The 57,671-nt window shown below is 42.2% G+C and carries 44 protein-coding genes and 1 other RNA gene (2 of these 45 cut by a window edge); 40 read left to right on the top strand and 5 right to left on the bottom strand.

The genetic code is table 11. The annotated features are described in order from the left end of the window. Both DXB73_RS07340 and DXB73_RS14515 read left to right on the top strand, forming a co-directional pair. Window positions 1-672, top strand: the 3' portion of a protein-coding gene (locus DXB73_RS07340) for a leucine-rich repeat domain-containing protein (RefSeq protein ID WP_182448228.1). 462 nt of this gene lie to the left of the window's left edge; only the last 672 of its 1,134 coding nucleotides appear in the window; the start codon falls outside the window, past its left edge; its stop codon occupies window positions 670-672. Window positions 673-1,104: 432 nt separating this feature from the next. Then, window positions 1,105-4,083 (top strand): cellulase family glycosylhydrolase, encoded by a 2,979-nt coding sequence (locus tag DXB73_RS14515; protein ID WP_182448506.1) that lies wholly within the window; start codon window positions 1,105-1,107, stop codon window positions 4,081-4,083. 285 nt (window positions 4,084-4,368) lie between these two features. Here DXB73_RS14515 and DXB73_RS07365 read toward each other — a convergent pair whose 3' ends face one another. Next, complete coding sequence (locus tag DXB73_RS07365) at window positions 4,369-5,271, bottom strand: AraC family transcriptional regulator (protein WP_118690640.1); 903 nt, start codon at window positions 5,269-5,271, stop codon at window positions 4,369-4,371. A gap of 123 nt (window positions 5,272-5,394) precedes the next feature. Between DXB73_RS07365 and DXB73_RS07370 the strand changes: the two genes are divergently transcribed. The 24 genes from DXB73_RS07370 to DXB73_RS07490 all read left to right on the top strand — a co-directional run bounded on the left by DXB73_RS07370 (window position 5,395) and on the right by DXB73_RS07490 (window position 39,345). Then, window positions 5,395-6,696: an alpha/beta hydrolase-fold protein gene (locus DXB73_RS07370; protein ID WP_182448230.1), complete on the top strand. Its 1,302-nt coding sequence runs from the start codon at window positions 5,395-5,397 to the stop codon at window positions 6,694-6,696. Window positions 6,697-6,962: 266 nt separating this feature from the next. Beyond that, entirely contained in the window at window positions 6,963-7,727 is a 765-nt protein-coding gene (locus tag DXB73_RS07375; RefSeq protein WP_118690642.1) for a response regulator transcription factor, read from the top strand. Between the two features lie 4 nt (window positions 7,728-7,731). Next, on the top strand, window positions 7,732-8,823 hold the full coding sequence (locus DXB73_RS07380; protein ID WP_118690643.1) for a HAMP domain-containing sensor histidine kinase: 1,092 nt from the start codon (window positions 7,732-7,734) through the stop codon (window positions 8,821-8,823). 237 nt (window positions 8,824-9,060) lie between these two features. Next, complete coding sequence (locus DXB73_RS07385; RefSeq protein ID WP_118690644.1) at window positions 9,061-9,786, top strand: ABC transporter ATP-binding protein; 726 nt, start codon at window positions 9,061-9,063, stop codon at window positions 9,784-9,786. Continuing rightward, window positions 9,779-12,463 carry an ABC transporter permease gene (locus tag DXB73_RS07390; protein WP_118690645.1) on the top strand — a complete coding sequence of 895 codons (2,685 nt, stop codon included), beginning with the start codon at window positions 9,779-9,781 and terminating at the stop codon, window positions 12,461-12,463. Before DXB73_RS07385 ends, DXB73_RS07390 begins: the two co-directional genes overlap by 8 nt. A 144-nt stretch (window positions 12,464-12,607) precedes the next feature. Continuing rightward, the gene (gene clpB, locus DXB73_RS07395; protein ID WP_118690692.1) at window positions 12,608-15,184 is read left to right on the top strand and encodes an ATP-dependent chaperone ClpB; all 2,577 of its coding nucleotides are present in this window, start codon (window positions 12,608-12,610) and stop codon (window positions 15,182-15,184) included. A gap of 898 nt (window positions 15,185-16,082) precedes the next feature. Continuing rightward, window positions 16,083-17,804, top strand: a complete 1,722-nt coding sequence (locus tag DXB73_RS07405) for a leucine-rich repeat domain-containing protein (RefSeq protein ID WP_118690647.1) — start codon at window positions 16,083-16,085, stop codon at window positions 17,802-17,804. 266 nt (window positions 17,805-18,070) lie between these two features. After that, window positions 18,071-19,651: a DEAD/DEAH box helicase gene (locus tag DXB73_RS07410; RefSeq protein ID WP_182448231.1), complete on the top strand. Its 1,581-nt coding sequence runs from the start codon at window positions 18,071-18,073 to the stop codon at window positions 19,649-19,651. A 148-nt stretch (window positions 19,652-19,799) separates the two neighbouring features. Continuing rightward, on the top strand, window positions 19,800-20,252 hold the full coding sequence (locus tag DXB73_RS07415) for a hypothetical protein (RefSeq protein WP_118690648.1): 453 nt from the start codon (window positions 19,800-19,802) through the stop codon (window positions 20,250-20,252). Further along, window positions 20,249-20,968, top strand: a complete 720-nt coding sequence (locus tag DXB73_RS14850) for a lytic transglycosylase domain-containing protein (RefSeq protein WP_118507142.1) — start codon at window positions 20,249-20,251, stop codon at window positions 20,966-20,968. The genes DXB73_RS07415 and DXB73_RS14850 overlap by 4 nt, the downstream gene beginning before the upstream one ends. 228 nt (window positions 20,969-21,196) lie before the next feature. Next, the gene (locus tag DXB73_RS07425) at window positions 21,197-24,448 is read left to right on the top strand and encodes a DUF6240 domain-containing protein (RefSeq protein WP_118690649.1); all 3,252 of its coding nucleotides are present in this window, start codon (window positions 21,197-21,199) and stop codon (window positions 24,446-24,448) included. Beyond that, window positions 24,445-25,794 carry a flagellin gene (locus tag DXB73_RS07430; protein WP_118507146.1) on the top strand — a complete coding sequence of 450 codons (1,350 nt, stop codon included), beginning with the start codon at window positions 24,445-24,447 and terminating at the stop codon, window positions 25,792-25,794. The genes DXB73_RS07425 and DXB73_RS07430 overlap by 4 nt, the downstream gene beginning before the upstream one ends. 139 nt (window positions 25,795-25,933) lie before the next feature. Beyond that, complete coding sequence (locus tag DXB73_RS07435) at window positions 25,934-26,410, top strand: flagellar protein FliS (RefSeq protein WP_022025666.1); 477 nt, start codon at window positions 25,934-25,936, stop codon at window positions 26,408-26,410. Further along, on the top strand, window positions 26,407-27,891 hold the full coding sequence (gene malQ / locus DXB73_RS07440) for a 4-alpha-glucanotransferase (RefSeq protein ID WP_118690650.1): 1,485 nt from the start codon (window positions 26,407-26,409) through the stop codon (window positions 27,889-27,891). Before DXB73_RS07435 ends, malQ begins: the two co-directional genes overlap by 4 nt. A gap of 231 nt (window positions 27,892-28,122) precedes the next feature. Beyond that, complete coding sequence (locus tag DXB73_RS07445; RefSeq protein ID WP_118690651.1) at window positions 28,123-29,340, top strand: ABC transporter permease; 1,218 nt, start codon at window positions 28,123-28,125, stop codon at window positions 29,338-29,340. After that, window positions 29,337-30,650, top strand: coding sequence for a hypothetical protein (locus DXB73_RS07450; protein ID WP_118690652.1), 1,314 nt, complete (start codon window positions 29,337-29,339; stop codon window positions 30,648-30,650). The genes DXB73_RS07445 and DXB73_RS07450 overlap by 4 nt, the downstream gene beginning before the upstream one ends. A 1-nt stretch (window position 30,651) precedes the next feature. After that, window positions 30,652-31,329, top strand: coding sequence for an ABC transporter ATP-binding protein (locus tag DXB73_RS07455; protein ID WP_022026156.1), 678 nt, complete (start codon window positions 30,652-30,654; stop codon window positions 31,327-31,329). A 345-nt stretch (window positions 31,330-31,674) separates the two neighbouring features. Then, window positions 31,675-32,856, top strand: a complete 1,182-nt coding sequence (locus tag DXB73_RS07460; protein ID WP_118690653.1) for a phenylacetate--CoA ligase family protein — start codon at window positions 31,675-31,677, stop codon at window positions 32,854-32,856. Window positions 32,857-32,977: 121 nt separating this feature from the next. Beyond that, window positions 32,978-34,234, top strand: a complete 1,257-nt coding sequence (locus tag DXB73_RS07465; protein WP_118690654.1) for a hypothetical protein — start codon at window positions 32,978-32,980, stop codon at window positions 34,232-34,234. A 137-nt stretch (window positions 34,235-34,371) separates the two neighbouring features. Then, window positions 34,372-35,562: a hypothetical protein gene (locus DXB73_RS07470; protein ID WP_118690655.1), complete on the top strand. Its 1,191-nt coding sequence runs from the start codon at window positions 34,372-34,374 to the stop codon at window positions 35,560-35,562. 21 nt (window positions 35,563-35,583) lie between these two features. Further along, on the top strand, window positions 35,584-36,450 hold the full coding sequence (locus tag DXB73_RS07475; protein ID WP_118690656.1) for a hypothetical protein: 867 nt from the start codon (window positions 35,584-35,586) through the stop codon (window positions 36,448-36,450). A gap of 95 nt (window positions 36,451-36,545) precedes the next feature. Continuing rightward, window positions 36,546-37,967 (top strand): AMP-binding protein, encoded by a 1,422-nt coding sequence (locus tag DXB73_RS07480; RefSeq protein WP_182448232.1) that lies wholly within the window; start codon window positions 36,546-36,548, stop codon window positions 37,965-37,967. A 21-nt stretch (window positions 37,968-37,988) separates the two neighbouring features. Continuing rightward, window positions 37,989-38,231, top strand: a complete 243-nt coding sequence (locus DXB73_RS07485; RefSeq protein ID WP_243103992.1) for an acyl carrier protein — start codon at window positions 37,989-37,991, stop codon at window positions 38,229-38,231. A gap of 247 nt (window positions 38,232-38,478) precedes the next feature. Next, a complete protein-coding gene (locus tag DXB73_RS07490) occupies window positions 38,479-39,345 on the top strand; it encodes a hypothetical protein (RefSeq protein ID WP_118690659.1) in 867 nt (288 codons plus the stop codon). Between the two features lie 188 nt (window positions 39,346-39,533). Here the strand turns inward: DXB73_RS07490 and DXB73_RS07495 are convergent, their stop codons facing one another. The 3 genes from DXB73_RS07495 to DXB73_RS07505 all read right to left on the bottom strand — a co-directional run bounded on the left by DXB73_RS07495 (window position 39,534) and on the right by DXB73_RS07505 (window position 42,425). After that, complete coding sequence (locus DXB73_RS07495) at window positions 39,534-39,959, bottom strand: HIT domain-containing protein (protein WP_118690660.1); 426 nt, start codon at window positions 39,957-39,959, stop codon at window positions 39,534-39,536. Between the two features lie 374 nt (window positions 39,960-40,333). Beyond that, entirely contained in the window at window positions 40,334-41,341 is a 1,008-nt protein-coding gene (locus DXB73_RS07500) for an SCP2 sterol-binding domain-containing protein (RefSeq protein WP_118690661.1), read from the bottom strand. A gap of 4 nt (window positions 41,342-41,345) precedes the next feature. Continuing rightward, the gene (locus DXB73_RS07505) at window positions 41,346-42,425 is read right to left on the bottom strand and encodes a rhomboid family intramembrane serine protease (protein ID WP_118690662.1); all 1,080 of its coding nucleotides are present in this window, start codon (window positions 42,423-42,425) and stop codon (window positions 41,346-41,348) included. Between the two features lie 253 nt (window positions 42,426-42,678). Between DXB73_RS07505 and DXB73_RS14520 the strand changes: the two genes are divergently transcribed. Together DXB73_RS14520 and DXB73_RS07510 are read left to right on the top strand one after the other, a co-directional pair. Further along, entirely contained in the window at window positions 42,679-43,629 is a 951-nt protein-coding gene (locus tag DXB73_RS14520) for a hypothetical protein (protein ID WP_182448233.1), read from the top strand. 17 nt (window positions 43,630-43,646) lie between these two features. Continuing rightward, the gene (locus DXB73_RS07510) at window positions 43,647-44,354 is read left to right on the top strand and encodes a MerR family transcriptional regulator (RefSeq protein WP_182434166.1); all 708 of its coding nucleotides are present in this window, start codon (window positions 43,647-43,649) and stop codon (window positions 44,352-44,354) included. Between the two features lie 22 nt (window positions 44,355-44,376). Here the strand turns inward: DXB73_RS07510 and DXB73_RS07515 are convergent, their stop codons facing one another. Next, window positions 44,377-45,066, bottom strand: coding sequence for an Ig-like domain-containing protein (locus DXB73_RS07515; protein ID WP_182448234.1), 690 nt, complete (start codon window positions 45,064-45,066; stop codon window positions 44,377-44,379). Between the two features lie 217 nt (window positions 45,067-45,283). Between DXB73_RS07515 and DXB73_RS07520 the strand changes: the two genes are divergently transcribed. The 12 genes from DXB73_RS07520 to DXB73_RS07575 all read left to right on the top strand — a co-directional run. Continuing rightward, complete coding sequence (locus DXB73_RS07520; protein ID WP_118690665.1) at window positions 45,284-45,982, top strand: response regulator transcription factor; 699 nt, start codon at window positions 45,284-45,286, stop codon at window positions 45,980-45,982. Between the two features lie 3 nt (window positions 45,983-45,985). Next, window positions 45,986-47,506, top strand: a complete 1,521-nt coding sequence (locus tag DXB73_RS07525) for an ATP-binding protein (RefSeq protein ID WP_118690666.1) — start codon at window positions 45,986-45,988, stop codon at window positions 47,504-47,506. A 44-nt stretch (window positions 47,507-47,550) separates the two neighbouring features. After that, window positions 47,551-47,730: non-coding RNA, 6S RNA (ssrS, locus tag DXB73_RS07530), on the top strand. A gap of 39 nt (window positions 47,731-47,769) precedes the next feature. Continuing rightward, on the top strand, window positions 47,770-48,819 hold the full coding sequence (locus DXB73_RS07535; RefSeq protein WP_118690693.1) for an aldolase catalytic domain-containing protein: 1,050 nt from the start codon (window positions 47,770-47,772) through the stop codon (window positions 48,817-48,819). Between the two features lie 57 nt (window positions 48,820-48,876). Next, window positions 48,877-49,716, top strand: a complete 840-nt coding sequence (gene murI, locus DXB73_RS07540; protein ID WP_118507157.1) for a glutamate racemase — start codon at window positions 48,877-48,879, stop codon at window positions 49,714-49,716. Between the two features lie 15 nt (window positions 49,717-49,731). Then, window positions 49,732-51,018 carry an O-acetylhomoserine aminocarboxypropyltransferase/cysteine synthase family protein gene (locus DXB73_RS07545; protein WP_118507169.1) on the top strand — a complete coding sequence of 429 codons (1,287 nt, stop codon included), beginning with the start codon at window positions 49,732-49,734 and terminating at the stop codon, window positions 51,016-51,018. Between the two features lie 163 nt (window positions 51,019-51,181). Further along, the gene (locus DXB73_RS07550) at window positions 51,182-52,234 is read left to right on the top strand and encodes a leucine-rich repeat protein (protein WP_118690667.1); all 1,053 of its coding nucleotides are present in this window, start codon (window positions 51,182-51,184) and stop codon (window positions 52,232-52,234) included. Window positions 52,235-52,250: 16 nt separating this feature from the next. Further along, window positions 52,251-53,588 carry a VWA-like domain-containing protein gene (locus DXB73_RS07555; protein WP_118690668.1) on the top strand — a complete coding sequence of 446 codons (1,338 nt, stop codon included), beginning with the start codon at window positions 52,251-52,253 and terminating at the stop codon, window positions 53,586-53,588. Between the two features lie 6 nt (window positions 53,589-53,594). Then, window positions 53,595-54,968 (top strand): AAA family ATPase, encoded by a 1,374-nt coding sequence (locus DXB73_RS07560; protein WP_118690669.1) that lies wholly within the window; start codon window positions 53,595-53,597, stop codon window positions 54,966-54,968. Between the two features lie 130 nt (window positions 54,969-55,098). Beyond that, window positions 55,099-56,550: a hypothetical protein gene (locus DXB73_RS07565; RefSeq protein WP_118690670.1), complete on the top strand. Its 1,452-nt coding sequence runs from the start codon at window positions 55,099-55,101 to the stop codon at window positions 56,548-56,550. 354 nt (window positions 56,551-56,904) lie between these two features. Then, entirely contained in the window at window positions 56,905-57,288 is a 384-nt protein-coding gene (locus DXB73_RS07570; RefSeq protein ID WP_022026075.1) for a hypothetical protein, read from the top strand. Window positions 57,289-57,300: 12 nt separating this feature from the next. Continuing rightward, window positions 57,301-57,671 carry the 5' portion of an HD-GYP domain-containing protein gene (locus tag DXB73_RS07575; RefSeq protein WP_118690671.1) on the top strand. 814 nt of this gene lie beyond the right edge of the window, so 371 of the gene's 1,185 nt are visible here — the first part of the coding sequence; its start codon is at window positions 57,301-57,303; its stop codon lies beyond the right edge, outside the window.

Consider the following 57,671-nt stretch of genomic DNA (forward strand, 5'->3'; position numbering starts at 1 on the left):
AAAGGTGTATTGTATTCGAAAGACAAAAAGACAATTTACATATATCCTTCGGGTAAAAGTGTCACCAATTATAAGTTATCCGATAAGGTGACGACGATTGCACCGTATGCATTTTATGCAGCGGATATGAAATCAATTCAGCTTTCTTCAAAGCTAACAACTATTGGAGAGTGCGCATTTCAGTATTCAACAGTCAAGACAGTTACTGGCGGCAAAAAACTTCGAGTGATAGGACAGATGGCTTTTTATGAAGCCGATGGATTGACCAACTTTGCCTTTGACAGTGCACTTAGAAAAATAGGCAGCAATGCGTTTTATGCCTGCAGGCTGCAAAGTGTAACTCTTCCGGAAAAACTGGTATCTGTAGGAAGTTGTGCGTTTATGGCAAACGAAGAATTGCGTTCTTTGACGATATTATGCAGATTAAATCTGGGAGAAATCTTTCTGCTTTGTACGAAAAAAATGAATTATAGCAAGTCGGAATATGATTACCGACCAATTACGGTAAAGCTTGGGAAGAATGCTACCGGACCGCTTACGACACTCATAGACGATTTGGGGCAGCAGATCACTTTTGAGGTGGATAATGCCAATCCGATATATTACGTGAAAGCCGGGGTGCTTTATAAGAGAAAGGGAAACGAAGTATGCTATCCCCAAAAAGCATCTTAATATCTTGCAATATGCATAATAAAATAGATAAATAAAATATATTTTTGTAAAAATTGTACATGAAATTTTCAAAATTATGTTGCAATACTACTACGAAAATGTTAAGATAGTTTTCGTAGCAAAAGAAATAACTCATGGGGGAGTTATTTCGATAATGTATTGGGCGTGATTGGGATGTAGAAAGACATTTTTTGTGGGGACAAAGGATGTCTTTTTATTGTACGTGATGGTGACGGATATCGTTAATGTGTTTGCTTCTTTTTTCATGAATTAATATCAAAAATATGTGGATTTTTTGGGATTTATCGGTATAAATATTGGGAAAGTATCGGTATTTCTTATGGATTTCTATTCATATTTTTTGGTGATGATTTGTGTTATTTTGTCATAAAAACGTACAAGTTTCTCAATCTGCCGGGAAGGAGAAGGATTATGGCTTTTCGTAAAAAAGCACTTGCTATTGTCATGAGTATGGCAATGGTAGCAACTTCGCTGTCAATTCCAACAACGACAGCCAAAACGGCGGAAGCCGCCGGCACAACATTTAACAACCTTAATCAATCGCAGATTACAGAGGCGATGGGTGTAGGTTACAACCTTGGTAACTCATTGGAGGCTGCAAGTTCCGGAACACCGAATGAAACAGCATATGGCAATCCAAAATTAACAGAAGACTTAGTTTTGGCAGCCAAAGACGCAGGATTTAAATCTATCCGTATTCCGGTATCCTATCTTAGCATGATTGACGACAACAATGGATACAAGATCGACTCTTCTTGGTTAGATCGTGTACAGCAGGTTGTTGATTATTGCGTTGACAATGATATGTATGCAATTGTCAACATGCATGGAGACGGTTATACGACAGTAACAGGTGGCTGGTTATTATGCGGCAGTTCTGATCAGACCAAGATCAAAGCAAAATATAAAGCGTGCTGGGAGCAGATTGCAGATCGTTTCAAAAACTATGATGAGCATCTGATCTTTGAGTCCATGAATGAAGAATTTGATGGAACTTATGGAACACCTAGCAGAACGGCTTATGCAAATATAAATGCCTACAATCAGATTTTTGTGGACACCGTAAGAAAAACCGGTGGAAACAATGATCAGAGATGGTTATTGATTCCGGGATGGAATACCAATATTGATTACACGGCGGAGGATTACGGATTTGCACTTCCTACCGATAATTATCTGTCTTCTAAGATTGCATCAGGCGAAAAAAGAATTATGATCTCTGTACATTATTATGATCCATGGGATTTCTGTGGAACAGAGTCCGGTGCAACCACACAGTGGGGAGACAGTATTACGGATTATTCGAAGAGAGCAAGCTGGGGTGATGAGTCCTATATGGCATCTCAGTTCAAAAAGATGTCTAGCAAATTCGTTTCACAGGGCTATCCTGTGGTGATCGGTGAATTTGGTGCCATCAATAAAGCAAGTTATGATAGCCAGAATAAAGTTTGCCGTGCAGAGTATTATCAGAAAGTCTGCTATTATGCAAAGCAGTATGGATTGATCCCGGTAGCTTGGGACAATGGATACAACGGAGACTATGGTTTTGCGATCATTGACCGTTATTCCAACAAGGTTGTTCATCAGGAATTGATGGACGCTATGATGGAAGTGTATGGTGGTAATGAGTCCGCAACGGCAACAGGCATTCAGTTAAACAAGAGCGAGTTGACAATTCACATTGGTGATGAAAAACAGCAGCTTACAGCAGCATTAACACCATCGGACAGCAAGGATAAAGTTCTTTGGAGCTCCAGTGATGAGTCAGTAGCTACCGTTAATTCCAAAGGTCAGGTAAGTGCAGTAGGAGCAGGAACTTGTACGATCACTGCATCTGTTCCATTAGGATACAAAGCAACCTGTAAGGTGACGGTACCACAGGCCAACTATGTACGTGCGAAATTATATTTATTAGAGACAGCAAGCTGGCAGTCAGTCATCAGTGATGAATATGTTGATATTTATTCAGAAGGAGGAAAATTCTCCTTGTCCTTAGATGCGACTAAGAGTCAGTTGCAGAATATTGGTTCTTTGTATATCAAAGATATCAATGTTGCTGATGATGAGGCATCTGTATTTGACAAAGCAACTTTGAAAGTAACATCATTTGAAATTAACGGACAGAAATATACCATGAAAAATGGAAAATTTACGTATGATGTTTCACAGAAAGCATCAGATGATGGATTGATCTGTCCGGTCTTTAATTTCTCATTTATTAATGTGTGGGCGAATACACATGTAAACAACGTAACTGTGGAAAATGCAAATTACAAGGCATATTTCAATAATGTAAATTACCAGACGACGAATAAGGTAACCATGAACTTTGAGGTGTCCGGTATTAATGGTGGCAGTGATGTTCAGCCAACAGTAGCACCAACAGTGGCACCAACAAAGGCACCAACGGTAGCGCCAACAAAGGCACCAACGGCAGCGCCAACAAAGGCACCAACGGTAGCACCAACAAAGGCACCAACGGTAGCGCCAACAAAGGCACCAACGGTAGCACCGACGAAGGCTCCGACAGTAGCACCAACCGCAGCTCCGACACAGTCACCGGTTATTTCAGATACGACGGAGATTGTATCTAACTTAGAGTCTACGTATGCAACGAACGATCCACAGTGGTTGTTAAATGCATCTGACGATGATATTGTTACTGTAGTTTATACTTGTACAGATCCTTCCCATGGTAACTGGGGTATTTTAGGATGGGGTGCATCTGTAGACAATGTATGGCAGAGTGGTGATAATTATTCTGCGGCAAGTAATGCAACGGATAAAGTAACGAAGACATATACAGTCAAAGAATTAAAGGCAACCATGAACATTAAGAGCACATCAAAGGTTACCTATTTGTGCTTGTCTGCTTGGAACGGTGGCAAGATCGTAAGTCTTACACTTTCTAAAGTAGGTGGAGAGACTCCACAGCCAACCGTAACGCCAACGGTAGCACCGACAGCAACACCAACGGTAGCACCAACAGTAGTACCGACGGTAGCACCAACAGCAACACCGACAGTAGCACCGACAGTGGCACCAACAGTGGCACCGACAGCAGCACCAACCACAGAGCCTTCCGGGGACAGCAAAGTAACAGGCTCGGTAAAACTTACCAGTAATTGGGGCAGTGGCGGAATTGCAGAGATCACGCTTACCAACAATACAGGTGTCAGCTATACCGATGGATGGACGGTAGAGTTTACCTTAGACCGCGAGATTACTTCTATGTGGAGCGGTACTTGTGAGAGCCTTGGCAATAATCGTTACCGCGTAAGCAATCCAGGCTGGGATGGCAATTGGGCAAATGGTAAAACAATCACATTAAATTGTGGTGTTGGTGGAGGCAGCAACGTACCAGCGATCACAGATATCGTGATAAAATAATGAGCACAGTGTGCAATTATTAAGATATAATTGTTACAGATAAAGGAAGCCCTTACATTAGAGGCTCCGAGAACTCTTGCAACTGTTTTCAATATTAAGGAAAGCAGAAAAAGATGTATCGGAGCCTCTTTTTAATTGATAGGAAAATGCTCGTAACGTAGGGGGAAGCCAAAGCAAAGCGCTGGCTTTGCTTTTTTATTTGATAGGAAATTGCTGTTATGTAGCGTGACATCGCCAAGAATTGCTTTAGCAATTCTTGCAAAGCAAAGCGCTGGCTTTGCTTTTTTATTGAGGATTATTTAGGTTGGCTTGATATTCGCGTGGTGATATACCCTCGTTTTTTTTGAAAACTTTACTAAAATAAAAACCATTACAAAAACCCAATTGATCAGCAATCTGCGTTACAGTAAACTGTTTGCTGGATAGTAAGATTTTGGCCTGCTCAATGCGGTATTTTTCAAGGAAAGCAAAAATAGTCTCACCAGTTACTTCCTTAAATTTACGGTTCATGTAATCAAAATTATGATGAAATTGTTTTTCTAAAAGGACACTTGTGATTTTTGTTTTGTAATTACTTTTCAGATAAGAAAGTAATGGGAGCGCGGAAAATGTGCCAATGTTATTTGGTGGAAATAACGCATTAATATGTGCACGACATATTTTTAACAGCAGCATTGCAAAATTGCAATTTATCATGCTTTGATGATAAGGGCTACCCGGTACTGCATTGTTTGTGGCAGATATAATTTCATTAAGGATTTCATAATAAGAAGCTCCTGAAAGTGTTGCATTCTTTGGAATAAGTATTTGTTCGCATGGTTTGTACTGTAATGGGGAAGCATTAAGTTCACTATGCATTGAAAGAAATTGGTGATAAACTTCTTCTTCGGACAGCAACAGTTCTTTTTGTGGGTTCCATTGAAAATGAATATAGTAATAACTTACCGGAGAATTACTTTGGACACCAAAGTGGCATTTATCAGGACATAATAGCAGGGTCTGTCCGGCACTTAAGTGGTAAATAGTATCTTCTTCCTGCAAAAGCATACTGCCATTTGTGATGAAATATAGAATCCAGTCAGATGGGGTGCGGCGAAAATGCTTGTTAGGAGCAGGAACAGAAACTGATCCGGACAATGTAACGTGTGGAAGAGATTGTAAATTGGTTATAAAATATGTTTGTTTCATAAACTACTCCTTAAAAGTCGCTATTATATATGTTTGCGTCGCTATAAATCATGGAATACCAGTTGCGAAAATGGTAACATAGGAAGAGCAATAAGTCAATTACGATTAAAGGAGGGAATGAAAATGCTGAAAAATAATAAAAGAAGTTTACAAGTGACAGCAATTGCTGTAACCGTCACATTATTGCTTGCCGGAGCATCTGGGCAAGCGGCTGCAAAAGCAAAAAAAATAACGATCAATCATAAGAAAATGACACTCGCGATTGGTCAAAAACGAGCACTAAAAGTAAAAAATACAAAAAAGAAAGTGAAATGGATCAGTAAAAATAAAAAAGTTGCTATTGTTAATAAAAAAGGGATTGTTACAGCGAAGAAAAAGGGATCAGCAAAGATTGTTGCACGTATCGGAAAGAAAAAATATACTTGCAGAGTGACGGTTAAGCCGAACAAAAAGAGAGCAAAAATAAAGAGTACTAAGAAACCGACTTATACAATGCGTCCAATTGCATCAAAAGTACCGGTAGTGTCTCAAAAGCCGACGATTGTACCAACAGCAACGGTTAATCCAACGCCAACACCGATACCATTACCGACAGTGAAGCCGACACCTGTTCCGGATGAGGGGTGGCAGACCGGGAAGGTCAGCGGATCAGAAGAAGATTATAATAAATATTTTGCATTAAATATGAAAGACTATACAAGGAAACAGAAAGGAACGGTGCTTGGAACGATTGAAAGCATTACGTATCCATCCAAAGTTGTTGGAGCAGAACGCGAAGCATATGTGTATTTGCCACCACAGTATGATAGCAGCAAAAAATATCCGGTATTATACATGATTCACGGAATTGGCTGTGAGAGAGGACAGTGGGTTGGCATGTCCTTAAAAAATATATTAAGCAATATGATTTGCAGAGGTGAGGTTGCACCATTTGTAGCTGTTATACCAAGTGTTGTTCCAAAAGATGGAGTGTCGTCAAATACGCTGGGACCGGAGAATATTGGTGCATTCACCATGTTTGAACAGGAGTTTTTACAGGATCTAGAGCCATATATCCTTGAAAACTTTGCCGTGTCATCCGACAGAAAAGATACCGGAGTATGTGGTCTGTCTATGGGAGGCATGGAGGCATTACATTTAGGATTTGCCATTAAAGATCATTTTAATTATATTGGATCTTTTTCAGCCGCACCGACATTGGATCAAAGTATATTAAATACGAATGGTTGGAAAAATGTGCCGGAAACCGTACTCCTTTGTAGTGGGACAGCAGACACAACAATAGGAGATAATCCTTATAACTATCATAAAACATTGGAAGAGAACAAGGTGGATCATATTTGGTATATGTATCCGAACGGTACACATGAAGAAAAAGTATGGCAAAACGGATTGGTAAACTTTTTGCTTAGAAGTTATCGGTAACAAGAGAAAGTTTTCGTATGTAATTGCGGAGACTTCGTAGATTATGCTTTCAAAATAACCTTTTAGATTAAGAAACCGACATATGCAGTAGGATAATGAAAATGTATAATGCATTTCTGAATAATTTCTACATATATGTCGGTTCTTGCATGTTATGGGGAAAGGGAGTGCTTGTAGAGAACAACATTCATTGAAACAAAATAGGACAATATGTTATGATATGTTATAACAATGATTGAGAGATCAATGCGGAAAGGGGACATATTGTGATAATTCTATTGGTAGAGGATGATACTGCATTGGCAATGGGAACAACATATGCTTTAGAGAGCGAGGGGATGCAGGTTATACATACGACAGATTGTGCACAGACGAGGAAAGTATGTGGGACAGATCAAAAGATCGATCTTGTTCTGTTGGATGTCATGCTTCCGGATGGAGACGGGTTTTCGTTGTGTGAATGGTTAAAAGGAGAACAACCGGATATTCCGGTCATCTTTTTGACGGCATTAGAGGATGAGGGGAATGTTGTGCATGGCTTACAGTATGCAGATGACTATATTACCAAACCATTTCGCACGAAGGAATTGATCGCGCGGATATATGCAAATACCAGAAAATATCAGAAAAACATATCGAATCTGACCGAAACTGCGGATGACAAGATAACATATTATTTGTCCGACAGTGTAGACAGCAAGAAGATGCACAAGCTATCCGAAAATATGGACAGAAAAAAGAAACCAATCTTTTATTTAGATGAAAAAAATATGCAGGTATACCGGGAAGGTGTTCCAATCACATTAACGCTTAGTGAATATCGTCTGTTTCAGACACTTTACGATCATCGAGGCCAAATATTGACCCGTGAACAATTGATGGAGCAGTTATGGTCTGTGGACGAGGCCTTTGTAGATGACAACACGTTGTCCGTTTATATGCGCAGGCTGCGTCAGAAAATTGATCTGTATCAGGAAAAATCATGTATTGCGACGATTCGTGGTGTGGGCTATAGAATGAGAGAGGAATAAGTTTATGCAGGAAAAAATAGTAAAACAATATGTTTGTATATCACTCGGATTATGTCTGCTGACTGCGCTTTTGTGTTATGGGATATATTTGGTATTGCCAATGCTTGGTTGGGATATGGCAATGACGCATATGAAATATATCATGGCATTTGTCTGTATGCTTGTACTTTGGGGGTACAGTATTTGGTATGTAGGAAACATATGCCATAAAATTGATAAGGCAAGCGATGTGTTTGCGGAAATATTAGAAGATAGTGTTAAACCGGATCGCGCAAAGACGTCTATAGAAGTTTGGAATGAAAAATTATCATCTAGTAAACAGGAAGGTGCGGTCGGACGATTAGAGCATCACATACTAGAGAGTGTACGCATTTTGGGACAGAGAGAAATATCGAGCCGAAAGGAACAGCAATATCTCAAAAAAATGATGACAGATATATCACATCAGATCAAAACACCGCTTGCATCATTGCAGGTTTTTTTGGATATTTTTGAGCAAAAGTTTACACAACAGTCTGATGACACGGCTGTTATTGATATGGTGCATCAGGCACAAAAGCAATCGATCCGGATACACCGTCTGGTCATTGGATTGCTTAAATTGACAAGACTCGAATCCGGTATGTTAACGCTGCAAAAACAACCGGTGAATCTGAACATTCTGTTGCAGGAATGTGTGCAGTCTGTCTGCGCAAATTATATAGATAAAGATTTAAATGTTGTGTTGTCCGGAGATCCGGAGGTGTCTATCTGTTGTGACCGTGAATGGACGTTAGAAGCGCTTGATAATCTTTTGAAAAATGCCGGAGAGTATAGTGAATCACACGGAAAAATTGAAGTAACCTGGTCTGCTTCGGAGATGGCAGTTATCGTAAAGATTACGGATCATGGTGCAGGGATCGCTGCAGAAGAATTACCAAAGATTTTTAATCGCTTTTACCGTGTACATCCGTCTGATGCATCGACAGAAGGAGTCGGCATCGGACTGGCACTTGCCAAAGAGATCATCGAGAAACAGGGAGGCTCCCTCGTGGTAGAGAGCAGTACGAACAAGCCAAGTTATACAAGCTTTGAAATTGTATTTTTGCTTCACTGATCGCAGAAGTCATTTTTTGGTGGCTGCAAAATGCTATATAGTCATTGACATAATAAGCAATATGTGGTTGTGGGGGATTTGAGGTATGGGAAGTTTGGGTTGCTTATCCTGCGAATCTTACAAAATTGTAAGATGGAAATTCACGGAAATGTAAGGTCAGATTGCTATAATGAAACTGCATTGGGGGACTGCGAAAGGAGTTGTCTGGGAGCGGAAAGGGAGAAAGGGAGCGGAAAAATGGCATTTTTGGAAGTAAAAAATCTAACCAGGATCTATGGAAAAAAAGAGAATGCATTGGTAGCATTGGACCACGTGAGTTTTGCCGTGGATAAGGGGGAGTTTATCGCGGTGACCGGTGCCAGCGGCTCTGGCAAATCTACTTTGCTGCATTTGCTTGGTACGATGGACGAGCCGCAGGAGGGAGAGGTGTTTTTTGAGGGAGAAGATATCTTAAAGCTAAAAGAGAAACAGAAAGCGGTATTTCGACGTAGACAGATTGGCTTTGTATTTCAGGAATATAACCTTGTGCCAATCCTCAATGTAGCGGAAAATATACAAATGCCGGTACGGTTGGATGGCAGACGTATGGATGAGGAGTATTTGCAGCGATTAATACATGTTCTTGGATTAGAAGGTCGTGAGAAACATTTGCCGCAGGAACTGTCCGGTGGACAAAAACAGCGCGTGGCGATCGGGCGTGCGCTTGCTGCACATCCCAGCCTTTTGTTTGCGGATGAACCGACCGGCAATTTGGATCATCAGAATGGTTTGGAAGTGATGAGTTTATTGAAACAGGCGATCCGTGAATTTTCCTTAACACTGCTTGTTGTAACACATGATCCGACGATTGCGGCAATGGCGGATCGTGTCATCACCTTGTCGGATGGCGTGATCTTATCGGACGTCAAAGTCAAACATGCCTTGTCCTCCGATGTGAAAGGACAGGGTGAGAGCGATGAATAAGTTCAGATATTATGCAATGTTGGCGATCCGCTATCGCTTGAAACATCCGCTTCAGACATTGTATTCGTTGATCGCGATCATGATCGCGGTGGTCTTATATTTTTGCAGCATTACTTTGGGGATGGAGCTGCTGGATTATCCATATTATGCGGCGATGAAAGAGCGAAAAGGCTGCGAACTTACTATTAATGAATTTGCAGTGGGACAGGATTCGATTACGGACAAGGATATGTGGACGCTGCAAAAGTTTCAGGAAATGGAGAAAAAGGCTGCGGCACTTCCTGAAGTAGAGCGGACGTATTTATATAAATTGCCGAGCACCGAGGCAGTGTCAGAGGAAGATGCTGTCGATGAAAGCGGCGATGCAGCAAATGATACAGAGGAAGATGTAGCCGCCGATGACAGCGATGCAGCAAATGATACAGAGGAAAATGTGTCTTCGGACAACAGCGTACCGGCAGACGAACAATATGAGCTGTATGTGAAAGTTAAAGATAATTCGAATCTCAATCAGTCAGCGAAATTCATTGAAAAAAAGTTGGGCTATCAGGTACAGGTCGATCCTGATATACAAGTGCATTTAGGTCAGGGCAGCGCTGATGATTCTCTGACGGTGGCAGCCGAAAAAGCAATTTTTGCGATGGTGGGAGCTGTATTTGCGCTATTTGCCATGCTTGTGATCCGCAATACCATGATGCTTCCTGTTTTTGAACGAATGAAGGAGTATGGAGCCTTTCGCTGCGCCGGGATGAGCAGTGGACAGTTATATTGTATGCTCAGTGTTGAGGGGATTTTGTTGACACTCATCAGTACCGTTTTTGGGACAGGTGTTGGCTTCGGTATTTTGAAACTGGGAGAGGGAATGCTCAACGCGCAGATGGATCTTAATGTCCCATTAGTGATCCATTTTCGTCTGAGCGCTGTACTTCTCAGTGGTTTATTATGTATCGGAGTGACAATGTTAGCATTGCTGGAGCCAGCAAGACAGGCCTCCAAACAGTCGGTGACTCGTGTATTGCAAGGGGGCAGCTATGGCATAACAAATACATCAAAAACACGCCAGGTGAAGCACAAAAACCATTGGTGCAGTCGCTTTATGGGACGTATTTTTGGTGCAGAATGGGAATATGCCATGCGCAGTATGTCTAGAAGCCCGGGAGGGCAGTTTTATCTTTTTGTTGGAGTGACTGTGAGTATGATGCTGTTTGCTATTGTATTTACAAGTATTGACAGTACCTATGCGACGTTTGAAAACAGCTTGCAGGGGTCGCATCAGGAATATTCGGAAGCACTGGTTTCGGAAGGAACGAGCACATTATCGGAGCTGAAAGATCGGAGCGAAGAGTTACGGAAGTTAAAAAGTGTGAAAAATGCAGGGGTATATTTACAGAGTGATTTTGCGTTGAGTAATCTCAATGTTATGGCACACTACAAAGATTTGGATACGAGCAGAACCTTTTTGTCTGTAGCCGGATATGATAAAAAGCATTTGGATCATTTGAAAAGACAATTAGTTGCGGGAAGTATTGATTACGATAAGCTGGTTCGCGAGCATGGAGTAGTATTGTGTGATTACGAATACAATATAAATACGAGTAATGGTGATGCGACGGCAACAGACAAACGATTGACAGACTATAAGGTTGGCGACAGCATAGAGGTGATCAGTAGAGAAGCAGACGCACAGGTGACCAAAGATATCAGAGCAGTCAAGCAGGCGATGGACAAAAAGCAGCAAGAACCGGATGAAAAAGCAGATCCTAAGATCATAAAAAAATACTGGGATAAGGTTACTGCTCTTGTCCGAAAAAAGGGATACGACATTTCGAAGTATCAGAAGACGCAGTTATGGTCTCAAACGTATTACAGTTATTTTTCTCTGCGAAGTCTTATGGAACAATGCAAAATCGATGCGGGCAGCGTAGAGCATTTTAAGATACAGGCAATCATAAAGGAAGATACATATAACTCATCTTGGATGACAAGCTACGTACCAAGTCATGTCGGCATTATGATGGCAGACCAATCATTGTTTCAATACTTTATTCCGAGTGCCTCTTATGAGAATATGACGGAATTAGATGGGAGAAGCTATGGAAGGCTTAGCCTCGGTGTAGGTGTAAACAGACATCTGCGCTTTCCGACGGATGAGATCAATGCATATGTCAAAAAATGCAATCAAAAATATACAGATGCAAATTATCATTGGGCGACACTGTATGAAACCGGATATGATGACATTACTTATTCCGATATATATGGAGAGATACAAAATACACTTGATCTCGTGCGGACATGCGGCTTGGCAGTGGGAGGATTTTTGCTGTTGATCTGCTTAATGCAGATCTATAATGTTACGATGGCAAACTTATCGACACGCAGGCAGGAAATCTATCTGTTCCGTGTGGCAGGGATGACCAGAGGACAGTTGCAGCGTATGATATTTTTGGAAAATGGGATCAGTTGTCTGGCAGGCATTTTGGCGGGTATCGCCTGTGGTTACATGGTAAGTCATTATGCCATCACGCAGATCATGGCACAGGATGGTGGTCTGGCATCAAGATCCGGTGGTGTACTTTATGTATGGCCAATTGGTAAGATCGTGCTGATAGCGGTTGTGATCTATGTATTTTGTATGCTTGCAGGACATGTCAAAAAGAAAATGATAAAAAATTAGCACTCACCCTTGACGAGTGCTAATAAAAGTGATATAACAATCATCAGAGGGACCAAAATAGTCAGATAGTGTACTACATAGTTCAGTATTAGCAGGCTATGTAGGCATATGGATTTGTTTGAGACAGAAAGGATTGGTGATTGTATGAATATCAGTAAATTTACACAAAAATCACAGGAAGTAGTACAAGGCTGTGAGAAAATCGCCATGGATCATGGTCACCAGGAAATCGGTCAGGAGCATATGCTATCCGCTATGATGACAGTAGATGATAGCTTGATCCGCAAACTGATCGAGAAAATGGGAATTGCACCGGAAGCATTTCAGGCGCAGATAGAAGGACTTTTACAAAAACGTCCAAAGGTTGTCGGCGGCGATCTTCGGATTGACAAATATTTAAATGAAGCATTGATTTATGCGGAAGATGAAGCAAAACGGATGGGAGATGAATATGTTTCCGTAGAGCATCTGTTTTTGAGTGTATTAGCGCATCCGAGCAAAGAGATCAAGCAGTTGTTTAAGCAGTGTCAGATCGATCGAGAGCGATTTTTGCAGGTGCTTTCTGAGGTGCGTGGTAATCAGAGGGTTACCAGTGACAATCCGGAAGCAACGTATGATACGTTGGAAAAATATGGTACAGATCTGGTAGAACGTGCCAAAGATGGCAAGCTGGACCCGGTGATCGGACGAGATGCGGAAATTCGTAATGTTGTGCGTATTCTTTCACGTAAGACGAAAAATAATCCGGTCTTGATCGGTGAACCCGGTGTTGGTAAGACTGCCGCTGTTGAGGGCTTGGCACAGCGTATTGTTCGCGGAGATGTGCCGGAAGGACTCAAAGACAAGAAGATCTTTGCGTTGGATATGGGTGCCTTGGTAGCGGGTGCGAAATACCGTGGCGAATTTGAGGAGCGTTTGAAAGCGGTTCTTGAAGAAGTGAAGAAGAGTGAAGGACAGATCATTCTGTTTATTGATGAGCTGCATACGATTGTCGGTGCCGGCAAGACCGATGGCGCTATGGATGCAGGCAATATGCTCAAACCAATGCTTGCCAGAGGTGAATTACATTGTATTGGTGCTACGACATTGGATGAGTATCGTATGTATATTGAAAAAGATCCGGCATTGGAACGTCGTTTCCAGCCGGTTATGGTCAATGAACCAACAGTGGAAGATACAATTTCAATACTGCGTGGTCTGAAAGAACGCTATGAAGTATTCCATGGTGTCAAGATTACGGATTCTTCGCTGGTGGCAGCCGCAACGTTGTCCAACCGATATATTTCGGATCGTTTCCTGCCTGATAAGGCGATCGACTTGATCGATGAGGCCTGTGCCATGATCAAGACAGAGTTAAATAGTATGCCGGCAGAACTTGATGAAGAGCGCAGACGTATTATGCAGATGGAAATTGAGGAGGCAGCACTTAAGAAAGAGACCGATCATTTGTCTGTGGAACGTTTGGAAGAACTGCAAAAAGAAATGGCAGAACTTCGTGATGATTTCAATGCCAAGAAAGCAAAGTGGGATAGCGAAAAGGCATCTGTCGATACGGTAAATAAGTTGAAAGAGCAGAGAGATGCGCTTCGTACAGAGATTGAAACGGCAAAGCGCAACTATGATCTGAACCGTGCTGCAGAGATCCAGTATGGACAATTGCCGGAGTTAGAGCGACAGCTTGAGGCAGCAGAAGAAAAGGCAAAAGCAGAAGATCGTACTTTGGTGCAGGAATGTGTTACCGAGGAAGAGATTGCCAAAATTATTTCTCGATGGACAGGAATTCCGATCGCCAAACTTACGGAAGGCGAACGAGAAAAAACACTGCATTTGGAGGATGAATTGCACAAACGTGTCATTGGACAGGAAGAGGGCGTCCGTTTGGTTGCAGAAGCAATCTTACGTTCTAAGGCAGGTATCAAAGATCCTACGAAACCAATTGGTTCTTTCTTGTTCTTAGGACCGACAGGTGTTGGTAAAACGGAACTTGCTAAGAGCTTGGCGGCATATTTGTTTGACGACGAGACGAATATGGTTCGTATCGACATGAGTGAATATATGGAGAAACATTCCGTGGCTCGTCTGATCGGAGCGCCTCCGGGATATGTTGGATATGAAGAAGGTGGACAGCTCACCGAAGCAGTACGCCGTAAACCGTATTCTGTAGTACTGTTTGATGAGATTGAAAAAGCACATCCGGATGTGTTTAATGTATTATTGCAAGTGTTGGACGATGGTCGGATTACCGATTCGCAGGGTCGTACCGTTGATTTCAAAAATACAATATTGATATTAACTTCTAACATTGGTTCCTCATATTTGTTGGAAGGCATTGATGAAAATGGAGAGATCAGCGAAGAAGCACGTAAAGCGGTACTGGATCAACTGCACGCTTCTTTCCGTCCGGAATTTTTGAATCGTTTGGATGAAACGATCCTCTTTAAGCCGCTTCGTCCGCAGGATATTACCGGTATTATTGATATCTTGCTTGCAGAGCTGAATGAACGTTTAGCAGAAAAAGAATTGCATGTATCTTTGACAGATGCTGCCAAAGCGTTTGTTACAGAGCAGGCATATGATCCATCCTTCGGTGCACGTCCGTTGAAACGGTACTTGCAGAAGAATGTAGAGACACTGTTAGCCAAAAAGATTCTTCGTGGCGATGTGCATATGGGCGAGGAGATCGTGCTGGATGTTAAGGATGACACATTGTATATACAGTAACTAAAACTTCCCATACCGGAAGTTATTGCCCGAATCACATATTGCTTATTATGTTGATGGTCTAATTATATTTTGCAGTCACTATATAGTGAGTCCTGCCATCAAGAAACTATAGCAATTGCTTTGCCGCAATTAGTTTTCACAGTGATTTCTAGATTTTGTTGTCTCTGATGATTGATTTACATGCCTTTCGGAAACTCGAAGTCCCGGAAGCAAGGTATTCATCATTTTTGAAAGGGACTTTGCGCTCGTCGTTACTTATGTCTCGTACTTCAGAGACATTAAGTAACGTAACGTAGCGCAACGTAGCGAAAGCGTCCCGTCCAAAAATTGATGATACCTTGCTAAACCGGGACATCTCAAACATTCCTCTAGGCATGTATTCATCAGAGACTTAACAAAATAAGAAATCACGTAAAAACTCTGCGTTCTGCTGCAATTGTCTTAGTTTGTTGATGGCAGGATAATTTACTTTACCGGTTGCAAAATAGACATAATTTTACTGACATAATAAGTAATATGTGGTTGTGTGAGATAATGAGGTATGGGAAGTTTGAAACAGTAAATAGTATGTATGATCTGTGCTTACGATGAAGCACGAAAGTACGCACAAATATGTGGCTTTTGAAAGAATCAAAAAGTATAAAAGGACTGTTCTATTCGCAATGTTATTTCGTGGATAGACAGTCCTTTTTTTCTTATTGACACCCTAATCCTTATAGGAAATCGCAGTTGTGCAGCGTGATTTTTTGTGGTTTTATTGACAAAATTTTGTGTATAGGGTATGCTGATTTCAAGTAATTTAAGGAACGGATTTATACAGTTAAGAACAAGGTTGTTTTTACGGATAAGAGTAAAAATAACAGCGTAAGATATTTATACGAAGGAGGGGGTTAGTGTGAAAAAAACAGGGGCAAAATTAACGAGAAAGGCAGCAGTATGTTTGTTGGCCGTACCAATGATCGTAGGGCTTTCCGGCTGCGCACAAAAATCTACTGACACGACATCAACGAAACAGGCAAAGGAAGCACAGGCAACGCCGACCAGTACACCGTTCCAGTATTATGCTTCCGTCGATGACGAGCCACGGACGATTTCGGGCAAATGTGGGGACAATGCAGAATGGTCGTACAATACAGGTACGAAAGTATTGACAATTAGTGGTTCCGGTGCTGTGGATCGCGCTGTGGATTCAGACACTTCCAAGCAAAAGATCGAGGGACTTGCAGAACCATATGAAGTCAAGGAAAGAATAACCTGTTCGGTAAAAGAGATTAAGATTGAAGAAGGAATTACTGCATTAGCGGTGAGTAATTTATTTGGAAATGTTTCCAAGGACGAAGATGCTGAGGAAATTAAGCTTTCTTTACCGGACTCTCTAGAAAGAATTAATGCAAATACATTTGCGCCAACGACAGATGCAGCTTATATCCGCACGATTCATCTGCCACGCAATGTACGATATATTGAAGGTGGTGCATTTTGGGGACTTGGTGCCACGGATACGTCAGATACGTTCAATGAAAATTTAACGATAACGGTAGACAGTAAGAATCCATATTATATGACAGAAAATAATGTACTTTTTACCAAGGATAAAAAAACACTTGTCTATTATCCGGTTGAAAAGACAGAACAGTCATATCGTATACCGAAGTCTGTAACCAAAGTGGAAGCACTCGCATTTTCGCGCAATCCATTCTTAAAGAAAGTCGTATTGCCAACAGGAATTACAGATATCGGTGCCGGAGCGTTTTATGGTGACAGTAAGCTTAGTGACATTAATTTAGCGCAGGCTGTGAACGTGAAAAAATTAAGTGACTTTGACGGAGTCAAAGCAAAGCTATCTTATTATGATGTTGGTGCGCCGGCTGATGCAGGAGAAGTCTCTGATGAAGGGGACGAAGATGTCATAAATGATGAAAAAGATCTCGTGAGCGAGCCGGATGGATCTGCAAAGTATTTGAAAGAAATTGCTCTGTTAGGTACGTTTGCCGGTACGAATCTAAAAGAGATTCAATTGCCGGATTCCTTAAAATATGCCGGTTACAGCACTTTTTATAAATGTCTTTGCTTAAAAAAGATTACGCTTGGAACCGGATTTGCGGGACAGATCAATCCTGTCAACTACTGTGATGAAAATGGATTTTTGCTGCCGGATAACAAGTCAACGGATTGCTTTGATATTCGAATTCCTGCGGGAAATAAAAATTATAAAGTCCGTGACAATGTGATTTACAGCGGAGATGGCAAGACGGTGTATGGTGTGAGCAAAGATTATAAAAAATCTACACTGACATTGGATAAAAATGTGAAAGTCATTACACGCAATGCTTTTAGAAATACCAAATTAAAGAAAGTAACGGCACTTGGTAATCTTACAACCATTGGAAGCGGCGTGTTTATGCATAACTGGCATTGTAAGAAATTTGAAGTCAAAGGAAACATTGACACGATCGATGCACAAGCTTTCTATAAGTGTCATAAATTAGAGAAATTTGTTTGTGGTGGAACTGTCAAAAAGATTGGCACACAGGCATTTCGTGGTGCGATCAAAAAGGATGGCATTGTCTTAGACGGTTCGTTCGATGACGTTGAAGTTGGCAAGGAGGCATTCTAGTCATAAATCCATCGAAGGCCCATTGCCAGATCATAAACAGTGCGCCGGCCATCAATAGAGAGAGATCCATAGGGGCAGCTATCAAAACTTGGATAGCTGCCCACTTTTGGTATCAGAGATCTTTTGCCAGAGCCAACATCTAATGCAGTGCCGATGTTGCTCATGCTCCGAGAATCTGCTATAATAGGAAAGTTGCATTAATACAGCGAAAGATTTTGCAGGGAATCTGTGCTGCAAAATAAAGCAGATTAGAAATGGAGATATAAATGACGTTTGAAGAAATGTGTTTGGATACAAGAATAATGCGTGCAATTGCGGAAATGGGTTTTGAGCAGCCAAGTCCGATTCAGGCGCAGTCGATACCGATTGCGGTAGAGGGAAAGGACATGATCGGACAAGCGCGTACCGGAACGGGTAAGACAGCATCGTTTGGAATACCGATGTTGCAGCGGATCAATCCGAAAGACAAAAGTCTGCAGGCAATCGTCTTGTGCCCGACGCGAGAACTTGCAATTCAGTCCGCCAATGAAATTCGCAAATTAGCAAAGTTTTTGCATGGGATCAAAGTGCTTCCGATATACGGAGGACAGGAGATCAGCAAACAGATCCGTTCCTTAAAAGGTGGTGTACAGATCGTGATTGGTACACCGGGACGAGTGATGGATCATTTGCGCCGTCATACACTAAAACCACAAACGGTAGATATTGTGGTTTTGGATGAAGCGGATGAAATGTTAAATATGGGATTTCGAGAGGATATAGAAACTATTTTGGGACAACTGCCAGAGGAGCGTCAAACGATGCTTTTTTCTGCAACAATGCCAAAGCCAATCTTGGAAATTGCAAAGCGTTATCTGCATGAACCTGAGATTGTGAAAGTGATTCAGAAAGAACTTACTGTCCCAAAAATCGAACAGTATTATTATGAAGTTAATCCGCGCAAAAAGAATGAAGTGCTATCCCGATTATTGGACATGTATGATCCGAGTTTGTCATTGGTTTTTTGCAATACGAAGCGAAAAGTGGATGAGTTAGTTGCAGACTTAAAGGGTAGAGGATATTTTGCAGAGGGACTGCATGGTGATATGAAACAGAGCCAGAGAGACCGCGTGATGAATGGCTTTCGCAATGGACGTACCGATATTTTGGTTGCCACAGACGTGGCGGCGCGTGGTATTGACGTTGATGATGTGGAAGCGGTTTTTAATTATGACGTTCCACAGGACGATGAGTACTATGTGCATCGTATCGGAAGAACGGGACGTGCCGGACGTGAAGGAAGAGCATTTACGCTGGTCGTTGGCAAGGAAATATACAAACTAAAAGATATTCAGAGATATTGCAAGACAAAGATCCGCAGACAGCCGATCCCTTCGGTGAATGATGTGGCTGCCATTAAAGTGGAGAAACTGTTGGAGCAGGCAGGAGAGTTGATCGCTACAGATGGTTTGGGCAGAATGATGGATCTGTTAGAGGAATATTTGGATGGCAGTGATTATTCGGCAACGGAAATGGCAGCAGCTTTGCTGGCAATGCAGTTAGGAGAGACAAGCACACAGACGCTTCCAAAAGAAGAGTTTGGAGATACCGGTGCAGAGCCGGGTATGGTGCGTATGTTTATGAATATCGGCAAAAAAGATCGTGTACGCATTGGTGACATTTTGGGTGCGGTTGCCGGGGAGAGCGGAATGGAAGGTGCTCTCGTAGGAACAATCGATATGTACGATAATTTTTCGTTTGTAGAGGTTCCGCAGGAATATGCGGCCGCTGTATTAGAAGCAATGAATCACAGTAAGATCAAGGGACGCAGGGTGAACATGGAACCGGCTAAAAATGTGAGGAACTGATCGAATCACCAATGGAATTGTGAGAAATATGTGTCATTGCCGATCTCTTTCCACAGCATTATTGGAAGAAACGGGAAAGTATTGATTTAAACCGGACAAGTTGTTAAAATAAAAAGCAAAATGAGACGATGGCGAGGGGGTGCATTCGATGAACGTGATACAGGGGAAAACGATAGCCGTTCGTGAGGTTGAAACCTATGGAGCGAATGCGAAACCGTTGTCACCGAGAGAGATTGAGACTTGTGGAGTGAATGCGAAGCCGTTGTCACCGAGAGAGATTGAGACTTGTGGAGTGAATGCGAAGCCACTGTCACCGAGAGAGATTGAGACTTGTGGAGCGAATGCGAAGCCACTGTCGCCAAAGAAGATAGACTTTTGCGAGATGAATGTGAAGTCACCTGCTAATGTGAGGGCGGTGGTATCGAATGCCAGAGAGCCGAGATTACAGCAGATTGTGCCAATAGAGCCTGAGGAAAAAGCTGTAAATCAAGCTGCAGCAGAGATGGCTGTCACGCTTTCGGAAGTGTCTGTGGCGAATCCGAGACAGGGGAAGTTGGATATGACATTGCAGGAGATGTTTGCAGAAAGGAGAGGTATATGACGGCGAATAATATTACGGATGGGAAAGTGCAGGCTTTGCCGATCAAACCGTTGAAGACGCATGCGGGTGAAGCTGGCCGCAGGAGTTCTATTACCAGTTTTGACGATATGCTGAAAGCACAGGGACGCACGAAGTCTACGAAGACGAGTGCGGTGAAACATCTGGACTATTCTGCGGACACGTCAAAGTTAGACCGCACGGGAAGTTCCAGAACAACCTCATCTGCGTCTGGGACGTCGACCGGTCAGAGTCAGAAAACGAATCGTACAGTGTCAACCGGAAGTACAAGCACTAAGAAAACGACATCAGCATCGTCTATGAAGACAACGCCTTATGACAGCTATTTTAAGAAAGCAGCCAAAAAATACAGAGTATCCGAAAGTTTGCTTAAGGCAATTGCCAAAGCAGAATCTAATTTCAATGAGAGGGATGTGTCTAGTTCGGGGGCAATGGGCGTTATGCAGTTGATGCCGGATACGGCGCGTGGACTTGGCGTAGAGGATCCCTTTGATCCGGAGCAAAATATTATGGGTGGAGCGAAGTGCATCGCCAGCAAGTTAAAGGAATATAACGGAGATGTAAAGTTAGCGCTGGCGGCGTATAATGCCGGAAGTGGAACGGTACGGCGTGTGGGCGGTATACCATCACAGTGTCGTTCTTACATAAAGAAAGTATTGAGTTATCAGAAAGCGTTTGAAACGGCGAAGAAGGTCTGAGCGAGCTGCTTCAACAAGGGGGAGCTCATAGAGGGCATGACGTTAAACAGACTGAATTTATAGGGTAAAGAAATTAGCCCTTTTGGTCGAATATATTTATAGGATGTGAGTGTCAAAGTTCATGTTTGGCACTCTTTTTTTACTTTATAGGATTCAGGTGCCAAAAAGGTTTGAATTTCTTTAATAAGGATTTCATGATCTTTCGGCACTGATAAAGAGAGGTAGCTAATGAATATAAATGATATCATGTTACAGGGAGATGCGGGATCCGGAACGACGGAGGCATCCTCTAAGTACTATAACGTCGGGAAAAATAATGCGGCAATTGCTGATGCGGGTTATTTGGGGATTCGTGGTAAAGCCGTTCAGACTGATTTTATGATGCCACAGCTACAGGGACTTCGTGAGTCCGGTTCGGAGAATTATACGGGTAGACAGGCAACGGAGATCGCAGCGGATCGTGTGCAAAATGATAATGCTGCCAGTCGCAATCTTAAGGTTGTGACCGGAGAGGATTGTGCCGCACTTGAGGATGAGGATAGTGCTTTGGAAGAATACCAAAAATCCAGTTTGGAGCGCGCCGTTAAGCGCATCCGTGAGGAGCGTGAGTGGAAAGCAGACCGGATGGAAGAAAATAAAGAACTTCGCGAGCAGTTGGCGAACGATTTGGAAAAAATGCAGCAGCAGGGATTTTTGGCGCAAAAGAGCGAGGCACAGATCCGTGACGCGCTGCAGGAAGCAAATCTGCCTGCAACCAAAGAATTTGTGGATAAGGTAGCGGGAACGCTGCAGATGAGTATGTCGATCAATGAAATGACAGATGCGGCGAAAGTTTACGTCATACAAAATGGAACCCAGCCGACGATAGAAGCGGTATATCAAGGAATGCATTCCGGTAGTACGGCAGTTGACAACGCATCGATCACTGAGAAAGATATGGCGGCGTATGCACCACAGATCGAACATCTCTTGCAGCAGATCGGACGAGGGGGAGCTTCGGATCAAGCGATGGCAAAGTGGCTGTTTGCGAATGAACTGCCGATCACGGCTGAGAATATACAGACATTAGAGATGTTAGATCAGATGCAGCAGAGTACCTGTTTGGAGATAACGCTGCAGCAGATCGTGCAGACGATGGCAATGGGATTGCCGGCAGAGCAGACAGTTCCGGGGGACAAAGGAATTTGGCTTGCCGGGGATTTGATACAGCAGGTAAAAGAGATCACGGCGCAGGATGTGGAACAGGTAACAACAGAAAAGGCAGATCCGGTGCTGCAGGATTATCTTGACGCACATCAGACAGAGCAAGGCGCTTCTGATCATGAAGTGGGACAGACCGCAGGAACATCATCTGGCCGTGAAGTAGGACAGAGCGCAGGAGTGCCCTCTGACCGCAAAACGGGACAGGGAGCAATGAATGTATCTGACCGTAAAGTTGGACAAGAAGCAGTAAATACATCTGACCGAAAAGTTGGACAGGAAACAACCGTAATGGCTGGCGAACTGTCGGGACAGGAGACGGCAGAAGTCATGCCTTTGCCGCAGGTTACAGCTTGGCGACAACTTGAGGAAATACGATTAAAAATGACAATCCCGGCGGTGATGTCTATGCGTGCGCAGGGGATATCTGTGGAGACAGAGAGCTTGGCTGAACTTGTGGATCGTTTGCGGGAAATAGAGATGAGTTATTATCGGACGGATCAGACGGGCGAGGCGGCAGTTACAGAAGACGCACAGATTCATGCGATGCAGGATGCCGTAACGGCAGTGCGTGAGATTGCCGAAGCTCCGGCAGAACTTTTGGGCAGTAGTCTGCGCCGGCATGAATTAATGACGGTGCGGGAACTGCATGGAGCTGCGATCAGTGCGACCAAGAGCGCATGGCAGTATCAACAGGATTATGAGGCGGTTGGTACACAGGTGCGCACGGATCTGGGAGATAGTATTAAGAAAGCGTTTGCGGGTATTCCGACTATGCTGCAGGAGATGGGGCTGGAGAGCACACCGGAGAATGAAAGAGCAGTACGCATTCTTGGTTATAACCGCATGGAAATCACAGAGGAGAGTATTGCGCAGATCAAAGATTGGGATGCAGAAGTGAATACTTTGATCGACCGGATGAAACCTGCCACGGTACTTGGAATGATTCGAGATGGTATTAATCCATTAGAACATACCGTAACGGAATTGAATGAAATGCTTGCCGATCGTGGAATGACTGCGGCGCAGGAAGAGGAAAGTTACAGTAAGTTTTTGTGGCGATTAGATAAGACGAACGGTATTACTGCGGAAGAAAGACAAAGTTATATTGGAATTTATCGTTTGTTGCATCAAGTGCAGAAAGAAGATCATGCGGCGGTTGGTGCGGTGGTTCAATCCGGTCAGCAGATGGATCTGTCTAATTTGCTGACGGCGGTTCGTTCCAGAAATGCACAGGGGATGGATCATACTGTGGATGACACTGAAAATATTATTCAGGCGGCAGCCGGCAATCAGACGATCACGGATCAGATCATGACAGCTTATTATGAGGAGCGTGCCGGGGAACTAAGAGATATGGCGAAACAGTCACAGAAAGCAGATGGATTTTTGGAGGAGGCAGGGCTGCCGGACACAGTTGGCAATATGCAGGCGGCGCTGAGATTACTGGATGGAGAGACCGCTTTAGATACAGTACTGGAACTTGCTAGAGAGTCACAGTCGGAGCAGGATGTGGTTGGACAGTTGGCATCGGAGACAGCCAATGCAGCGGTTTTGGAGAATGCCATGGATCATGTGGTTCCGCAGGGAGTGGCTGCAAGTGAGGCGTCATCCGAGAAAGAGACGTTTGCAGAGCGTAGACGTAATTTGACGGAACTAACGGATGGATTAAAGGATGTTATGGAAGCCATTGCAGATGGTGAGGAAGATGAGGCAGCACTTGCAGAATATTGTGCCGGAATAGATCATTTTTTGGAAAATATTCTTGAGAAAACAAAGCAGCGTGCCGATATTACATATAGTGAATTTCAAGAGATCAGAGCAACGCGTGGTTTGATGCGGTTACAGCAGGGACTTAGAAATAATCGCAGTTATGCAGTACCGATTCAAACGGCAGACGGTGTTACGCAGATGAATCTTACATTCCGTGAGGATGAAGAACAGGCGGGCAAGGTACAGGTAACCATTTGGCAGCCGTATCGCATTTCTATGGAGATGCAGATTTCCGGGGGCAGTCTTAAGGGACTGGTACTCTGTGATGACAGAGCCGGATACGAGAAATTGAAGCAGCAGGCAGGAGCCTTGCAGGAAACTTTGGAGCAGAATGTGTGTCCGGTGAAAACGATCTCTTATGGAATGGATTTTCGTGCGCAGAATGATTATTCTGCTGCATCGGAGAACGATCATGCAGTTGATACAAAAGCTCTGTATCAGACAGCAAAAGTGCTGGTACAGTATATTTCAGAGGTAGTAGCAACAGAGAATGGAGGATTACAATGAGAATTAACCACAATATTTCAGCGCAGCTTACAAATGTCAGCTTAAAAAAGGTTGACAATAAAGTTTCGGCCAGTTTGGAAAGATTAAGTACAGGCTATAAGATCAACAAAGCAGCAGATGATTCTGCAGGTATGGCGATTTCGAATAAGATGCGAACCCAGATCCGTGCGTTGGATCAGGCGTCCCGCAATTCTGCTGATGGAGATTCGATCATTCAGACGGCAGAGGGTGCGATGTCAGAGATTGAGAATATTTTGCAGAGAATCCGTGAATTGGGTGTACAGGCAGCCAATGGTACGCTTGCTTTGGAAGACCGTAAGGCCGTGCAGGATGAGGTTGATGAGCTGATGGACGAGGTTGATCGTATTGCAGACACAACCCAGTTTAATGGTAAGGGGCTGCTTGATGGTTCCGCATCACGTACCGTAATGACGAATACGTTATCCATTCATGCAATTTCGGCGTCTATGGATGTACCAAGAAATGATTATGAGATCACGATCGATGCTATGCCGGAAGCTGCAAAAGCACAGCTTGACTATACGATCCCATCTACGATCAGTATTAATGGGTATAGTTTAGAGATTACGGATGAGTACGATGATACCAGTGTTAGAAAGAAGATTATAGATATGTGTGACGCCATGAATATTGATGTTTCCGGTCCGGATGGATCACTGACACTGACGACACGTGCAACCGGTGCAAACCAGAAGATTTCAGTACGCTCTGCCGGTGCCAATGATGAGACGGTTATTTACGGCAAAGATGCAAAGATCACCTTGGGAACACAGTTTACCCCGGCCGATGGTTTTAGCTATAAAGCAAATGGTGCCGGTATTGTGATCATTGGAAATGATGGATTTGAAATGCAGATCGATGTTACGGATGCTAAAGCGGGTGATAGTGGTATTGTTCGCGTAGAAGATGCCGGCTATATGGTGCTTCAGATTGGTGCCAACGAGCATCAGACGTTGGAGATGGACTTTAAGGAAGTATCTTGCCAAAGCCTGTTCTTACGCAATAAAGAAGGTGTTAATCAGATTAACGCATGTACACAGGAAGGTGCTACGGAGCTTCTCAAAGTGTTGGATGATGCTATTGATAAGATTTCTGCAGCAAGATCCACGCTTGGTGCATATCAGAACCGTTTGGATGCAACAAGAGAGAGTTTGGATGTAAGTGAAGAGAATCTTACGGATGCAATGTCCAGAATTATGGACACAGATATGGCTTCTGAAATGACAGAATATACATCCAACAATGTATTATCACAGGCAGCAACATCAATGCTGTCACAAGCCAATAATCGTCCACAGCAGATTATGAGTTTGTTGCAGAGCTAATTAGGTATCGCAGAATTGCCAAGATTGGTGTGTGGACAGGATCAGGTAGATATGCCAAGATTGGTGCGTGGACAGGATTAGGTAGATATGCTGAGATTAATTGTAATGTGTCGATCAAGTATGGGCATGGAGGTTAAGCATGACGAAGGAACAGATTAAGGAGTATACCGCACGGGTTGCACAGGCAAACCGGACAGAATTAGTCGTTATTATATATGAACTTTTGCTGGATGAAATACAAGAGGGTAACAAACAATATCAGGCGGGAAATACGGATGCGGGGGAAAAACAGATCCGCAAAGCGCAGGGATATTTACAAGAACTTCTCGGAAGTCTGGACTTTCGCTATGAAATTGCGCTGCAATTACGACAGTTGTATCGTTATGTCAACGAACAGTTGATCGCAACTTTGGTACAACGCAGACCGATTCATTTAGATGCGGCGTGTGAAGTGATCCGTGGATTGATGGAGAGCTTTGAACAAGTTGCCAAAGAGGATCATTCAGGACCGGTTATGGAGCATTCACAGCAGCTTTATGCCGGATTAACCTATGGAAAAGGTACACTTAATGAAGTATCCCTCGGAGAGGGCAGTACCTATGGAGGGAAAATATGAAAAAGAAACGTGGAGCGGGGATTTTACTGCCAATCAGCAGCCTGCCGTCACCGTATGGAATTGGAACATTAGGAGCAGAGGCGTATGCCTTCGTTGATCAGTTGGCAGAGGCAAAGCAGAGCTATTGGCAAGTGCTTCCGGTAGGACCGACAAGCTTTGGTGATAGTCCCTACCAGTCATTTTCAGCATTTGCGGGAAACCCTTATTTTATTGATCTTGACACGTTGAAAGAGGATGGGCTTCTTCTTTCGGAGGAGATTGAGGAGCAGTATTGGGGAGACGATGCATCAGAGGTAGATTATGCAGCGTTATACGAGGCTCGTTTTGAGGTATTACATAAGGCATATGCGCGAAGTGATCATAAAATGCAGGAAGATTATCAGGCATTTTTGGCGAAGAGCAGCTATTGGCTGGAAGACTATAGTTTTTATATGGCACTTAAATTTCACTTTCATGGACAGGAGTGGTCGTTGTGGGAGGATGGTCTGAAATTCCGTCACAAAGAAACCCTCCGCAAATTTGAAGATCTGCTGGCAGAAGAAATTGATTTTTGGAAGTTTTGTCAGTATCAGTTTTTCATGCAATGGAGTCGGTTGAAACGGTATGCTAATAGCAAAGGCATCCGTATTATTGGAGATATTCCGTTATACGTTGCCATGGACAGTGCAGATGTATGGACACATTCAGATCTGTTTGAGCTGGATGAGCGTAAGAAACCGATTCACGTTGCAGGGGTACCGCCGGATTGTTTTTCGGAGGATGGACAGCGCTGGGGTAACCCATTATATCGTTGGAAACGAATGAAAAGAGATCATTATGCATGGTGGTATCAGCGAATGAAAGCCAATGCAGCCTTGTATGATGTGATTCGTATTGATCATTTTATTGGTATTGTTAATTACTGGTCAATACCTGCTTCTTGTCCTACTGCTGTAGAAGGTGAGTGGCGCAAGGGACCGGGCAGACATTTGACGAAAGTGATTCGTAAGGCAACGAAAGGTTCGGATATTATTGCAGAAGATCTTGGAATTGTCAGTGATAAGGTTCGTGCCTTGATCAATGAAACCGGTTGGCCGGGGATGAAGATTTTAGAGTTTGCGTTTGATGGAGATGCTTCTAATGAGTATCTGCCACATCAATATAAGAACACGAATTGTCTCGTATATGGTGGTACGCATGATAATCAGACATTGCTTGGTTATTATGGAAACAAATCGGACAAAGAATTAAAATTTATGATGAATTATCTGCATATTAAGCGGGTTTCACAGATTCCAAAGGCGATGTTGCGTGCAGCGTACGCAAGCATTGCGGATACTGTTATATTCCAGATGCAGGATATTTTGGAATTGGACGATACGGCAAGAATGAATGAACCGTCCACAGTAGGAACCAATTGGCGCTGGCGTATGCAGCCGGGAGCCTTTGATGGGAAAAAGATTAAGATGCTTCGCAAAATGTGCAAATTGTATGCTCGATAACCGACATCTATTGCATTGTAAACAGGGGTCAAGCTGCGTCTGGGGACTTTGATTATAATGGTGGAACAGTAGCAAACACATTATACTTTAGATGGATAGGGAGTGTCATTTGTATAAAAATGATACTCCCTATCTATTTTACTTCACAACGTGGTGTTATGCCACCAAGAATTGCTTTAGCAATTCTTGCAAAGCAAAGCGCTGGCGTTGCTTTTTTGTAGGGGGTACTCCATGAAATATATTTGGTGCAACATAAAGAACTTTTTTAAACATAAAAAACTCATATTTATTTTGACGGTTTTTTCTGTCATTTGTTCTTGTATTATGATTCATTTTTCGTATGGATTATATCAGAACTATCAGTTAAAGAAAGAATATGATCTGTCAGATGAGAGAGAAATTGCATTGAGTTTGCAAGGGGATTTTGATGAAGAATCCGATAAGGAATTAAATGATGATGAAAATTATTTCAAACCGGTTGATTCTGTAGACAATTATATAACAATGAATTTGTTAAAGAAATATGTGGCTGAATTTAATAATTCTTTTACAGATAAATTGAAATATATTGAAGCAACAGCGATCGTAGATCAATTACCGTTTCGTATGAACTTTTCGGTGAAGGATGGGACGATTATTAATAGTGATGAATATGAAAAAGAAATAGAGAATAACGCCATGCTGGAAAGTGGGAGGTATTTTACAGACAAAGAATATCGGAACGGGGAGAAAGTTGCTATTTGTTGGGATTATCTTCATTGGAATACGATGTCATCTCCTGTCAGTAGTCGGATGGCAGTCGATAAAAATACGCTGCATATTCAGGGGAAGGATTATAAAATTATTGCCTATGGCATTATTGATGTTGATAGACCTACTATACCGGTCACCTCTTTAGAGGATACAACCCTTTTTCACCAGAGATTAGTATTCCATTTTAAGAAACCAATTCGACAGGAACAGTACAATCTTGTAGTAGAAAAAACAAATAAAATTTTGGGAGACAGGGCAGTAGTTGAGCCGGCAAATCTTCCGGATGATGATGCAGTGTATCTTTATAATACGATTATTATGGTGACGATTTTTATTACCATTGTCTCGGCAATAAATTTTGCGATTTTGTATCGTTATATTCTTTCCAGCAGAAAACAGTCACTTATGGTTTACCGGATTTGCGGAATGAGTTTTGCGAGAGTAGTATTATTGTATTTGGGAGAATGTGTGGTTTTGACGGTACCAGCTTATGTTATCGGTGTTTTGTTGTTTGAGCATGTAATTTTGAAAAAAGTATCAAAATATTATGACTATATGAGTAATAGCTATAGCAGTTATGTTTATATGGTTTTATTTGCTATTTATTTTATACTGTCTTTGTTAATATTACTTTTTATGATCATATATGCATTAAAAACAGACAAAGAGTTAGATGTGAAAGGAGGGACCCGATGAAATTGAAATATGCAATGTTTGAACAGAAAAAAAATAAACTTATGACGGTGCTGATTTTTTTCCAAATAGTAATTGTGTTCATCATGCTCGTCAGCATTATCTCTGCAATTACATCGAGGTATGAAAAATATAAGCCGTTGGAATGCTTCTTTCAGGGCGATGGTTTGAATATGCATATAAATGATCTGCTAGGCAGAAACGGGCAGCGGTATCTTCCGTTTACAGAATCTTCTGATGTAGAAAAAAGCTTAAAAAAAGCACATATGGTAAGCTCCTATGATGTACAGATGACATTTGACATTGACAATAAAAAGGAAGAATTGGGAACATGGTCTCCGGTTATTGGTTATGATGATGAGTTGATCGCAGCATATACTCCTGAGATAGAATCAGGACGCTGGCTTAGAACAGAGGATGCAGATACGGATGTGATCGAGATCGTGTTGGCGCAAAAAGATGACACTCATAAAGTGGGAGAGGTTATAACTTTGACAACTTCTGATGTGGTAAAAGATTCGAGAGAATACAAGTTATCACAACCGGTTCAGGCTAAGATAGTGGGAATTCTTGCAGATGGAGCCAGTCCGATTATGCGTACGATGCATTATGGAGAATATTCTGATTTCAGAGATTATTATTATCCGTTTAACAGGGATGAAGAGGAAAGGGCAATTGTCTTTGTATCCAAGAGAGACATTGAACATAATAATAAGATCCATGCGAAAACGGAACAAGAAAATTTAATAGAGGGTGAAACCTGTATATGGCCATATATCATTTCAGGCCCATGTTTTATACAATATGAGAAAGGAATTACACAGAAGGAAAAAGATTATAATTCAAAATATCTTGCAGTGAATGGAAGATATGAATTTCGTCATACATCCGCAGAAATGCGGGAAAACAGTATGGAATATATTATGAATCAGATGAATATGTTAATTCCTATTTTGATTGCGATGATCATTCTTACGTTGATGTCTATCATTAGCAGTACCGTTATTATGATACGACAAAACATGCACAATTATTCCATTTATTATATGATGGGTTTCACTTGGAAAAGATGCGTGTTGATTCATGTGGAAAGCGTGATTATGATGCAAATGGGGATATTTTTATTTACCATGTTATGTATTGCTATTTGCGAGAAAATTGGTGCGTTAGATCGAATGGTCTTTTCTTTAGGAAAATGGCAGTTGTTGGGGTGTTTCGCTATGATGGTGCTTTTTGTTGTATTTAGTATTTTGCTGTCTTTTCTGTTAATTGGGAAGAAATCGGCAGAGGACATTTTAAGGGAGGTAGAATAAAATGGTTCAACTTGATAATATTGTAAAGACCTATAACAAAGGAAAGAGTAACGCTTTTGAGGCACTCCACGGAATATCGCTGACGATAGAGGATGGAGAAATGGTTGCCATTATTGGAACCTCAGGAGCTGGAAAATCCACCTTATTACATATACTTGCTTGTATTGATGGATACGATTCGGGAGAGTATCGTATTGATGACATGACAATTGGCAAAATTTCTGAAAGAAAGATGGCGGCAATTCGTAATGAGAAGATTGGCATGGTAATGCAGGACTTTGCGTTAATAGAAGAATTTACGGCATTGGATAATGTCATGATTCCGTTGGATTTTGCAGCAAGAGGTAAGAAAAAACGGAAAAAAGACAGGAAAGAAATCGCGCGCAAAATGCTTGAAATGGTGCAGATGCAAGATTTTGTCGATAAGCCTGTGAGTAATCTTTCCGGGGGTCAGAAGCAGCGCGTTGCAATTGCTAGAGCGATTGCAAATGAACCTGCGTTGATCTTGGCAGATGAGCCAACAGGAGCGCTGGATACGGAGACAACAAAAGAAATTATGAAAGTATTTATTGATCTGAACAAACAGGGAAAAACAATTGTTATTGTTACCCATGATTTGGCTGTAGCGGAGCAATGCGGCAGAGTGATAAAGATCGAAGATGGGAAGATGATAGAGTGAGAGCTACTTTGCATCATGCCTCCGTCATGGTTGTTAATGGTGTGAGATGTCGTTATACAAGGGATAGTGAAAATATACGATACTGTGCTGATTTAGTTGTGCAAATTATACAAAAAATGATTAAAATTTTTTTGATGTTGTACTTTGTGCGGAAAAATGATAACATTGTATATATGATACTCGCTTGATTAAAGAGCGGTCATATGGAATCGGATGCATTTGAATTATTGAGTTTTGGAACATCTTGGGTTAGTTGACATAATTTGGGAACAAATGGAGATTCTGTTATGGTAATTATGTCAAATAAAGGTTTTTGTGATTATGATTATGAGAAAGGAAAAATAAATGGAAAGATATCATAATATCGTTCGACATGCATATCATACTGTACCATTTTATCAAGAGTTATTTGACGAATGTTCAGAACTTGACGATATTGATTTGACAAGGCTTCCTGTTGTTGATAAAAGACAAATGGTTACATCGGGCAGGATGATGTTATCATCTAAGTATATTCCACAATATATGGCAAAGACGTTGAAATGGTATAGAACGAGTGGCAGTACGGGCATTTCGTATGAGGTGTATTGGGATGAAAATGATGAAAAAAATTCGCTGAAAGGTTTGTGGTTATTACGTTGGAAGTATTATGGTATTACGCCTAAACACAGACTAGTTTATTTTTTTCCCTCTATAGGGGGTTGTGACAAATATAGGAAGAGAGAAAATTCTTTAGCGGTATCTCGAGGACTTTTGTGTCAGGAAGATTTAATGGAGGTATTTACTCTGATAAAAGAATACAAACCCCAGTGGATGATATTGCAACCGAGTGTTGCTGTATTGCTTTGTGATTTAGTTAAGCAGTATGGTGCGTTAGATGATATACAATATATAGAGTTTACTGGGGAATATTTGGATTCAACCGTTAGAAAGATGGTTGAGGAAACATTTCATTGCAAGACTGCAAATCAATATGGTACAAAGGAGGTTAATTCTATTGCATATGAATGCCCAAAAGGGCATATGCACATTATGTCGGATAATGTTTATTTAGAACAAGTAGGAGAAAATCTGTGTGTTACATCATTGTGTAATCATGCTATGCCGTTTGTTCGATATTGCTTAGAAGACAGAGGAAAGATTATACAAAATGTGCGGTGTGAATGTGGGCGTTGTGGGGATGTTCTTCAATTATATTCTGGCAGAAGTAATGATTTTATCAAGAGGGCAGATGGTAGAATATATCATGCCTATAAGCTGATGCAGATTGTACAAACTCTTAATTATGAAATGGGAGGAAGTATTTTGCAATATCAAATTATTCAGCAAGATTTTGATGATTTTTTGTTTAGGATTGTGTTGGAAAACGACATCACAGTTAATGAACAGGATTGGCTAACAAGACGTTTGCAGGAAGACACAAGAGGTGCTCTAGGCGACAAATGTAATGTTGTAGTTTTATTAGAAGAGAAACTGTTTGCAGAAAATGATGTGATTAAAAGTAAGGTATTTCTTTCGAATATATAACATAAAATGACGTCACGGATGTGAAATGTAAAAATATACATTTTACAGGAACTATCAGATGAAAGAAAAGACGATGTTTTAACGGCATAGCATTCAAAAAAATAATAAGGAAGAGAGCAAAATGGGACATTGCATACATATTGATGAAATTGTATGGGAAAAAACGTTGTGGAGGAAATTTTGCAAGTATGCAGGAAGACGAGATAAGAGATTGGTATTCCCCGAAGAGCCTGTAGTAGTGGTTCAGGATACTGACACAATGCTTTCTGATTTCGAAGCAAATGTGATTGTAAAGAAAGCTTTATCGGATTTTTTAGATAAAAAGAAGCCGTTGAAGAGATATTATTCAGATGATGACCAAAAGTGTAAACTTACAATCAATACACAAGTTTATGCGGACACATATTTGTTTTTAAGCTTGCGTTTAGCAATATTGCAAACCGATGAGCAGGCAACATCAGAGATAGACAAACATTTGCTAAACATTGTGCTGAATTATAATCAAAATTATTGGCATTATTATGATTTTGAAGAACGATTGGCAGATATGCTACTTACAGAGGGAATAAAATATAAAGACATTCCCGTTAATGAGATTTGTGGGTTTATAATACAAGGTCTTCGTAGTGGTAAGTATGTATCGGTTCATTTGGATGAGTATTACATGGATCGAAAAGAGTCTCAGGGGGAGATTCATCTCGTACGGGAGAATTTGATTTATGGGTATAATAATGAAAAGCGTGAGTTTTACGCTTTTGGCTTTGGTCAACGAGAAAAAACGGAGACATTTATTGTTACTTATGACGAAATGATTCCAGCTTTTGAAAAAGGAAGGTTGTTTTTCTTTCATGGAGCGGGATATTTATCGATGGACGGGTGTTATCCGTTAAATTATATTCAATTGGCAACGCCAAAATCATTTGTTTTGACGGGGGAATATTTACGGGAAAGGATATCCGATTTTTTGAATCCCAAGGAAGGAACAGTTACCCCTGATGATATGCAAGTGTATGGTGCGGAAGTGTATGACATGATTTTAGAGGAACTGAAAGGAGAGACAACTAGAGAAACCATTGATTATCGTACCTTTCATCTTTTGTGGGAACATAAAAAGAATGTGTATCGTTGTCTAAAGGAAGTTCAGCAACGGGAAGGAATTATCAGTGAAGAACTAGTTGCAAAATATCAAAAGGTTGTGAATGGTTTTCAGGGATTAAGAATTGTGTATATGAAAGAAGCGGGAATTACAGAACGTTTGATTCGCACAAAAAAAGTACATAAAATATGCGGTCTTAACGAGCGCATTTTAGAAATTTTTCAGAGGGAGGTGGAAAGAGAAAAAGCAGTGTTACAGGAAATAGTAATAGAATTACGGTGAAGATAGGAGGGATTTTGTAGGACGAAAGTGATTTTTAGCAAATAAAAACAACATTAGAAAATATTGATTACAGAGTACATATTAAGAAAAATAAGAATGAATTTAAAATATGATATGTATCTCAGTGGAGGTAAATTATGAAAAAAAAGGCTATTATGTTATGTTTAAGCACTTTGTTGTGCGTGAATCAGTTTAGTACAGCATTTGGGGTTTGCGCAGCGCAAATAGATGTTGTACCAAAAGTGACAGTCAGAAATGCGGAGGAGATATATCCTATTGATCCTAATGATAAGGAGTGGGCAAAATTAGAGACGGAAGAGGAGAAATTTGATAAGACACAGATTAATAATATCGTGATTGATCAATTGACATCTGAGGTATTGCTTGAAGTAATTATAAAGAATCCGATGATATCGGCGATTGAAGAGCAAGAAACTAGAAAAGATGGAGTAGAAACGTTTGTGCAAAAAACGAATGTAGGGAAAAAATTTCTAGAGAGAGAAGATGCCATTGATGCTGTTATCAAAGAATATCTTTCTTTAGAAATTCCTGCGGATACATTAAATGATTATTCTGACATGGATGGACTGACAGGGAAAGCGTTGGACGATGCGGTGACAAAACTGTTAAAAGATAAGGAATTTTCAGAAAATGTTGACAAGGATCTGGAATCATTTCATAAAGTACATTTTTTGGAGGGATTCCTTTTACAGGATAACATATATGAACAATTGACGGTTGCCAACAAAAGAGAATTGTATGCGAAATCGCTTGAATTACAAGAACAGGAATATGAGAGTGATGTATTTAGTTATACGGCGGAAAAGGAATTGTATAGAGCGTTGGCACAAGATCAGGATATGAAACCGTACATTATGCTGCGTTCAGGGGTAAATGATCCACATAAAACAGAATATGTAGATACGCCAAAGGGTAGTAAAGTGGAAGTGTTAAGATATACAAATAATGCGCCAAATAGTGATGCAACGGTTGCAGCATTCAAGAAAAAAGATGGCTATACTGTTTATGCGAGAGGGTATACGCATACAAATTGTCATGCATATACTTGGGCTGGTACAACTAGTGTATGGTTGGCAAAACCCGGTAAGTATTTATCGGATGGAAGTTATAAGAAAGTAGGTTCTCGGATCCGACCAACAAGTCCATATCAAAAAATAAATAGTGCAGGACATTCTGCAATATTTATTAGGCGTGCGGGAGAAAGGGATTGCATTGTTCGAACAACGTTAATGGGAAAACCGATATACGAAACGACTTTGTCCAGAGATTTTCCAAGTGATTATGACGTTTATGATAGGGTGTGCTAATATGTTGAGGAGGTGTTTTTTATGAAAAAAATCATATACCCAGTAGGCATGATAGTGATCGGAGTTCTTATTTGTGTGTTGGCAAAGGGAGTGGACCAGCGACCGATTGCAGCCAAAAAGAATGTTAATAGCAAGCAATCTGAGCTTACGTATGATAAAACAGAACAAGAGAGAAAAAGTCTACCCGATCGTGAACCGGATAACAATAATCTTGTTGCATTAAAGACAAACTTGTTGCCATACGGATTACCGGGAAGACAAAAAGGATGGTATGGAGACTTGCTGGCGGAAAAACTGGGGATTGAAGTGCATTATGTTCAGCCTTCATATTTTGCGGAGCGAGATAGCGATATGGATATGTATTTATTTTTTATGGGAAATGTGAGTTATTATGATGCGGTTAAGGCGGGAGAATTGTTAGATCTGGAACCGACCTTAAAGAAAAATCCTAAGATATATAAGCGCTACAAAAATGCTTTTCGATATATCAAGAAATATACTTATAAAAAAACAGGGAAAAAAGGAATTTACGGTTTCCCGGTCAACCTAAAATCATTTGATGATAAAGGAAGAAAACTTGATTGCGTATCCATTTTGTCGGGATCCAACAACAAGAACAAGGCGATGGATCTTTTGATGTATTCTGCCTCAGATGAAGGGATTATGAATTGGACGTATGGACCGGAAGGAGAAATGTGGGAACGCAAAAACGGCAAGTATGTCGTATTAAAAGATTGGTCAGCAGAGGAGGGGACTGACGAAGATGAGGAATATGTGGAATATTCTGATTATTCTTCAGATTATATCTGCCCGAGGACGTTGATATATTTAATCCCCAATACTTCTCTGGGAGCAGAATTAACCGGAGTGAAGATTAAGAGATTTTAGAGGCTGAAAATCCTTTGTGTAACGTTGGAAAAGCAAGTGCATGTTTTGAATGAATTAGATGATTTGAGTTGTCTATGAAGATGGGAGGACAGATAATGCATAGGGAACAGAAAAATAGCAGAGATCATAGGTTAGCAATTGTGACACGACAAGGTCATAAAATTACTTATGGTGCATTACAACGGCAAATAGAAGAATGCCTATCGTATGTAGATAAGGAGAGCCGTCAACTTGCACTTATTCTCTGTGACAATTCTTATATGAACCTGTGTATTTATCTGTCCTGTCTATCTGCAAAAATACCAGTGCTTCTTCTTGATGTGTCAGAACAGCATAGGGTAAAAGAAATTATCTCGGAATTTACAATTTTTTATATGTGGGTACCTCAGGGAATGGTGTTAAACATACCACAGCGCTACATCGCAGAAATGGAGGGGTATGTTTTATATGAGTTAATACAAAATAAAATAGAATCCTCATTTATTCAGGAAGAGATTGCATTATTATTGCCAACTTCCGGGAGTGAGGGGAAAAGTAAGTTTGTGATGCTTTCTTATAAAAATATTATCAGTAATACAGAAGCCATTATAGAAGCGTTACATATAAAGGAAACGGATCGCGCAGCGGTGATGCTCCCATTGTGTTATTCGTATGGTTTATCGGTAATACATACACATTTATATCAGGGCGCTGTGTTACTGATGCCTGACTTAGCAATGGTTCGTCCGAAATTTTGGGATTTTTTGTCCCGAGAAAAAGTAACTTCACTTGCTGCAGTGCCTTCTGGCTATGAACTTATGCGAAAATTAAGAGTATTTGAAGGTAAGTATGATTTATCAAGCTTACGAATTATTACACAGGCGGGAGGCGCAATGCGCATTGATACACAAAGGTATTTATTAAAACACTGTAAACAGTGTGCACCCAATGTACATATAGCGATTATGTATGGGCAAACGGAGGCAACGGCGAGAATTACAACATATTTTGTTGATGAACATATGGATAAAATTGGCAGTGTTGGCAAGGTGATTCCAGGGGGAGATATTTGGATTATAGGAGAGCAGACGGAGGGCGAGGTATGCTATAAGGGAGATAATGTATTTTTGGGCTATGCGAGATGCCAGCAAGATATTGAGATTTTGAAAGAACATAACAGCCAATTGCTTACTGGAGATGTAGGATATATAGATTTTGATGGGTATTTATATTTGACGGGAAGAAAAAGTCGATTTGCTAAACTTAACGGATACCGAATTGGTTTGGAGGGATTACAGTCAGAATTGTCAGACAATATAGGATGCGAAATTTGGTGTACAATAGAGCGAAAACAAGATGAGGAAAATCTTGTTGTATGTTGGAGTGACAAATCAGTTGCGAAAGAAGTGATACAATCAGTGTTGAAGCTGGAATGTAAATTGCGTGGGAAATGGAAGGTACAATATGTACCGTATTTTCCGTATAAACAAAATGGTAAGCCGGATTATAATGCTTTGATAAAACTTTTTATGTTTTAGTAGAAAGGAGATAATTTAATATTGAAAGAGAAAGATAAATTTATAGCTATTGTCGCATCGGTTGGAAACATAGACGAAATAGATAAGATTAAAGATGATGCAAGTTTATTTGAGGATTTACATTTTGATTCCTTGGCAGTTGTAGAATTATTGAGTACAATAGAACAAGAGTTTGCGGTTGATTTCACAGTGCTTCCGGATTTTTTAGAACGTTTTGAAAGTGTAGGGAAAATTTGGGAAGGAATACAGATCCTATCGCAGTAATTATGATATAATGAGCACACAGTGCTCATCTTAGGAGTTTCTCCGAAACTCCATTATGCGCAGAAATCATGCGCAATGATTATGATATAATGACTCCAAAATCCAGATGCTTTGCATCTGCCGCGCATTGCGCTTTATGATTTTGTCGTTCACAAATTCTGCGCAAGTGAACAAGCTCCCTTGCGTTGCGAATTTGTGATATAATGAGCACTTCAGGGGGAATATTGAGACAGGAGAAAGATGCGTTATGAAAAAATATGTAAATCCAATTGTTATGGTATTGATCGGAGTTCTTATTTGCGTGTTGGCAGAGGGAGTGGATCAGCGGACGGTTGTCAAAAAGAAGAATGTAAAGATTGATCAATCGAAGCTTACTTATGATGAAGCGGAACAGTACAGAAGGAGTTTGCCTGATCGTGAACCGGATAACAATAATCTTGTTGCATTAAAGACAAACTTGTTGCCATACGGATTACCGGGAAGACAAAAAGGATGGTATGGAGACTTGCTGGCAGAAAAACTGGGGGTTGAAGTGCATTATGTTCAGCCACCATATTTTGAGGAGCGAGATAGCGATATGGATATATATTTATTTTTTATGGGAGAGGTGTCTTATTATGATGCTGTTAAGGCAGGAGAATTATTAGATCTGGAACCGACCTTAAAGAAAAATCCTAAGATATATAAGCGCTATAAAAATGCTTTTCAATATATCAAGAAATATACTTATAAAAAAACAGGGAAAAAAGGAATTTACGGTTTCCCGGTCAACCTAAAATCATTTGATGATAAAGGAAGAAAACTTGACTGCGTATCCGTTTTGTCGGAATCCAACAACAAGAACAAGGCGATGGATCTTTTGCTGTATTCAGCTTCAGATGAAGGGATTATGAATTGGACGTATGGACCGGAAGGAGAAATGTGGGAACGCAAAAACGGCAAGTATGTCGTATTAAAAGACTGGTCAACGGAGGAGTGGGCCAACAAAGATGAGGATTACGTGGAATATTCTGATTATTCTACAGATTATTTCTACCCGAGGGCGTTGATATATTTAATTCCGAATACTTTTCTGGGAGCAGAATTAACCGGGGTGAAGATTTCTAGGATGTGAGAATGTTTTTTACAACATAAGATTTATCGACTCGATATAGAAATTAATATGTCCTAGACTGAACTGACTATAATGTAACACCCCCGGCAGACGTTTTTGTCTGCCGGGGGGGTTTGTTGTTATCCTTAAATACGGTTATGTAATATGATGCTATCGTAAGGCATTGGATTACCTCATGTTTTGTCGGATTATTCGAATCCTTTTTTGATCTGTTCTGCGATCTCACCCATATCTTCTTCCGGTTCACCGGGTTTCCAAGTAATATTTACCTGATCATCTTTATAACGAGGAATCAAATGTACATGCAGATGAAATACTGTTTGACCAGCGGCCTCACCATTATTCTGCAAAACATTTAGGCCATCGCAGTTTAAGCTTTTCTTCATGGCAGCAGCACATTTCTTGGCAACTCCCATAATCTTGCTGCAATAATCATCTGGCAGCTCATAGAGATTTGCAGCGTGCGTTTTAGGAAGGATGATGGAATGACCGCGGGAAGCAGGCCCAAGATCCATGATTACATTGAAATCCTCATCTTCGTAAATCGATGTTGTCGGAATCTCTCCATTTGCCAATTTGCAAAAAATACAATCCTTGTCAATATGTTTCTCCATAATATTCCTCCATTCTGCCGTCCTTACAGCGGCACTAATACTATTTGAATTTCAAACTTTGCACGGAGTGGCTACTTGACCACATATTGCTCATTAAGTAACGTGACGTAGCGCATCGTAGCGAAAGCGTCCCGTCCAAAAATTGATGATACCTTGCTAAACCGGGACATCTCAGACACTCCTTTAGGCATGTATTCATCAGAGACTTAACAAAATAAGAAATCACGTAAAAACGTTGCGTTCTACGGCAATTATCTTAGTTCTCGGATGACAGAACAATTTAGTTTATCGGCTGCAAAATATTTTATTTATTGCTGACATAATGAGCAATATGTGTTTTCGAGTTGGTTGATCCGTGCAAAGTTTGTGTTTGTCTATTCGAAGCGGAAAAGTTCATCGAAGCTGCGCAGGATCTTGAAATCACCTTTGGCAATCACATTGCCGGTACGAAAAGCACTTTGTAATGTAGTTTCGCCGTGTATGATCTGTGTCAGCAACTCCGCTTTGAGCTTCATAGTCACGTGTGGTTCGAAATTTTTCGGCTGCTTGTAGGTACAATGTAAAATATCACCGTCAGCCGTGATATAAAGACAGCGGTCTTCATCTGTGATCTCAAGGGTAAACCGTACGGAAATGTCCGGAATACCGTGGAAATGTGATGAAAATGCACGGATATAGGGGTCGGAGCTTGACATAGGATCTTCATCATCCCCTAGTAATGTGCGGAAAATTTCAGACAATTCCTGAATGTCTTCTTTTTGCTTCTGCACGTATTGGTCATTAGAAACATATTCCGACAACTGTTCACTTTCCTGTGGTGTCAAATCAATGCTTAACGGACGCGATAATGTGTCCGGTGACAGGGAATTACTGGAAGGCAATGTCTCCAGCTTGCCGGTAAAGGTGCGGTAAAATAGCTCTACTCTTTTTTCTACAAATGTAGTATACCCATCATTAGCTTTGAAATCTTCCGGATCTGTTATATATGCCTCAATGCCATCGCAAGGTTTGCCACCAAGCAGTTCCCAAGCTTTTGTAAGCTGTAGGGAGGCCTCTTTCTCCCCATAGGTGGTCGATAGAACGACGGGCATCATGCATAGAGATTGAATGGTTTCTTTGTCACCGTACAACCAGCAGGCATCCAAAAACTGCTGTAACAACCCTCCATAGCTAAACCATTCTACAGAGGCAGCTAGAATAACGGCATCCGCTTCTTTGAGCGTTTTCGGTAAAACGGAGATGCCTTTTTTATCTTCGTATAGATTGTAGCGTCGAACGACAACGTTGAGCTCGTTCAATACTTCTGTTATTTTGTCCATAACATAGATGGTAGGATCTTCGATCAATCCTCTGCCACCATAATAAATATTAACTTTCGTCATGAGTCTATATTCCTTTCTCTTTGGACAGAGTCAATAAAGTGTACATAGCAAATCCGCTGATCAAACCACCGATATGTGCTGCGAAATCGACATTTGGTATTGCAAAACTTCCATAAACAATCCAAAAGATCATAAAAATGATCTGACGCAGATCCGGGGATTCTTGACGGTCATGATGAAAAATCAATGCAAGGATTAAAGCACCCATAAGACCGTAGATCGCACCGGAAGCACCCACCGAGGTACTTGCGGAATGTATAACAACATTATAAACGATTGAGGTGCAGCCTGCAAGAAGACCGCTGACCAGATAAAGGATCAGATAACGGATATGACCCAAACGTCGTTCCAAGTAAGCGCCGATAAAGATCAAAGTGATCATATTGTTAAAAATATGTTCTCCGGATATATGTAGGAACATTGAAGTAAATAATCGATACCATTCCTGCTTGTCAAAGACGAGTTCTGCGCTTAGTGCTCCCATAGAAAACAGAGCGTCTCTTTTGCCTGGGATCAGATCTCCATATACAAAAAGCAGGATGTTGACAGCAACCAGTAAGAGTGTTACAAAAATGCTGCGCATGGCAGGCAGAACGGATCGAAGGTCAGAAGTTCGTTCCGGTCCCTCCTGCAGGAATTGCTCTAAGTCTTTCTGCAAAGGGGAAAATAAAGTATCTACGTCTTCATAGGCCTGTAATATGCCCTGCGATGGAATGATCTGCCAATAGTTCTTGCGATCCGGAAATAATTTTCTGCCGAGAGAATCATCTTCCGTCATCAAAATATAGAGATATTCACAGTTGTCAAAAGTGTTATCTATTAGCATTTGCTGAAGTTGGTCAGAGATCATCGCTATATTTTCGGCGTTCAGTGTGTATGGCTCTCCCGCCCGGATACGGTCTTTTTCTTCGTATCGTGTATCTGCAGCTTTGACAGCGGCGGCAGCCTCTGCGTCGATGATCACGACTACAGGGGTGCAGACAGGATCCTTTGTATGGAGATAGATGTCGAGAAATGGGCAATCCGTTTCGACAACACCGTAATTATATTTTGCAAAAAGGTGATCCAAAGTTGTATCGTGCATAGTAATCTTACATTCCTTTCCAAATTTGCTAAGTTACCGTGTGTTCGCACTTTGCCAAACGCACAAAAGGTGGTTTGTCAATACCTTTGTGCATATGAAGTATGAGTTACAGATGTATATTGTAACAAAAAAGAAAACGTCGAACAAGGGCGTAAAATGATATTCGATGGGCACTGTTTTCACAGGATAGGACATAGTATGATGAAACTGCAGGAAACAAAAGCCATGAAATTAACGGAAGGTGGAGAGGCAGATGCAGCAATTATATGCAAATTACAGCTTACTAATGATAATGCTCGGTGCAGGGATTATCACACTGCTCCTGCAAAGTATAGCGGGTCATGTTATGAACGATCTGTTAGAGGAGTGTTCTAAAATTGCCGGGACGAAAAATCCGTGGATCCGCAATTTGATCAAAAAATTTCAAGTGTGTTACGAACTACATATTCCGGCAAAAGATGTGGGCGGTTTTGTGGACAGGTACCTGTTAGAATACCGGGCATATCAAATACGATTATCTACTTGGGAAAATGTTGGACTGTATGGGGCATGGTTTGTGGGAATGTATTTTGGGGTGTGTACGATTTATGGGATATATATTCAGACATCACTTCAAATTTACGGTATGTATTGTATCTACACCGTTATCATATTAGCACTTATTTTTGGAGGCGAATTATTGATGCAGGTGCATGCACATAAAAAAATGATCCGTATTTATTTGTTGGATTATTTGGAAAACAGTTTGCAGCCACGATTGGAAAATCAATATTTGTATCCGGAAGAGCAGGCAAAATATCAACAAGCTTATTTCGAGGAGCCGGAGCAGCAAACGCTTGCATTAGCTGCCGGTAATGAGGAAACAGAGCAGCAAACGCTTGCATTAGCTGCCGGTAATGAGGAAACAGAACAGGAAAAGGAAGCTGTCTGGTCGATTGCCGGGAGATGGCAGAACGGTATGGAATATGCGGTTCATGAGGAATGGCAGAATGAACATGGACATGCATGCAAGCAGACTTTGGCACCGACTTGGCCGGAGGGGGATATGTGCAAGCAGACTTCGGCACCGGATTGGCCGGAGGGGGATATGTGCAGGCAGACTTCGGCACCGGATTGGTTGGAGAAAGGCATACGTGGGCAGAAAGAGCAAAGAGCAGAAGAAAAACTAACGCTGCTCGGAGAAATTATGGAAGAGTATTTCTAGAAATGGAGGATGACACAATGGAAAAGAGATTTGGCATTTCAGATGCGGCGAGACAGGTTGGTGTGGAGGCACATGTACTGCGTTATTGGGAGGATGAACTTGGGTTAGCGATTCCGCGTAATGGGCAGGGACATCGATACTATAGAGAGCAGGACATTCATATTTTGCATAAGATCAGAGATTGGAAAGAGCAGGGCTTTCAACTTCGTGCTATTAAGCTGCTTTTGCCGGATCGAAGACGAGTTGAGGCGATGACGCCGCAGGAGTTGTATCATCTGCGTGAAGAGTTAAATCAAAAGGTGCAGATGGAAGAAGATCGATCGCCAAAGCATGCAAGAATGGGGCAGGTGACTCCGCTGCCGTCAGCAATGGAAGTGGCGGAGCCGGTAAGCAGCATCAGCAAAGAACAAAAATTGCAGCAGTTTGAGCAGATGATGCGTGATATGATCACAAGTGTTGTGGAACAGCAGACGCAACAATCTGAAGAGCGGATCGCAGAGGCTGTAACAGAAAAGGTGAGTAAGCAAATGGATTATTTGATGCGGGAAAAGGAAGAGTTACAACAAAAACAAATAGAAATATTAGAAAAAATATTAATCGAAATGCGTCCGGCGGCAAAAGAAGCGGCAGCCACCGAAGAGCTGCCGCAGGTTACAACGATCAGATCCCGCAAGAAAGAGCGGGAGGCAAAACGCAGTGTAGGATGGCTGCATCTGCCATTCTGATCCATGAATTATTTTCGACGGGTTATTTGTCTGCACTTTTGACAACGATTTTGCATTTAGCGCGAACCCCATTCGCAAGTGTTGCGGTTACGTAAGTCGTTCCGGGTCTTTTGCCTCGAAGGACACCCTTTTTATTAATAGTAGCGATACGTGTATTGAGTACGGTATATACCGGCTTTTCTTTCGTAATGCTTGGACGAAGCGTAATCCGCACTTTCCTCGTCTTGGATTTTGTTATCTTATATTTGGAATGCTTAAATTTGATGCTGACAGCATGTGGTGATACAGATACCTTGGCTTTCAGTGTGGTTGGACGATTCATAAAGAAAAGTCCTGACGTTGATCGGATGCGGATCTGAATGGTTGCTGTACCGGCCGCCATACCATAGTAATCGCAAGTATTTTCGGATACTTTTGTTACCTTGAGAATGGAAGGATTGGAACTTTTAAAAGTCGTTTCATATCCATCCAGATCGTCTAGTAACGTGAGACTGGAGGAGTCACCGATAAATATTTTTTTTTGAAAATTTTTCTTTGTTCCCGGTTTTTTGGAACGCTGTAAAGCGCCAGAGGCATCTAAAGCCTGTTTGCCGTTGATCTCGGTTGCAACGACGGGGATCTTCGGTGCCTTAGCGGCGGCCGGTTTACCTTGTGTGCACAAGATCAAGACCAGTGCGATCAGCGCCAGTTTTATTTGTTTTCTATAGTTCATAATTATCCTCATTTCTACACACGTGTTCCATGCATAAGACAATTCGTGTCCGGTGTGTATCAACACAAATAGCATGTATTATCATTTCCTACCTATATCAGGTTCGCATTTATCATAGAATAAGATAATGGCAGAAAGGTGTCAAATATTTGCCATCTTTTTCAAATACTATTATACTTATTACAGGAAGTGGTCAGATTCGACGAAGGAGGAACTCATGGAATACATATTGATTGCAGATGATAATAAAGATATTACGGATATTTTAGAAAAATATGTCAAAAAAGAAGGTTATGGAGCGTTGATCGCCACAGATGGCATTCAGACGGAAGAGCTGTTTCACGAATATCATCCGGCGGCCATACTGCTGGACGTGATGATGCCGGGGAAGGATGGCTATGAGGTGTGCCGCACGATCCGACAGGAATCCGCCGTACCGATCATTTTAATTACGGCACGAGGCGAAGACTATGATAAGATCATGGGATTAGACATTGGTGCAGATGATTATATTGTGAAACCGTTTAGCCCGAGTGAGGTTATGGCGAGACTGCGCGCGGTGCTTCGTCGGATAAGCCGTCAGAGTGTGGAGACGCAGTCCGGACAGATCTTACGTGTCAGCAATATGGAAGTGAATTTAGATGAATATACATTTTGCATTGATGGCAAAAAGATCCCAATGACGAAAAAAGAAATTGAAACCATGTGGACGTTAGCAAGTACACCGGGCAAAGTATTTACCAGAGATAATCTGCTTGACAGTTTATGGGGCTACGATTATTACGGAGACAGCCGCACGGTAGATTCACATATCAAAAGACTGCGCGCGAAACTTGATTCTGTGCCGCATCCGGACTGGACGATCAAGACGATCTGGGGCGTCGGCTACAAGCTAGAGATTGCCGGAGGACAGTAAGACATGAAAGGGCTGCATAAGATCAGACAAAAATGGAATGATTCCAAGCTTGGCAGAAATGATATATCTGTACGCATTTATCTGTCTTTTGTTGTGGTGCTTGCTGTTTCGCTGCTGTTGACCGGGGCAATCTTTAATTATTTATATCAGCGCAATTACACGCGTTCCTACACGGAACTTTTGACCAAACAGGGCAAAAAGATAGCACGCCGGGTGTCCAAGTTTCAGTACAAGAAGAATGTCGGACAGTATGAAAAATATTCCGTTTATATTGATGAGATTGAGAGTGCAGAGAACACAGATGTATGGATCCTCAGCAATCATAAGGCGAAAAATGCCTTGAAAGATGATTTTACGAATGCAGAAATGAACGATGACAATCTGACCGATGAAATGTATGCGGTGCTTCGCCAGGCGTTTGGGGGACAGACAGGAGCGTCATCAAGCTATGATAAAGCATATGGTATGATGATCCTTCGTGTGGCGATCCCGGTGCACGATTACAAAACCGATCAGGTGATCGGAGCGGTTATGATGGTTTCTATGATCGACCGCCAGACGATGGGACTAAGAGAGGGGAAATATCTGATTTCTCTCAGTGCAGTGGTAGCGGTAGTTATTTCGTATTTGATCGCTTTGATCTTTACAAAATATCTGTCTCTGCCGATCAATAAGATCGGTAAGACGATCCGAAGAATTGCGGGAGGCGATTATTCTCCGGTTGAGAAGTACAGTCACAGCAGGCAGTTATCACAGTTGGAGGAGCAATTAGATGTTCTTGCAGAGCGCTTGACAAAATCGGAGCAGGAACGTGCGAATTTAGAGCAGGTAAGAAGAGACTTTTTTGCAAATGTTTCTCATGAATTGCGGACACCGATCACAGTAGTGCGCGGATATGCGGAAATGCTTCACGATGATGTGCTTTCGGAGGAGGAAGATGTCCGCGGCGTATATGACCGGATCTTATTAGAGTGTCAGGGGATGGAACGTCTGGTGCAGGATCTGTTTTTACTCTCTAAAATGCAGAATCCGGATTTTCAGATGGACAAAGAACCTGTCAGCTTGGCACAGATCTTTGCGGACGTAATGCGTAGTGCACGCGTGATCGGCGAGGACAAAGAGATTCATTTTGTGGTTGATATACCGGAAGAGCAGCCATTTATGATCGAGGGCGATTATGGAAGATTACGGCAAATGTTTTTGATCGTGTTAGATAATGCCGTAAAGTTTTCTGAACGAGGGGGCAAGGTGCACTTGACTCTTGTCAGCCGGGACGGTCTGATCAAGGCACAGATCGCTGATCAGGGCATTGGGATCGCACCGGAAGAGCTGCCATATATTTTTGAAAAGTTTTATAAATCAAAGCTGACACAAAATGAAAAAGGAACCGGGCTTGGACTAATGATCGCTAAGCAGATCATATTACGCCATGGAGGTGACGTTGAGGTGCAGAGTGTGCCGGGAGAAGGTACGACCTTTACCTTTACGTTTATGGAGCTGACTTCGCTGGAAGAATATGAGTAAATTCATTTGACAGTTGTATTTTTCAAGAAAATTGTATATACTTATAGTACCTGGAATGTACGACAACTTCTGATATTTTGAACCTACACTTTATGAATGGGATTCCTATATATATGAAAGAATGTCATGCCTTCATTGCAGAGGAAGATTGCATTTCATATGCGGTTGCCCACCTAGCTGATCGCTAGGACTCAAAATTCAGGAACCGGCATTTTGGGTATATTTTTTTGTCCAATCTTAAGAACCGTTCGGATCGAATACACATGGAAGATCGCGCGGCAGAAAGTGTGGACAAGTGGAACCGGAAGAAATATACGAAATATTTGGAGGAAGAAAAAGTGGCACAGAAGGGTGATTTATTATCTTTTCGTCCGGACATTAAAGTGTTGGACGCAACAATTCGTGATGGTGGTTTGGTAAATGATTTTTATTTTACAGATGAATTTATCCATAATCTGTACGAAGCAAATGTAAAAGCAGGCGTAGACTATATGGAGTTTGGTTATCGCGCTGATAAAGAGATGTTTGACGTGGATGCTTATGGCCCATGGAAGTTTGCTGAGGATGACAAGATTCGCGAAGTCGTTGGTGATAATGACACCGATCTGAAGATTTCCATTATGGCAGATGTAGGACGCTGCAATTATAAAGAAGATATTCATGACCGCAGCGACAGTCCGGTAGATCTTATCCGTGTGGCAACTTATGTGAATACAATGCCGGCGGCGATCGATATGATCGAAGATGCACACCGCAAAGGGTACGAAACGACTTGTAATATCATGGCGATTTCCAATGCGAAAGAGTCCGACATTAATAAAGCGTTAGAAATGCTTGGTAAATCTTGTGTTGATGGCATTTACATCGTGGACAGTTTTGGTTCGTTGTTCCCGGAGCAGATCCGCACTATTTCGGATCAGTATATGGAAGTGGGCGAGAAGTACGGCAAATACATAGGAATGCACGCACATAACAATCAGCAGCTTGCTTTTGCAAATACGATCGAGTCCTGTGCAAGAGGTGTGTCTTATTTGGATGCAACGATGAGCGGAATGGGACGTGGAGCAGGAAACTGCTGCATGGAATTATTGCTTGGATTTTTGAAAAATCCAAAGTACAAGCTTTTCCCGATCATTAAATTCATCGAGCAGAATATTGTTCCATTAAAAGAGCAGGGAGTTGAATGGGGATTTGATATTCCATATCTGTTGACAGGTCATTTGAATCAGCATCCACGTGCAGCAATTGCCGCAATGAAAGAGGGACGCAAGGATTACTCTGGATTTTACAAAGAAATTATTGATAAAGATTGATCCGATTCAAAATAAACGGGTGATCAGGAGTATGTAGGAAAGGAATGTAGGGAAAGTATGGTCGAAGCAATATTTAACACGCCGATCGGAGTGTTTGATTCCGGTTTGGGCGGTGTCAGTGTTTTGCGACAGATGCGTTATTTGATGCCTGCAGAGCAATTCTTATATTATGGGGATTGTGCAAATGCACCATATGGTACAAGGACTGTCGAAGAGGTGAGAGATCTGACGATCAAGCATGTTAGCCGGCTGCTCGATCAGGGCTGCAAGGCGATTGTTGTTGCCTGCAATACGGCGACCAGCTGTGCGATCAAAGAGCTTCGGGAAATGTATTCAGATATTCCGATTGTTGGCATAGAACCTGCGATCAAGCCGGCAGTAACAGAACACCCGGGCGGCAATATACTTGTGATGGCAACACCGATGACGTTGAAGCAGCAAAAATTCAATAAACTGATGCATAAATATGAAGATCAGGCAAATATCATCCCGGTGCCATGTCCCGGCTTGATGGAATTCATCGAGAGCGGAGATTTTGACGGCGAAGAAGTTTATATTTACCTGCATGAACTTTTTGAGGGGATCAAAGAAAGACCGTTGGATGGAATTGTTCTCGGATGCACTCACTATCCATTCGTACAGGATACGATCTTGGAGATGGTTGGAGAACATGTGGATCTGTATGATGGCGCAATTGGCACGGCAAAGGAAATGCAGCGGCGGTTACGCGAGATCAAGTTACTGGCAACGAAAGAAGAGCTTGGACATGTTCATTTTGAATGCAGCGGTAACCGTGGGGAGAAAACAAAGTTGTTTCAGCGATTGATGGCACTTCCGGTTGTGTCAGCAAAACCGATGACGCAAGATCAGTTTAAGGATTATTTTACAATTGATTAATTAAGGAGAGATATGATGAACGAATATACAATGGGAACAAAGTGTGTACAGGCAGGATATACTCCGGGTAATGGCGAACCGCGTCAGATCCCGATCGTGCAGTCTACTACATTTAAGTATGACACCAGTGAGGATATGGGGAAATTATTTGATCTGGAAGCAAGCGGATATTTTTACACACGCTTGCAGAATCCAACCAACGATCATGTAGCAGCTAAGATTGCAGCAATGGAGGGTGGTACGGCAGCAATGCTGACTTCTTCCGGTCAGGCAGCCAATTTTTTTGCTTTGTTTAATATTTGTGAGTGCGGCAGTCATATTGTGGCATCTTCATCAATCTATGGTGGCACATTTAATTTGATACAGGTCACCATGGCAAAGATGGGTATTACTGTTACATTTGTATCCCCGGATTGTACAGAAGAAGAGTTAAATGCAGCATTTCAGGATAATACGCGTGCGGTTTTTGGTGAGACGATTGCTAATCCTGCATTGACGGTATTGGATATTGAAAAGTTTGCGAAGGCTGCGCACGCGCATGGTGTGCCGTTGATCGTGGATAATACATTCCCAACGCCGGTGAATTGCCGGCCGATCGAGTGGGGGGCAGATATTGTGACGCACTCTACGACAAAATATATGGATGGACACGGAGCAGCAGTCGGTGGTGCGATCGTTGATTCCGGTAAGTTTGACTGGATGGCACATGCGGATAAGTTCCCGGGGCTTTGCACACCGGATGAATCTTATCATGGTATTACTTATGCTGAAAAGTTTGGCAAAGAGGGGGCATTTATTACAAAATGTACAGCACAGTTGATGCGCGATTTTGGATGCATTCAGTCTCCACAGCATGCATTCCTCTTGAATTTAGGATTAGAATCTCTTCATGTTCGTATGCCTCGACACGTTGAGAATGGACAGGCTGTAGCAGAATTTTTACAGGAACAGCCACAGGTATCTTATGTTAATTATTCCGGTCTGCCAACAGATCGTTACTATACATTAGCACAGAAATATCTGCCGAATGGTGGATGTGGTGTCGTTTCGTTCGAATTAAAGGGTGGACGTGCTGCGGCTGAGAAGTTTATGAAGAATCTGAAGTTGGCGGCGATCGAGACACATGTAGCAGATGCAAGAACCTGCTGCTTGAACCCGGCGACTTCGACACATCGTCAGATGACAGATGAACAATTAGAGGCAGCAGGTGTACCTGCCGGCTTGGTTCGTATTTCATGTGGTTTGGAAGATAAAGCAGATCTGATCGCAGATCTGAAACAGGCATTAGAAGCGATTGACTGATTGCCACTGTATGCAGGATACACACAAAAGCAAAGCTAGCGCTTTGCCTTTGTCTCGCTATACAACAGCAATTTCCTATCAATCAAGAAAGACCTCTCTGTATAGACCTCGTTAGAGGGATGTGCAGGGGGGTTTTGACGTAATAGAGGAGGATGACAGAGCGATGATTCGACTATTGTGGAAAAAGACCTCTGATGGGGCAAAGATATACCGGGTTTATGGCACCAATGGCTGTCTGACTGTGCCACAGAAAATAGAGGGCATGCCTGTATATGCGATTGGAGCATACTGTTTCTCGGCATCCAATAAACTAGACGGCTTGGAGGGGATTCGCGAAACGAAGTGGCAGGAGTCATTAGAACTCTATTGCGAGAAACAGTATGACTGTATGGTTGAAGCGCAGCCTGGTACTAGAGATGGAGTGCTGATTGATACAAGGGAAGTGGCACAGCCTGCCGCTGCTTATTTGGGGGAGATAGCGGGTAATGAAGTCCTACAGGTTGTCTTGCCGGACACAGTTGTAGAAATAGAAGAACTTGCATTCTACAACTGTAGGAAATTATCTGTGATAGAATTTGGCAGTGCGCTGGAAACTATTGGCAGTGATGTATTTATGAATTGTCGCAGCCTGAAGCAGCTTAGAGTTCGGGCAGATATACGTGGCAAAACCGGTGTGAAAGCAGTTTTGTCACGCATTCCATGGGAGATACAGGTTGATTTTGCGGGGGAGGAGACAGCGTCGTTATTGTATCCGGAATATACGGAGAGTTATGATGAAATTGCGCCGGCGCATATTTTTGGGCGTAATATTACCGGAGAAGGATTTCGGGCAAGACAGCAATTTCAGGATGGTATTGTACAGCTTGCCGGATATGATGCGATCTATCCGAAGGTGATTGCAGAAGAATCGCCGCTTACGATCGCGAAGATGGCATATTTACGGTTACAGACGCCGATCGGTGTACAGGAAGATGCGAGGAAACGTTATGAGGAGCAGCTTCATCAAGAGGCAGAGGTGCTGGCGCTGCATTACATTGATCGGAAACAATTGGAACCATTGCATTATTTGTGCGAGCATCGTTATCTGACGGGAAACGCCTTGGAACATGCCACGCAGAAAGCGTTAGAAGATCAGTGGTCAGAGGGAGCTTCCCGGCTTATGGAATGGAATTATCAGTACGGGCGTAACAGGCGTAGGGAACGCTACGCATTTTGAAAGGAATTAGGAAGTTATGACCAATATAGAACAGTCGAATGAGAAAAGGCAGCGTTCGCAGGCGGTAACGCAGACAGAGTGGGAGCAGTATATGGCAGAAAAGATATTACGTCTGATCCGTCACGAATTGTATATGGACTTCCGCTATATGGATGTTGCATTGTCGGCATTGAGCTATCAGCCCAAAGAGGGCATTGATACGTTGGGAACGGAAGGCGATCATCTGTTTTATTCTGCGGATCATTTGCTGCGCGTGTATCCTAAAAATCCGGTGTATTTAAACCGCTGTTATCTTCATATGATCCTGCATTTGATCTTTTGTCATCCGTGGCTGCAGGGCAGCAGAAATGCAGCGGATTGGGATCTGGCGTGTGATATTATGATCGAGTATTTGATCGATCATATGGAGCAGACGAGTGTACAGCGCATTACCGGTCTGCTCCGCAGAAAAGTATATAAACGGCTGGAGTCCGTGGGACAGGCATTATCAGCGGCAATTATTTATGAACAGATCCGTTTGTGGTATGAATTCGATCTGGCGGAACTTAGCAAAGAATTTTATACGGATACGCATGCGTTTTGGCCACGACCACAGCCGGAGCAGGCCATTCCTGTGCAGATTCCGCCGAAATGGGACAAATTGGCACGACAGACACAGATGCAGATGGAACGGCAGGGCAGAAACGATGGCGATGAAGAAAGATTGATGCTGAAACAGATCCGTGTGTTGCAGCAACGGCGCAGTTATCGGGATTTTTTGCGTAAATTTGCATCGCTTCGGGAGACGCTGCAGATAGACCCCGAAGAATTTGATCTTAGTTATTATACCTATGGGTTACGCATATATGGCAATCTGCCGTTGATCGAGCCGATGGAAACTAAGGAGACATTGCAGGTAGAGACGTTTGTCGTTGTTATTGATACCAGTTATTCTACAAATGGCGAATTGGTAAAAAAGTTTTTACAGCTTACCGCAGATCTGCTGCTGGAAAGTGTTGAGCTTTCCGGCAAATGCAGGATTCATATTTTGCAATGTGATGATAAGGTTAGGCAGGATGATGTCGTTACCAGTAAAGAGGAGCTGGCACAGACGCTGCAGCGGTTTACCTTGACAGAAGGTGGGAGTACGGATTTTCGGCCTGCTTTTCGCTACGTGGATCAGTTGATGCAATCCGGGCAGATCCGCCATTTGCAAGGGCTTTTGTACTTTACGGACGGCAAGGGAATATATCCGGCAAAACGACCGGAATATAAGACGGCGTTTATCTTTGCGCAGGATTATGAGGAAGAGGCAGTGCCACCGTGGGCGATGCGGATCCGCATTGATCACGAAGAAATCATGGAAGGAAAGTAATTTATTATGAATATTAAACAGGCAAAAAACGAAGTGATCCGCACAGTTCGTGCGTATTTAGAGAAAAGGGACAACGGTGAGTATATGATCCCGGTGATCCGACAGCGCCCACTATTGCTTCTGGGAGCACCGGGTATCGGCAAGACGCAGATCATGGAACAGGTGGCAAATGAGTGTGGAATTGGGCTGGTATCGTACACGATCACTCATCACACCAGACAAAGTGCAGTCGGGCTCCCATTTATTCGTGAGAAGACTTACGGAGAGCAGACATATTCTGTGACAGAATATACGATGAGTGAGATCATTGCCAGTGTATATGAGAAGATAGAAAAGGGAAAGAAGGAGGGCATACTTTTTATCGATGAGATCAATTGCGTGTCCGAAACGCTTGCACCGACGATGCTGCAATTTTTGCAGTGTAAGACGTTCGGTAATCAGGCGATCCCGGAGGGCTGGATCATTGTGGCAGCCGGAAATCCGCCGGAGTACAATAAATCCGTCCGGGATTTTGATATGGTGACACTTGATCGTGTACGACGCATCATGGTCGAGCCGGATTATCCGGCGTGGAAAGAATATGCCCGCAGGCAAAGGATTCACAGCGGAATACTAAGTTATTTGGAACTGCGCCCGCAGAATTTTTATCGTGTACAAACGGATGTGGATGGAATGCTTTTTGTGACAGCGCGTGGCTGGGAGGATCTGAGCACGCTGATCCAGGTGTACGAAACGCTGGGGCAGCCGGTGGATGAAGATTTGATCAGCGAATTTATACAACATCCGGAAGTGGCAAAGGATGTGGCGGTCTACTTGGATCTGTATCGCAAGTATGAAGATGATTATGGCATTGAAGATATTTTACAGGGAAAAGAAGATGTCGCAGTATATCAACGGCTGCAAAATGCATCGTTTGACGAGCGGTTGAGCGTTGTCAATCTGTTGCTGTCGGGGCTTAACAGGCATTTTGCGAAGGTGGCAGATTACAAAAAGACAATGGATGCGTGGTATGCATCACTGAAGCAAATGCAGCAGGAGGCAGAGGCTGGCAGTGAGGAAGCGGCAAAAACGTTTGCCGCGCAAAAACCGGAGTTTGATCAAAAGCAGGAACAACTGATCCGAGAGGAAGATGCAGCATTAGAGGAATTGGAGAATGCCTTTTCTTTTATGGAAAATGCATTTCCGGAAGGGCAGGAAATGGTTGTTTTCGTCACAGAATTAACGATGGGTGGCGATTCAATGGCATTTTTGCAGGACAATCCTTGCGAGATCTATCAAAAATACAACCAGAAGTTTATGGTAGGGAGCAAACGTGCCGAGCTTTTGGCCGAGCTTGAGGAAGGTAAAATACGCAGCGAAGAGCATATCAGAGATTTTTAGGGTATAAGATGCCGAAATTGCCGGTAGATTTTTGAGGGGGATTTCTGTTATACTATTTTAAGCTGAGCGTTTTGTGCTCCTAAATATGTAAAACATAGCAGAGGATATTTCTGCGGAACGGAGGAATATAATGAGTGAAGAGTTGAAAGTTAAGGCATTGCATATGGGACCGGCAGAGTGTGCCGTTGATCTGGGCGATGGCAGTGAGCGTGGAGAATATGTGGATCAGGATTACATCCTGCAGAAACTGGGACGCCCACATAGAGCTGTCAATCTGATGTACTGCTATTATCCAAATGACGATAAGTGGCCGGGACGTGCCAGTGTTGTGCATGCAGATCCGTCTGTACAGTTCGCATGGGATTTTCCATACGATGATTATTTCACCTATAAGGGTGGTTTGAATGGAACATTAGATGATGAGCCGTTTACTTATATGAGAGATGTCCGTAAACATGGACAGGATGTGCTGCTTACGATGACAATTGATCCAAAGCTTACCGATGATCATATTATTGCAATCGCAAAGGATCTTCGTACGTTTGGACGTGTATTGCTTCGTATCAACCATGAGGCGACCGGTAACTGGTTCTCCTTTAATAAACGTGCTTCTTATGAGGAGGTTGCAGCATTCTTTACACATTGCTGCGAGATCATTCATCGTGAAGCTCCAAATGTTAAGACGATCATTTGTCTGGATGGCTGTAAGGAGTTAGAGGATGAGAAGATGGAAATGGAAGACATCTTCGCAGAGGCTTCCCGTGCAGCAGATATTGTGTCCGTTGACCGTTATATGGCACTTCATTGGGGATGGCCATATGATGTTGCAGAAGAGGGTGGAGATACGTTTGCGCGTCATACGGTAGACAAGATCTACAACTTAGCAAAGAAGAGCTATGAGCGTTACACATATGTAAATAATGGTGTTAAGAAGCCGATGGTATTGTCTGAGTTTAACGCCGATGGAGACGTAACCGGTGCCTATGATCAGGCAGACATGCTGAAAGAGTTTTGTGAGATGCTGAAAGCGGACAAGGAGAAATGGCTGTCAGGATTCACGTTATATCAGATGCGCGATAGAGGACGTCTGGGCTTGGAGATCGAGGATCCTAACAATGCGAATGTTGGTATCGAACAGCCAATTTTGAATACGTATCGTGAGATTATCCATGAGGATTTCTTTAGTCCGTCCATGGACGAAGGAAGTGAGATCACACTTCCGGCTACACTTCGCTGGGGTGGTTCTGAGGATGCAGAGGGTATTGCAGTTCCTTTGCACTTCGAGAAAAATCCGGTATTCTGTGAAGTATATTTTGATGAACAGACAATTGACATGAACTTGATGATGGAATTGAATGGACACTGGTTCTACAAGGCTCCGGGTGTGAAGTGCATCGATATGATGAGTGCATTCTTTAAGAAGCCTTTGGAGAGTGAAGCAGATATGAGTTTGAAAATATTTGCGCCACCGGCATCCGGTGAGAATGATCCATCACAGGGCGAGGATTGGATGACAAATTATTATGCGGAATTAAAGGCATTGCCGGAGGTTCGCATTCGTTTTGCTCCGATCGTAAAATAATACAGGAGCCGTGTTAAGCTATTTGTACGGCAGATGAGGGGCTGCCACAAGCGATAAGATACTTGTGGCAGCCCTATGTCACTTTATAGGAAACTGCTCATAGTGTGGTGTTATGCCACCAAGAATTGCTTTAGCAATTCTTGCAAAGCAAAGCGCTGGCTTTGCTTTTTTATATCTGACAGGTGAAACGGGTAATAATTACAGAGGGAAGCCAAACTCATCTGCATAGTAGCTATGAGGATCTTGCATGTGAAATGAGAAAAAAGATCACAGTTGCCAAATGTGTAAAAGGCAAGGTATAATAGAAATAATTGAGAACGAAATGATTCACAGCATGAGAGATGGAGGAGCGTCATGGGTGGAATGAAATTATGGAAACGTATTATGTTTTCCGTGGTGAGTATAATATGGGGATTTGCGTCATTAGATTATCTGTATTATGCCTTTCGTTTGATGACAGGAAAGACACGAAGCGACGGATCATATGATCTGCCCAGAGACGGCGCGGCTCAGCTTGCCGGGGTGGCGTTGTTTTTATTATGGTTTTTGGTTGTTTGGATGTATTTCCGGCTGATCCGGCGCAATACAGTGCAGATCAGCATGATAGAAGAAAATCCAACAACAGGCAGGCAGCGTGTTCGACATAAATGGTTTGATACCCTGCTGCAGATCGTAATGATCGTGACAGGGACGCTATTGCGCTGGAGCTATGTTGTGGTGTTTGTTTTTAACAGATAAGAGGGTATGTAGATGAAGATCAAAAAAGTATTAACGGCTAATTTGAAGCCGGGCATGGTTTCTTCGGAGGCAGCGTATACATATACCAATCATTTGGTTATCCAAAGTAATACGGTTTTGACGGAAGAGATTATCGAAAAATTAAAATACTATGCTGTAAAAGCGGTAAAAGTATATGTTCAGGAGGAGTCTGAGAATACGTCAGGGACGGTCAATTCGAAACAGTCAAATGTTGTAGAGACAGTGGAAGGCGTGTCTGCGCAGGTGCTGCCGGAAGGAGAGACGGACACGGTATCTGCTGCTGTAGAGCAATTAGCAGGTCCGACCTATTTTGAACGAGTTCAGCAATCAGAGGAATTTCGCGTATTTGAGTCAGAGTTTAC

The organism is Clostridium sp. OM05-6BH, from assembly GCF_003481635.1.
Taxonomy (GTDB): domain Bacteria; phylum Bacillota; class Clostridia; order Lachnospirales; family Lachnospiraceae; genus Butyribacter.

Excerpts from the sequence above, each read along its gene's own strand:
- DXB73_RS07435 (WP_022025666.1), top strand. The coding sequence starts at position 25,934 with ATGACGAAGGAACAGATTAAGGAGTATACCGCACGGGTTGCACAGGCA.
- DXB73_RS07570 (WP_022026075.1), top strand. The coding sequence starts at position 56,905 with ATGGGTGGAATGAAATTATGGAAACGTATTATGTTTTCCGTGGTGAGT.
- DXB73_RS07460 (WP_118690653.1), top strand. The coding sequence starts at position 31,675 with ATGGAAAGATATCATAATATCGTTCGACATGCATATCATACTGTACCA.
- DXB73_RS07565 (WP_118690670.1), top strand. The coding sequence starts at position 55,099 with ATGAGTGAAGAGTTGAAAGTTAAGGCATTGCATATGGGACCGGCAGAG.
- DXB73_RS07555 (WP_118690668.1), top strand. The coding sequence starts at position 52,251 with ATGACCAATATAGAACAGTCGAATGAGAAAAGGCAGCGTTCGCAGGCG.
- DXB73_RS07535 (WP_118690693.1), top strand. The coding sequence starts at position 47,770 with ATGGAAGATCGCGCGGCAGAAAGTGTGGACAAGTGGAACCGGAAGAAA.
- DXB73_RS07545 (WP_118507169.1), top strand. The coding sequence starts at position 49,732 with ATGAACGAATATACAATGGGAACAAAGTGTGTACAGGCAGGATATACT.
- DXB73_RS07430 (WP_118507146.1), top strand. The coding sequence starts at position 24,445 with ATGAGAATTAACCACAATATTTCAGCGCAGCTTACAAATGTCAGCTTA.
- DXB73_RS07410 (WP_182448231.1), top strand. The coding sequence starts at position 18,071 with ATGACGTTTGAAGAAATGTGTTTGGATACAAGAATAATGCGTGCAATT.
- DXB73_RS14850 (WP_118507142.1), top strand. The coding sequence starts at position 20,249 with ATGACGGCGAATAATATTACGGATGGGAAAGTGCAGGCTTTGCCGATC.
- clpB (WP_118690692.1), top strand. The coding sequence starts at position 12,608 with ATGAATATCAGTAAATTTACACAAAAATCACAGGAAGTAGTACAAGGC.
- DXB73_RS07390 (WP_118690645.1), top strand. The coding sequence starts at position 9,779 with ATGAATAAGTTCAGATATTATGCAATGTTGGCGATCCGCTATCGCTTG.
- DXB73_RS07525 (WP_118690666.1), top strand. The coding sequence starts at position 45,986 with ATGAAAGGGCTGCATAAGATCAGACAAAAATGGAATGATTCCAAGCTT.
- DXB73_RS07445 (WP_118690651.1), top strand. The coding sequence starts at position 28,123 with ATGAAATATATTTGGTGCAACATAAAGAACTTTTTTAAACATAAAAAA.
- DXB73_RS07470 (WP_118690655.1), top strand. The coding sequence starts at position 34,372 with ATGAAAAAAAAGGCTATTATGTTATGTTTAAGCACTTTGTTGTGCGTG.
- DXB73_RS07550 (WP_118690667.1), top strand. The coding sequence starts at position 51,182 with ATGATTCGACTATTGTGGAAAAAGACCTCTGATGGGGCAAAGATATAC.
- DXB73_RS07465 (WP_118690654.1), top strand. The coding sequence starts at position 32,978 with ATGGGACATTGCATACATATTGATGAAATTGTATGGGAAAAAACGTTG.
- DXB73_RS07380 (WP_118690643.1), top strand. The coding sequence starts at position 7,732 with ATGCAGGAAAAAATAGTAAAACAATATGTTTGTATATCACTCGGATTA.
- DXB73_RS07495 (WP_118690660.1), bottom strand. The coding sequence starts at position 39,959 with ATGGAGAAACATATTGACAAGGATTGTATTTTTTGCAAATTGGCAAAT.
- DXB73_RS07505 (WP_118690662.1), bottom strand. The coding sequence starts at position 42,425 with ATGCACGATACAACTTTGGATCACCTTTTTGCAAAATATAATTACGGT.
- DXB73_RS07515 (WP_182448234.1), bottom strand. The coding sequence starts at position 45,066 with ATGAACTATAGAAAACAAATAAAACTGGCGCTGATCGCACTGGTCTTG.
- DXB73_RS07365 (WP_118690640.1), bottom strand. The coding sequence starts at position 5,271 with ATGAAACAAACATATTTTATAACCAATTTACAATCTCTTCCACACGTT.
- DXB73_RS07415 (WP_118690648.1), top strand. The coding sequence starts at position 19,800 with ATGAACGTGATACAGGGGAAAACGATAGCCGTTCGTGAGGTTGAAACC.
- DXB73_RS14515 (WP_182448506.1), top strand. The coding sequence starts at position 1,105 with ATGGCTTTTCGTAAAAAAGCACTTGCTATTGTCATGAGTATGGCAATG.
- DXB73_RS07370 (WP_182448230.1), top strand. The coding sequence starts at position 5,395 with ATGCTGAAAAATAATAAAAGAAGTTTACAAGTGACAGCAATTGCTGTA.
- malQ (WP_118690650.1), top strand. The coding sequence starts at position 26,407 with ATGAAAAAGAAACGTGGAGCGGGGATTTTACTGCCAATCAGCAGCCTG.
- DXB73_RS07560 (WP_118690669.1), top strand. The coding sequence starts at position 53,595 with ATGAATATTAAACAGGCAAAAAACGAAGTGATCCGCACAGTTCGTGCG.
- DXB73_RS07385 (WP_118690644.1), top strand. The coding sequence starts at position 9,061 with ATGGCATTTTTGGAAGTAAAAAATCTAACCAGGATCTATGGAAAAAAA.
- DXB73_RS07510 (WP_182434166.1), top strand. The coding sequence starts at position 43,647 with ATGGAAAAGAGATTTGGCATTTCAGATGCGGCGAGACAGGTTGGTGTG.
- murI (WP_118507157.1), top strand. The coding sequence starts at position 48,877 with ATGGTCGAAGCAATATTTAACACGCCGATCGGAGTGTTTGATTCCGGT.
- DXB73_RS07520 (WP_118690665.1), top strand. The coding sequence starts at position 45,284 with ATGGAATACATATTGATTGCAGATGATAATAAAGATATTACGGATATT.
- DXB73_RS07425 (WP_118690649.1), top strand. The coding sequence starts at position 21,197 with ATGAATATAAATGATATCATGTTACAGGGAGATGCGGGATCCGGAACG.
- DXB73_RS07450 (WP_118690652.1), top strand. The coding sequence starts at position 29,337 with ATGAAATTGAAATATGCAATGTTTGAACAGAAAAAAAATAAACTTATG.
- DXB73_RS07500 (WP_118690661.1), bottom strand. The coding sequence starts at position 41,341 with ATGACGAAAGTTAATATTTATTATGGTGGCAGAGGATTGATCGAAGAT.
- DXB73_RS07490 (WP_118690659.1), top strand. The coding sequence starts at position 38,479 with ATGAAAAAATATGTAAATCCAATTGTTATGGTATTGATCGGAGTTCTT.
- DXB73_RS07480 (WP_182448232.1), top strand. The coding sequence starts at position 36,546 with ATGCATAGGGAACAGAAAAATAGCAGAGATCATAGGTTAGCAATTGTG.
- DXB73_RS07455 (WP_022026156.1), top strand. The coding sequence starts at position 30,652 with ATGGTTCAACTTGATAATATTGTAAAGACCTATAACAAAGGAAAGAGT.
- DXB73_RS07475 (WP_118690656.1), top strand. The coding sequence starts at position 35,584 with ATGAAAAAAATCATATACCCAGTAGGCATGATAGTGATCGGAGTTCTT.
- DXB73_RS14520 (WP_182448233.1), top strand. The coding sequence starts at position 42,679 with ATGCAGCAATTATATGCAAATTACAGCTTACTAATGATAATGCTCGGT.